Source organism: Aeromicrobium alkaliterrae (genome assembly GCF_039529015.1).
In the GTDB taxonomy this organism is placed as follows: Bacteria; Actinomycetota; Actinomycetes; order Propionibacteriales; family Nocardioidaceae; genus Aeromicrobium; species Aeromicrobium alkaliterrae.
The window spans coordinates 1-53,919 of the sequence record NZ_BAAAME010000004.1; the positions used below are offsets into that span (position 1 = coordinate 1).

At 71.6% G+C, this 53,919-nt stretch carries 60 protein-coding genes and 5 tRNA genes (1 of these 65 only partly in view); 20 read left to right on the plus strand and 45 right to left on the minus strand.

The window, feature by feature from the left end; all coding sequences use genetic code 11:
* A partial coding sequence (locus ABD127_RS07925; protein ID WP_344199684.1) for a hypothetical protein occupies positions 1 to 345 on the minus strand: 345 nt, incomplete at its 3' end.
* A 214-nt stretch (positions 346 to 559) separates the two neighbouring features.
* Between ABD127_RS07925 and ABD127_RS07930 the strand changes: the two genes are divergently transcribed.
* The gene (locus ABD127_RS07930; RefSeq protein ID WP_344199688.1) at positions 560 to 1,702 is read left to right on the plus strand and encodes a tyrosine-type recombinase/integrase; all 1,143 of its coding nucleotides are present in this window, start codon (positions 560 to 562) and stop codon (positions 1,700 to 1,702) included.
* A 78-nt stretch (positions 1,703 to 1,780) separates the two neighbouring features.
* On the opposite strand, the gene ABD127_RS07935 is transcribed toward ABD127_RS07930, so the two are convergent.
* The 8 genes from ABD127_RS07935 to ABD127_RS07970 all read right to left on the minus strand — a co-directional run bounded on the left by ABD127_RS07935 (position 1,781) and on the right by ABD127_RS07970 (position 8,047).
* Positions 1,781 to 1,853 (minus strand) — tRNA-Asn (locus tag ABD127_RS07935).
* On the minus strand, positions 1,844 to 2,431 hold the full coding sequence (locus ABD127_RS07940) for a sigma factor (RefSeq protein ID WP_344199691.1): 588 nt from the start codon (positions 2,429 to 2,431) through the stop codon (positions 1,844 to 1,846). Before ABD127_RS07940 ends, ABD127_RS07935 begins: the two co-directional genes overlap by 10 nt.
* A 74-nt stretch (positions 2,432 to 2,505) precedes the next feature.
* Positions 2,506 to 4,398, minus strand: coding sequence for a DNA primase (gene dnaG / locus ABD127_RS07945; protein ID WP_344199694.1), 1,893 nt, complete (start codon positions 4,396 to 4,398; stop codon positions 2,506 to 2,508).
* A 43-nt stretch (positions 4,399 to 4,441) separates the two neighbouring features.
* Complete coding sequence (locus ABD127_RS07950) at positions 4,442 to 5,665, minus strand: deoxyguanosinetriphosphate triphosphohydrolase (protein WP_344199697.1); 1,224 nt, start codon at positions 5,663 to 5,665, stop codon at positions 4,442 to 4,444.
* A 28-nt stretch (positions 5,666 to 5,693) separates the two neighbouring features.
* Positions 5,694 to 6,557, minus strand: coding sequence for a bifunctional DNA-formamidopyrimidine glycosylase/DNA-(apurinic or apyrimidinic site) lyase (mutM, locus tag ABD127_RS07955; RefSeq protein WP_344199699.1), 864 nt, complete (start codon positions 6,555 to 6,557; stop codon positions 5,694 to 5,696).
* Entirely contained in the window at positions 6,550 to 7,254 is a 705-nt protein-coding gene (gene rnc / locus ABD127_RS07960; RefSeq protein ID WP_344199701.1) for a ribonuclease III, read from the minus strand. The genes mutM and rnc overlap by 8 nt, the downstream gene beginning before the upstream one ends.
* 11 nt (positions 7,255 to 7,265) lie before the next feature.
* The gene (rpmF, locus tag ABD127_RS07965; RefSeq protein WP_344199704.1) at positions 7,266 to 7,451 is read right to left on the minus strand and encodes a 50S ribosomal protein L32; all 186 of its coding nucleotides are present in this window, start codon (positions 7,449 to 7,451) and stop codon (positions 7,266 to 7,268) included.
* A 2-nt stretch (positions 7,452 to 7,453) separates the two neighbouring features.
* Entirely contained in the window at positions 7,454 to 8,047 is a 594-nt protein-coding gene (locus ABD127_RS07970) for a YceD family protein (RefSeq protein WP_344199706.1), read from the minus strand.
* Positions 8,048 to 8,127: 80 nt separating this feature from the next.
* Here ABD127_RS07970 and dinB point away from each other — a divergent pair, with 80 nt between their 5' ends.
* Positions 8,128 to 9,324, plus strand: coding sequence for a DNA polymerase IV (gene dinB, locus ABD127_RS07975; protein ID WP_344199708.1), 1,197 nt, complete (start codon positions 8,128 to 8,130; stop codon positions 9,322 to 9,324).
* A 3-nt stretch (positions 9,325 to 9,327) separates the two neighbouring features.
* On the opposite strand, the gene coaD is transcribed toward dinB, so the two are convergent.
* Genes coaD through ABD127_RS07995 form a run of 4 tightly spaced genes read right to left on the minus strand, consistent with a single transcriptional unit; the run spans position 9,328 to position 14,071 of the window.
* Positions 9,328 to 9,804 carry a pantetheine-phosphate adenylyltransferase gene (coaD, locus tag ABD127_RS07980; protein WP_344199711.1) on the minus strand — a complete coding sequence of 159 codons (477 nt, stop codon included), beginning with the start codon at positions 9,802 to 9,804 and terminating at the stop codon, positions 9,328 to 9,330.
* 15 nt (positions 9,805 to 9,819) lie between these two features.
* Positions 9,820 to 10,371, minus strand: a complete 552-nt coding sequence (gene rsmD, locus ABD127_RS07985; RefSeq protein ID WP_344199714.1) for a 16S rRNA (guanine(966)-N(2))-methyltransferase RsmD — start codon at positions 10,369 to 10,371, stop codon at positions 9,820 to 9,822.
* Complete coding sequence (locus ABD127_RS07990) at positions 10,368 to 12,479, minus strand: ATP-dependent DNA helicase RecG (RefSeq protein WP_425545803.1); 2,112 nt, start codon at positions 12,477 to 12,479, stop codon at positions 10,368 to 10,370. Before ABD127_RS07990 ends, rsmD begins: the two co-directional genes overlap by 4 nt.
* A gap of 2 nt (positions 12,480 to 12,481) precedes the next feature.
* The gene (locus ABD127_RS07995; RefSeq protein WP_344199719.1) at positions 12,482 to 14,071 is read right to left on the minus strand and encodes a DAK2 domain-containing protein; all 1,590 of its coding nucleotides are present in this window, start codon (positions 14,069 to 14,071) and stop codon (positions 12,482 to 12,484) included.
* Between the two features lie 142 nt (positions 14,072 to 14,213).
* Here ABD127_RS07995 and rpmB point away from each other — a divergent pair, with 142 nt between their 5' ends.
* Positions 14,214 to 14,399 carry a 50S ribosomal protein L28 gene (gene rpmB / locus ABD127_RS08000; RefSeq protein ID WP_344199721.1) on the plus strand — a complete coding sequence of 62 codons (186 nt, stop codon included), beginning with the start codon at positions 14,214 to 14,216 and terminating at the stop codon, positions 14,397 to 14,399.
* A gap of 41 nt (positions 14,400 to 14,440) precedes the next feature.
* Positions 14,441 to 15,862: an amidase gene (locus ABD127_RS08005; protein ID WP_344199723.1), complete on the plus strand. Its 1,422-nt coding sequence runs from the start codon at positions 14,441 to 14,443 to the stop codon at positions 15,860 to 15,862.
* Between the two features lie 127 nt (positions 15,863 to 15,989).
* Here ABD127_RS08005 and ABD127_RS08010 read toward each other — a convergent pair whose 3' ends face one another.
* Complete coding sequence (locus ABD127_RS08010; RefSeq protein ID WP_344199726.1) at positions 15,990 to 16,973, minus strand: thiamine-phosphate kinase; 984 nt, start codon at positions 16,971 to 16,973, stop codon at positions 15,990 to 15,992.
* A gap of 83 nt (positions 16,974 to 17,056) precedes the next feature.
* Here ABD127_RS08010 and ABD127_RS08015 point away from each other — a divergent pair, with 83 nt between their 5' ends.
* Entirely contained in the window at positions 17,057 to 17,293 is a 237-nt protein-coding gene (locus ABD127_RS08015) for an Lrp/AsnC family transcriptional regulator (RefSeq protein WP_344199728.1), read from the plus strand.
* Positions 17,294 to 17,308: 15 nt separating this feature from the next.
* On the opposite strand, the gene ABD127_RS08020 is transcribed toward ABD127_RS08015, so the two are convergent.
* Complete coding sequence (locus tag ABD127_RS08020; protein WP_344199731.1) at positions 17,309 to 18,370, minus strand: D-alanine--D-alanine ligase family protein; 1,062 nt, start codon at positions 18,368 to 18,370, stop codon at positions 17,309 to 17,311.
* Between the two features lie 48 nt (positions 18,371 to 18,418).
* On the opposite strand from ABD127_RS08020, the gene ABD127_RS08025 reads away from it, so the two are divergent.
* Positions 18,419 to 19,543, plus strand: a complete 1,125-nt coding sequence (locus ABD127_RS08025; RefSeq protein WP_344199734.1) for a trans-sulfuration enzyme family protein — start codon at positions 18,419 to 18,421, stop codon at positions 19,541 to 19,543.
* On the opposite strand, the gene ABD127_RS08030 is transcribed toward ABD127_RS08025, so the two are convergent.
* Genes ABD127_RS08030 through ABD127_RS08040 form a run of 3 tightly spaced genes read right to left on the minus strand, consistent with a single transcriptional unit; the run spans position 19,519 to position 22,496 of the window.
* A complete protein-coding gene (locus tag ABD127_RS08030; protein WP_344199737.1) occupies positions 19,519 to 20,520 on the minus strand; it encodes an NAD(P)H-dependent glycerol-3-phosphate dehydrogenase in 1,002 nt (333 codons plus the stop codon). The two genes, ABD127_RS08025 and ABD127_RS08030, sit on opposite strands and share 25 nt — an antisense overlap.
* The gene (locus ABD127_RS08035; RefSeq protein ID WP_344199740.1) at positions 20,520 to 21,278 is read right to left on the minus strand and encodes a lysophospholipid acyltransferase family protein; all 759 of its coding nucleotides are present in this window, start codon (positions 21,276 to 21,278) and stop codon (positions 20,520 to 20,522) included. Before ABD127_RS08035 ends, ABD127_RS08030 begins: the two co-directional genes overlap by 1 nt.
* 9 nt (positions 21,279 to 21,287) lie before the next feature.
* Entirely contained in the window at positions 21,288 to 22,496 is a 1,209-nt protein-coding gene (locus ABD127_RS08040) for an MFS transporter (protein ID WP_344199743.1), read from the minus strand.
* Between the two features lie 23 nt (positions 22,497 to 22,519).
* Between ABD127_RS08040 and ABD127_RS08045 the strand changes: the two genes are divergently transcribed.
* Positions 22,520 to 23,182, plus strand: coding sequence for a TetR/AcrR family transcriptional regulator (locus tag ABD127_RS08045; RefSeq protein ID WP_344199745.1), 663 nt, complete (start codon positions 22,520 to 22,522; stop codon positions 23,180 to 23,182).
* Here ABD127_RS08045 and ABD127_RS08050 read toward each other — a convergent pair.
* The 3 genes from ABD127_RS08050 to leuC are packed head-to-tail and all read right to left on the minus strand — an operon-like array spanning position 23,085 to position 25,590.
* A complete protein-coding gene (locus tag ABD127_RS08050; protein ID WP_344199748.1) occupies positions 23,085 to 23,546 on the minus strand; it encodes a hypothetical protein in 462 nt (153 codons plus the stop codon). The two genes, ABD127_RS08045 and ABD127_RS08050, sit on opposite strands and share 98 nt — an antisense overlap.
* A gap of 19 nt (positions 23,547 to 23,565) precedes the next feature.
* A complete protein-coding gene (leuD, locus tag ABD127_RS08055; protein WP_344199751.1) occupies positions 23,566 to 24,165 on the minus strand; it encodes a 3-isopropylmalate dehydratase small subunit in 600 nt (199 codons plus the stop codon).
* A 3-nt stretch (positions 24,166 to 24,168) separates the two neighbouring features.
* Positions 24,169 to 25,590, minus strand: coding sequence for a 3-isopropylmalate dehydratase large subunit (gene leuC, locus ABD127_RS08060; protein WP_344199754.1), 1,422 nt, complete (start codon positions 25,588 to 25,590; stop codon positions 24,169 to 24,171).
* A gap of 137 nt (positions 25,591 to 25,727) precedes the next feature.
* On the opposite strand from leuC, the gene ABD127_RS08065 reads away from it, so the two are divergent.
* Positions 25,728 to 26,444 carry an IclR family transcriptional regulator gene (locus ABD127_RS08065; RefSeq protein WP_344199757.1) on the plus strand — a complete coding sequence of 239 codons (717 nt, stop codon included), beginning with the start codon at positions 25,728 to 25,730 and terminating at the stop codon, positions 26,442 to 26,444.
* A gap of 27 nt (positions 26,445 to 26,471) precedes the next feature.
* Here ABD127_RS08065 and ABD127_RS08070 read toward each other — a convergent pair whose 3' ends face one another.
* The 12 genes from ABD127_RS08070 to ABD127_RS08125 form a co-directional block, all read right to left on the minus strand.
* The gene (locus tag ABD127_RS08070; RefSeq protein WP_344199759.1) at positions 26,472 to 27,038 is read right to left on the minus strand and encodes a hypothetical protein; all 567 of its coding nucleotides are present in this window, start codon (positions 27,036 to 27,038) and stop codon (positions 26,472 to 26,474) included.
* 83 nt (positions 27,039 to 27,121) lie between these two features.
* Positions 27,122 to 27,583, minus strand: coding sequence for a methylated-DNA--[protein]-cysteine S-methyltransferase (locus ABD127_RS08075; RefSeq protein ID WP_344199762.1), 462 nt, complete (start codon positions 27,581 to 27,583; stop codon positions 27,122 to 27,124).
* The gene (locus ABD127_RS08080; protein ID WP_344199766.1) at positions 27,580 to 29,052 is read right to left on the minus strand and encodes an AlkA N-terminal domain-containing protein; all 1,473 of its coding nucleotides are present in this window, start codon (positions 29,050 to 29,052) and stop codon (positions 27,580 to 27,582) included. Before ABD127_RS08080 ends, ABD127_RS08075 begins: the two co-directional genes overlap by 4 nt.
* Before the next feature lie 55 nt (positions 29,053 to 29,107).
* Positions 29,108 to 29,845 carry an NYN domain-containing protein gene (locus ABD127_RS08085; protein WP_344199768.1) on the minus strand — a complete coding sequence of 246 codons (738 nt, stop codon included), beginning with the start codon at positions 29,843 to 29,845 and terminating at the stop codon, positions 29,108 to 29,110.
* 134 nt (positions 29,846 to 29,979) lie between these two features.
* Positions 29,980 to 30,246 (minus strand): hypothetical protein, encoded by a 267-nt coding sequence (locus tag ABD127_RS08090; RefSeq protein ID WP_344199771.1) that lies wholly within the window; start codon positions 30,244 to 30,246, stop codon positions 29,980 to 29,982.
* 27 nt (positions 30,247 to 30,273) lie between these two features.
* Entirely contained in the window at positions 30,274 to 30,921 is a 648-nt protein-coding gene (locus tag ABD127_RS08095; RefSeq protein ID WP_344199774.1) for a G5 domain-containing protein, read from the minus strand.
* A 280-nt stretch (positions 30,922 to 31,201) separates the two neighbouring features.
* Positions 31,202 to 31,274: transfer RNA gene (locus ABD127_RS08100), tRNA-Glu, on the minus strand.
* 46 nt (positions 31,275 to 31,320) lie between these two features.
* Positions 31,321 to 31,393, minus strand: a tRNA-Glu gene (locus tag ABD127_RS08105).
* A 25-nt stretch (positions 31,394 to 31,418) separates the two neighbouring features.
* A tRNA-Gln gene (locus ABD127_RS08110) sits at positions 31,419 to 31,490 on the minus strand.
* An 84-nt stretch (positions 31,491 to 31,574) separates the two neighbouring features.
* Positions 31,575 to 31,994: an acyl-CoA thioesterase gene (locus ABD127_RS08115; protein ID WP_344199776.1), complete on the minus strand. Its 420-nt coding sequence runs from the start codon at positions 31,992 to 31,994 to the stop codon at positions 31,575 to 31,577.
* Positions 31,991 to 33,502, minus strand: a complete 1,512-nt coding sequence (gene gltX / locus ABD127_RS08120) for a glutamate--tRNA ligase (protein ID WP_344199778.1) — start codon at positions 33,500 to 33,502, stop codon at positions 31,991 to 31,993. Before gltX ends, ABD127_RS08115 begins: the two co-directional genes overlap by 4 nt.
* The gene (locus tag ABD127_RS08125) at positions 33,495 to 34,274 is read right to left on the minus strand and encodes a fumarylacetoacetate hydrolase family protein (RefSeq protein WP_344199781.1); all 780 of its coding nucleotides are present in this window, start codon (positions 34,272 to 34,274) and stop codon (positions 33,495 to 33,497) included. The genes gltX and ABD127_RS08125 overlap by 8 nt, the downstream gene beginning before the upstream one ends.
* 85 nt (positions 34,275 to 34,359) lie before the next feature.
* Between ABD127_RS08125 and ABD127_RS08130 the strand changes: the two genes are divergently transcribed.
* The 5 genes from ABD127_RS08130 to efeB all read left to right on the plus strand — a co-directional run bounded on the left by ABD127_RS08130 (position 34,360) and on the right by efeB (position 39,727).
* Positions 34,360 to 34,938, plus strand: a complete 579-nt coding sequence (locus ABD127_RS08130) for a TetR/AcrR family transcriptional regulator (protein ID WP_344199784.1) — start codon at positions 34,360 to 34,362, stop codon at positions 34,936 to 34,938.
* Positions 34,939 to 35,014: 76 nt separating this feature from the next.
* Complete coding sequence (locus ABD127_RS08135) at positions 35,015 to 36,235, plus strand: Cmx/CmrA family chloramphenicol efflux MFS transporter (RefSeq protein ID WP_344199787.1); 1,221 nt, start codon at positions 35,015 to 35,017, stop codon at positions 36,233 to 36,235.
* Positions 36,236 to 36,360: 125 nt separating this feature from the next.
* Positions 36,361 to 37,254 (plus strand): iron uptake transporter permease EfeU, encoded by an 894-nt coding sequence (gene efeU, locus ABD127_RS08140; protein WP_344199790.1) that lies wholly within the window; start codon positions 36,361 to 36,363, stop codon positions 37,252 to 37,254.
* Positions 37,251 to 38,465, plus strand: a complete 1,215-nt coding sequence (efeO, locus tag ABD127_RS08145; RefSeq protein ID WP_344199793.1) for an iron uptake system protein EfeO — start codon at positions 37,251 to 37,253, stop codon at positions 38,463 to 38,465. The genes efeU and efeO overlap by 4 nt, the downstream gene beginning before the upstream one ends.
* Positions 38,462 to 39,727 carry an iron uptake transporter deferrochelatase/peroxidase subunit gene (gene efeB, locus ABD127_RS08150; protein ID WP_344199795.1) on the plus strand — a complete coding sequence of 422 codons (1,266 nt, stop codon included), beginning with the start codon at positions 38,462 to 38,464 and terminating at the stop codon, positions 39,725 to 39,727. Before efeO ends, efeB begins: the two co-directional genes overlap by 4 nt.
* Before the next feature lie 15 nt (positions 39,728 to 39,742).
* Here the strand turns inward: efeB and ABD127_RS08155 are convergent, their stop codons facing one another.
* The 3 genes from ABD127_RS08155 to recO all read right to left on the minus strand — a co-directional run bounded on the left by ABD127_RS08155 (position 39,743) and on the right by recO (position 41,935).
* Positions 39,743 to 40,264 carry an OsmC family protein gene (locus tag ABD127_RS08155; protein WP_344199797.1) on the minus strand — a complete coding sequence of 174 codons (522 nt, stop codon included), beginning with the start codon at positions 40,262 to 40,264 and terminating at the stop codon, positions 39,743 to 39,745.
* A gap of 140 nt (positions 40,265 to 40,404) precedes the next feature.
* Positions 40,405 to 41,196, minus strand: a complete 792-nt coding sequence (locus tag ABD127_RS08160) for an isoprenyl transferase (RefSeq protein WP_344199800.1) — start codon at positions 41,194 to 41,196, stop codon at positions 40,405 to 40,407.
* A gap of 10 nt (positions 41,197 to 41,206) precedes the next feature.
* The gene (recO, locus tag ABD127_RS08165) at positions 41,207 to 41,935 is read right to left on the minus strand and encodes a DNA repair protein RecO (RefSeq protein ID WP_344199802.1); all 729 of its coding nucleotides are present in this window, start codon (positions 41,933 to 41,935) and stop codon (positions 41,207 to 41,209) included.
* 59 nt (positions 41,936 to 41,994) lie between these two features.
* On the opposite strand from recO, the gene ABD127_RS08170 reads away from it, so the two are divergent.
* Positions 41,995 to 42,960, plus strand: a complete 966-nt coding sequence (locus ABD127_RS08170; protein WP_344199805.1) for a quinone oxidoreductase family protein — start codon at positions 41,995 to 41,997, stop codon at positions 42,958 to 42,960.
* 14 nt (positions 42,961 to 42,974) lie between these two features.
* Here the strand turns inward: ABD127_RS08170 and ABD127_RS08175 are convergent, their stop codons facing one another.
* Positions 42,975 to 43,412, minus strand: coding sequence for a VOC family protein (locus ABD127_RS08175; protein ID WP_344199807.1), 438 nt, complete (start codon positions 43,410 to 43,412; stop codon positions 42,975 to 42,977).
* Between the two features lie 61 nt (positions 43,413 to 43,473).
* Here ABD127_RS08175 and ABD127_RS08180 point away from each other — a divergent pair, with 61 nt between their 5' ends.
* Positions 43,474 to 43,887 carry a PaaI family thioesterase gene (locus tag ABD127_RS08180; protein ID WP_344199809.1) on the plus strand — a complete coding sequence of 138 codons (414 nt, stop codon included), beginning with the start codon at positions 43,474 to 43,476 and terminating at the stop codon, positions 43,885 to 43,887.
* A 12-nt stretch (positions 43,888 to 43,899) separates the two neighbouring features.
* Here the strand turns inward: ABD127_RS08180 and ABD127_RS08185 are convergent, their stop codons facing one another.
* From ABD127_RS08185 to ABD127_RS08215, 7 genes are all read right to left on the minus strand, one after another.
* A complete protein-coding gene (locus ABD127_RS08185) occupies positions 43,900 to 45,594 on the minus strand; it encodes a cation:proton antiporter (protein WP_344199811.1) in 1,695 nt (564 codons plus the stop codon).
* Positions 45,595 to 45,638: 44 nt separating this feature from the next.
* Positions 45,639 to 46,877 carry a 2-oxoadipate dioxygenase/decarboxylase gene (gene hglS / locus ABD127_RS08190; RefSeq protein ID WP_344199813.1) on the minus strand — a complete coding sequence of 413 codons (1,239 nt, stop codon included), beginning with the start codon at positions 46,875 to 46,877 and terminating at the stop codon, positions 45,639 to 45,641.
* Positions 46,874 to 48,391, minus strand: a complete 1,518-nt coding sequence (gene amaB, locus ABD127_RS08195; RefSeq protein WP_344199816.1) for an L-piperidine-6-carboxylate dehydrogenase — start codon at positions 48,389 to 48,391, stop codon at positions 46,874 to 46,876. The genes hglS and amaB overlap by 4 nt, the downstream gene beginning before the upstream one ends.
* Positions 48,388 to 49,485: a saccharopine dehydrogenase family protein gene (locus ABD127_RS08200; RefSeq protein ID WP_344199819.1), complete on the minus strand. Its 1,098-nt coding sequence runs from the start codon at positions 49,483 to 49,485 to the stop codon at positions 48,388 to 48,390. The genes amaB and ABD127_RS08200 overlap by 4 nt, the downstream gene beginning before the upstream one ends.
* Before the next feature lie 160 nt (positions 49,486 to 49,645).
* Entirely contained in the window at positions 49,646 to 49,807 is a 162-nt protein-coding gene (locus tag ABD127_RS08205) for a hypothetical protein (RefSeq protein ID WP_344199822.1), read from the minus strand.
* A 372-nt stretch (positions 49,808 to 50,179) separates the two neighbouring features.
* The gene (locus ABD127_RS08210) at positions 50,180 to 51,292 is read right to left on the minus strand and encodes an FUSC family protein (protein ID WP_344199825.1); all 1,113 of its coding nucleotides are present in this window, start codon (positions 51,290 to 51,292) and stop codon (positions 50,180 to 50,182) included.
* Positions 51,293 to 51,313: 21 nt separating this feature from the next.
* On the minus strand, positions 51,314 to 51,559 hold the full coding sequence (locus tag ABD127_RS08215) for a DUF3618 domain-containing protein (RefSeq protein ID WP_344199828.1): 246 nt from the start codon (positions 51,557 to 51,559) through the stop codon (positions 51,314 to 51,316).
* Between the two features lie 57 nt (positions 51,560 to 51,616).
* Here ABD127_RS08215 and bcp point away from each other — a divergent pair, with 57 nt between their 5' ends.
* The 3 genes from bcp (at position 51,617) to ABD127_RS08230 (ending at position 52,768) form a co-directional block, all read left to right on the plus strand.
* Positions 51,617 to 52,087 (plus strand): thioredoxin-dependent thiol peroxidase, encoded by a 471-nt coding sequence (bcp, locus tag ABD127_RS08220; RefSeq protein WP_344199831.1) that lies wholly within the window; start codon positions 51,617 to 51,619, stop codon positions 52,085 to 52,087.
* A gap of 84 nt (positions 52,088 to 52,171) precedes the next feature.
* A complete protein-coding gene (locus tag ABD127_RS08225; RefSeq protein WP_344199834.1) occupies positions 52,172 to 52,675 on the plus strand; it encodes an HNH endonuclease signature motif containing protein in 504 nt (167 codons plus the stop codon).
* A 12-nt stretch (positions 52,676 to 52,687) separates the two neighbouring features.
* Positions 52,688 to 52,768, plus strand: a tRNA-Leu gene (locus ABD127_RS08230).
* Between the two features lie 13 nt (positions 52,769 to 52,781).
* Here ABD127_RS08230 and ABD127_RS08235 read toward each other — a convergent pair.
* The gene (locus ABD127_RS08235) at positions 52,782 to 53,207 is read right to left on the minus strand and encodes an SRPBCC family protein (RefSeq protein WP_344199837.1); all 426 of its coding nucleotides are present in this window, start codon (positions 53,205 to 53,207) and stop codon (positions 52,782 to 52,784) included.
* A 39-nt stretch (positions 53,208 to 53,246) separates the two neighbouring features.
* Here ABD127_RS08235 and ABD127_RS08240 point away from each other — a divergent pair, with 39 nt between their 5' ends.
* Together ABD127_RS08240 and ABD127_RS08245 are read left to right on the plus strand one after the other, a co-directional pair.
* Positions 53,247 to 53,708, plus strand: a complete 462-nt coding sequence (locus tag ABD127_RS08240; protein WP_344199840.1) for a tRNA (cytidine(34)-2'-O)-methyltransferase — start codon at positions 53,247 to 53,249, stop codon at positions 53,706 to 53,708.
* An 18-nt stretch (positions 53,709 to 53,726) separates the two neighbouring features.
* Positions 53,727 to 53,919 carry the beginning of a DUF1801 domain-containing protein gene (locus tag ABD127_RS08245; RefSeq protein WP_344199843.1) on the plus strand. It continues 227 nt past the right edge of the window, so the window shows 193 of its 420 coding nt (coding positions 1–193); it begins with the start codon at positions 53,727 to 53,729; its stop codon lies off the right edge, out of view.

A 53,919-nucleotide genomic window follows, 5' to 3' on the forward strand; every position in this document is an offset into this window, starting at 1 on the left:
CAACAACTTGCTGGTATCCATGCCCGCCACAATCCGGCTCGTATCGAACGACTCCAACAACTTGCTCGTGTCCATGCCCGCCACAATCCGGCTCGTACCGAACGACTCCAACAACTTGCTCGTGTCCATGCCCGCCACAATCCGGCTCGCGTCAAACGACTCCAACAACTTGCTTGTGTCCATGCCCGCCGCCAACTTGCTGGTGTCCATCGCTGCCAAGATCCGGCTCGCGTCGAAGGGCGGGGAGGTCGGCTCATCGTTGGGTGACGTTGGGTCCGGCTGGTCGCCCGGCGGCGTTGGGGCCTGCTCATCGCCCGGTGACGTTGGGTCTGATGCGTCAGCCATGGTTCAACATTAGGCCGTACTACCGACACGTCCGCCAGGGTGGAAACTGGCGTCCCGGTTCGCCACGGGATACGAAGCTAAGTCAGGATTTCAAACAAGGTTGACAGATCCCCATTTACCGGATGAAGTATTGGCCATGGTCACGACCCCGCTCGCCGAGCACACGCCGCCAGTGGCAAAGCTTCTCAACCGCCCGAAGGCGGGGTGCTGAACTATGCCGCGCCACGCACTCGCACCGTACGAGGTTGATCAGATTGCGGTCAGCGATCATCCCAAGACGCCCGGCTTGGTTCGTGCTCGGGCTCGATTCCGACGCGAAGACGGAGGACCGCTGCTTGACGTCTACGGGTCTGGCAAGACACCAGCCGCTGCCAAGCGCGACCTGCGCGCCAACCTCGCGAGGAAGCGTCAGCAACACCACGGCGGAAGCGACCGAGTCAGCACCACGAGTACGGTCGAGCAAGTCGCCGCCGTGTGGCTGAGCGAGAAGCAAGCTCAGCGACCGGCATTGGCGGAGAAGACTCTCAGCGAGTACGCCAAGTGGGTCAGCGCCTACATCACGGGGACGGCGTACGGCAGCCTCAAGATCGGTGCGGCTGCCAACGTCGTTCGCGGGGAGCAGCACCTCCGCGACGTGGCGAACGGTCAGCACAAGAGCACCAGTCGAGGAGGCGGCGAGGGGGCCATGAAGTCGGCCCGCAAGGTTCTGCACGGGATCACCGACACGGCGCATCGGCACGGCGCGATCCCTCACCCGACCAGGTTCCGTCTGCAAGGTCGGACCGCCGACGAAGGTCGCGACAAGATCGACACCGAGCGAGTCTTCACCCATGACGAACTCGTCGAGGTCCAGGCTGTCGCCGATGCCCACACTGCCGACATGGGTGACCTCGTGGCTTTCCTAACTGCGCTCGGCCCTCGGGTCTCAGAGGCGCTCCACGGCGTCACTTGGGACGACGTGGATCTCGATGCCGGGACGGTGACCATCCGAGGCACGAAGTCGAAGAACGCCAAGCGGACGGTGACGATGCCCGCGTGGCTGATCGAGCGACTCGGCGCGCGGGCTGGCCTCCACGGCACGACCGGCCTTGTGTTCGGCGTAACCAGGTACGCGAGCAAGATGGGCCAGCCGCGCGACCTGTCCAACGTCCTCGACAAGATGCGGAGCCTGCTCGATACGGCGGGATGCCCGTGGGCGGGCAGCCACACGTTCCGCCGCACGTACGCAACGCTTGCCGATGACGCTGGCGCGAGCCTCGGGCAGATCGCCGCCGTGCTGGGACAGGATCCGGCGACAACCGCCACCTACATCAAGACCCGTCCTGTTGCGACAGCGGTGGACGTCCTCGCCAGGTAGATGGGGACTAAGTGGGGATCACCCTGAAAACGAAGAACCGGCCCCCACCTGTCTTCGCAGGTCAGCGCCGGTATCTTGCTCCCCCATCTGGACTCGAACCAGAAACCCTTCGATTAACAGTCGAATGCTCTGCCAATTGAGCTATGGGGGATCGACTCCCTCACCGGGAGCACGGTGCACCACCTTAGCAAGCCCCTGCCGCAGTTGTCGCATCGCCTGGGCCTCGCGGTCGCGGACCTGCGACTCGGTCAGTCCCAGCAGCCGGGCGACCTCGTGGCGTGGGCGCGGGAGGCCTGCGGTCTCGCCCAGTCGGTACCGCAGTCGGAGCACCTCAGGGACGTCGTCGGGGACGAGGTCCGACGCTACGCTGTCGTGGGCCGGCTCCCCCGCGAGGTCGTCGGGCAGCGGAGCCGAGACGATCGGCACGGCGGTGCGCATGGCGTCGCCGATCCACCACCACGCGTACGTGCGCAGCCGGGCTCCCCTGCTCGGGTCGAACCGGTCGACGGCCTGGATGAGCCCCAGACAACCGGCTTGGATCGCGTCGTCGAGGGCGTCGCCCCGGAAGCCGAGCATGCGGGCGCGCTGCACGACGTGACGCAGCCCTGACCGGATCAGCGCGGCCCGGGCATCGGTGTCGCCGGATCGGGCTCGACGGGCGAGGTCCCGCTCGGCGGCTGCGTCGATCTCGGGCTCGGCCAGCACGCTGCGGACCCAGGGTGTCGTCATGGGACCACCGTGGATCGGTGACGACGTGCGTGGGTGATCCGATCACCCACCTGTGGAGGGCGAGTGCCGGCACGTCAGCTGGGGACGACGCCGCCCACGGCCTTCTCGCGCAGCTCGCGGTGCTGCTGCTCCAGGGCGATGAGCTCACCGAACATCCGGTTGTAGGCGTCGGCGTCGTCGATCGGGTTGGTGCGCTGCAGGCGCGACTTCACGTCGGCCACGTGGCGACCGACCGTGAGCACCTGCAGACGGAAGATGCTCGAGGAGACGACCTGCACCGTCGTGCTCTCCTGCGCGAGCAGCGGCTCGACCGTGGCACGCGACAGGATCGGGCGCAGGGCCTCGGGCAGCGCCTCGACGACCCGCGGGATCCAGGTGGGGTCGGGCTTCTCGGGCCAGCCCTGGGCCTTGAGCGCGGTGAAGATCTCGCGGGACACGGGGTGCGTGAAGTCGTCCTCGTCGAGGTCGACCGCGAACTGGCGCGCCAGGTGCGGGTGCTGCGCGAGCGCCTTGAGTGCCTCGCGCTCGTCGGCGAACTGCGGCGCACCGAACGACGGCCCCGAGGCCACGGGTGCCGGGGCGCCGGAGGCCGGCTCGGCGGCGGGAGCGTTGCGCCGGGACGAGGCCGCCGGCTTGCCCTTGATCTTCTGGTGCTCGGCCCGCACCTGCTCGACCTCCACGCCGATGCGGCCGGCCACCTCGCGCAGGAAGGCGTCGACCTTCGAGACGTCGCGGATCGCGCTCGCGAGGTGCACGGCGTCGCGCACGGCGTCGACGCGCTGGTCGCCCCGGTCGAGGTCGTACTGCTTGAGCGTGTTGTCGAGCACGAAGCGGTAGAGCGGGATGCGCGAGGCGATGAGCTCGCGGACCGCGGCGTCGCCGTCGGCCATGCGCAGGTCGCACGGGTCCATGCCGCGCGGCTCGACGGCGACGTAGGTCTGGCCGACGAACTCCTCGTCGCCCTCGAACGACTTCACGGCGGCGCGCTGACCGGCCTCGTCGCCGTCGAAGGTGAAGACGACCTCGCCGCGGAAGGCGTCGTGGTCGAGCATCAGACGGCGCAGGATGCGGGCGTGGCCCTCGCCGAACGCCGTGCCGCAGGTGGCGATGGCGGTGGTGACGCCGGCCTGGTGGCACGCCATGACGTCGGTGTAGCCCTCGACGACGACGGCCTGGCTGGCGCCGGAGATCTGGCGGCGGGCCAGGTCGATGCCGTAGAGCACCTGGGTCTTCTTGTAGAGCGGCGTCTCGGAGGTGTTGACGTACTTGCCGGCCATGAAGTCGTCGTCGTAGAGCTTGCGGGCGCCGAAGCCGATGATCTCGCCCGTCATCTCCTTGATGGGCCACAGCAAGCGACCCTGGAAGACGTCGAACGTGCCGCCGCTGGTGCGGCGCGCGAGGCCGCCGACCACGAGCTCCTCGTCGGTGAAGCCCTTGTTCTTCAGGAAGCCGGTGAGGCTCTGGCGGTCCTTCGGGGCGTAGCCGAGGGTGAAGTGCTCGGCGGCGGCCTGGTCGAAGCCGCGGTCCTTGATGAACTGGCGGGCGACCTGCGCCTCGGGCGCCGAGCCGAGCTGCGAGGCGTAGTACTCCCCTGCGGCGGCGTGGGCCTCGAGCAGCCGCTGACGCTGGCGCGGGTCGCGGCGCGGCCCCGAGGACCGACCGTCCTCCTCGTACCGCAGCTGGATGCCGAACTTCGTGGCCAGCCGCTCGACGGCCTCGGCGAACGGGAGCCCCTCGATCTCCATGAGGAACTTGATCGAGTCGCCTCCGGCTCCGCAGCCGAAGCAGTGGTAGAAGCCCTGCGCCGGGCGCACGTTGAACGACGGAGACTTCTCGTCGTGGAAGGGGCACAGGCCCTTGCGAGCGCCGCCGCCGGCGCTCTTGAGCGTCACGTAGCCCTCGACGACCTCGTCGATGCGGGCACGTTCGCGGACGAGCTGGATGTCCTCGTCCTTGATCCGCGGCATGGCCGCATCCTATGTCGGCCCGCCCACTCCCCGGACGGAGCGTTCAGAGGCCGAGGCGCTGGGCCCAGAGCGGGGCGGAGACGTCGGTCAGGCAGGCGACCTGGTCGACCGCCACGCGCAGCCGGGCCGCGTCGTCCGGAGCGGTCGCGAAGTCGGCCGCGAGGTCGGTGTCGAGGTCGCGGCCCTCCCGCTCCAGGAGCGCCGCGACCAGCGCCGTCAGCAGGTCGCGCTGGGCGACCAGGTTGGCCGTGCGGTCGTCGGCCAGCATCACGTGGTGGGCCGCGATCGACTTCAGGATCGTGATCTCGTCCAGCGTCGCGACGGGGACCTCGAGATCGGCGTCGAACCGCACGAGCGGCCCGTCGCCCCAGCGCTGCATCGTGGCGCTCTGGGCGGCGACCGCGAACCGGCCGATCAGCGCGCTGGTCAGGCTCTTGATCGCGGCGAGCGAGCGGCGGCTGCCGTCGAAGCGGGTGGTCGGCCACTCCGGCAGTGCCTGCAGGCGGTCGAGCGCCGCGCCGAGGCGCGCGTCGTCGGCGTCCGGCAGGTACCAGTCCCGGGCGACGGCGCAGACCTGGGCGAGCTGCAGGTCGTCGGTGAGGTCGAACCAGCCGCCCACCACGCCGTCCTCGACGTCGTGCACGGAGTAGGCGATGTCGTCGGACAGGTCCATGACCTGGGCCTCGATCGGGCGCACGAAGGGGGCGGCGTCGGCGCGGACCCACGTGTAGACCGGCAGGTCGTCCTCGTACACGCCGAACTTCGCACCGCCGCCGGGGGATTCGCCGCGGCGCCACGGATACTTGATGCAGGCAGCCAACGTGCCGCGGGTGAGGTTGAGACCCACGCTCGCACCGTCCGGGCCGAAGGTCTTGGCCTCCAGCCGGGTCAGCAGGCGCAGGGTCTGGGCGTTGCCCTCGAACCCGCCGCAGGAGGCCGCGAGGGCGTCGAGCGCGACCTCGCCGTTGTGGCCGAACGGCGGGTGACCGAGGTCGTGCGCGAGGGCGGCCGAGTCGACGATGTCAGGGTCGCAGCCGAGCGAGGCCCCCAGCTCGCGGGCGACCTGGGCGACCTCCTGGGAGTGGGTCAGGCGGTTGCGCACGAAGTCGTCGAAGCCCGGGCCGAGGACCTGGGTCTTGGCCGAGAGGCGGCGCAGAGCGGCCGAGTGGACGATGCGGCCCCGGTCGCGCTCGAACGGCGTGCGGCCGGCCCGCTTGGGCGGCTCGGGCACGAACCGCGCCCGCGCCTCCGCGCCGTAGCTCGTCACGCCAGCACCGTAGCGGACGGCCCGCGGCTCAGAAGCGTCCGTTGCGGGGGCGGGGCTGGCAGCGGGGGCACCAGTACGACGACCGGTTCATGAAGGGGCTGCGGCGCATCGCGGTGCCGCACCGCCCGCACGGCTCGCCCTCGCGGCCGTAGGCGTTGAGCGAGCGGTCGAAGTACCCGCTCGCGCCGTTGACGTTGACGTAAAGCGCGTCGAACGACGTGCCGCCCTGCGCCAGCGCCTCGGACATGACCTCGGTGACGTGGTGCAGCAGCGTGTCGACCTCGGTGCGGCGCAGCGTGCGCGTGTTGCGCGCGTAGTGCAGCGGGACGCGCCACAGGGCCTCGTCGGCGTAGATGTTGCCGACGCCCGAGATCAGCCCCTGGTCGAGCAGCGCCCGCTTGACGCCGGTCTCGCGGCGCTTCAGGCGGGCCGCGAACTCGTCGGGGTCGAAGGCCGGGTCGAGCGGGTCGCGGGCGATGTGGGCGACCTCGGCGGGCAGGTCCGCTCCCCCGTCGCTGATCGCGAGACCACCGAAGATCCGTTGGTCGACGAACCGGAGCTGCGCGCCGTCCTCGAGGTCGAGCGTGACCTTGAGGTGCTTCTGCAGCGGGGCGTCGGGCTCGCTGATCAGCATCTGACCGCTCATCCCGAGGTGGGCGAGCAGCGCGTCGTCCCCGTGATCGACACCGTCGAGCGGGAGCCAGAGGTACTTGCCGCGCCGGCGGGCGTCGGCCACCGTGCGTCCGGTCAGGCGCAGGGCGAAGTCCTCCGGCCCGGCCACGTGACGACGCAGCGAGCGGACGTCGAGCACGCGGACCGCGGTGATGCGCCGACCCACGACGTGGTCGGCCAGGCCGCGACGGACGACCTCGACCTCGGGGAGCTCAGGCACCCGCGGCGCGACCGGCGCTGAGGATCTCCCAGGCGATCTGGGCGACCTGCTGCTCGGCCTCCTTCTTCGAGGTGCCGGACCCACCGTCGAAGACGTGCTCGCCGACGTGGACCGCGGCGGAGAAGACGCGCGCATGGTCGGGCCCCTCGCTCTGGACGGCGTAACGCGGCACGCCCAGGCCCTGGGTCGCCGACACCTCCTGCAGGGAGGTCTTCCAGTCGAGCGCCGCGCCCAGACGGGCGGCGTCGGCGATGACCGGGTCGAAGATGAGGTGGACCACGGCCGAGGCCCGCTCGATGCCGAACTGCACGTAGATCGCGCCGATCAGCGCCTCGACGGTGTCGGAGAGGATCGAGGCCTTGTCGCGGCCTCCGGTGGCCTCCTCGCCCCTGCCGAGGCGGACGTGCTCACCGATCCCGAGCGTGCGGGCCACGACCGCGAGGGCCTTGGCGCTGACGACCGCCGAGCGCAGCTTCGCGAGCTGACCCTCCGGCAGGTCGGGATGGGTGTGGAACAACGCGTCCGTGACGACGAGCCCCAGCACCGAGTCGCCGAGGAACTCAAGACGCTCGTTGTTGGGGACCTGGCCGTTCTCGTAGGCGAACGACCGGTGCGTCAGGGCATGCGTCAAGAGCTCCGGATCGAGATCCGGAGCTCCCAGGACGGCGCTCAGCTCGTGCGGGCCGCGCTCGTCCACGACGGGGTCGGTCAGAGGACCTGGCGACGCTCGCCGCGCGCGCCGTACTGGCCGCACTCGCCGCACGCACGGTGCGGGATGACCTTGCTGTCGCACGCGGGGTTGGCGCAGTCGACGACCTGGACCTTCGTGGCCTTCCAGGCCGAACGACGGTGACGGGTGTTGCTGCGCGACATCTTCCGCTTCGGGACGGCCACGATTACTCCTTGGGGGGTTCGATCAGCTGGGTGAGGGCCGACCATCTCGGGTCGACCGCCTCTCCGTGTGTGTGGTCGGGATCATCCGCGAGCCGGGCCCCGCACTCGGGGCACAGTCCCGGACATTCCGGATCACACAACGGGTGGTGCGGCAGTGCGAACACTGTCGCGTCACGCAGTGGAGGTTCGAGGTCGAGCAGGTCGCCCTCGAGCCACAGGGACTCCTCCGCCTCGTCGTCGTCCGACGGTCGTTCGAACAGGTACAGCTCCTGCACGTCCAGGTCGATCTCTTCCTGGACATCTGTCAGGCACCGCACACACTCGCCGACCGCCGTCACCGTGGTGGATCCCGTTGCCAGGATCCCGTCCACCAACGCCTCGAGCCGCAGCTCCAGGTCGATCGGTGAACCCTCGGGGACGCCGAAGACGTCGTAGCCCCACTGCGCCGGCACCTGGACGGACAGATGGTACGAGCGTTCGTTTCCAGGTCGTCGCCCCAGCTCGTGGGTGTCGATGACCAACGGTCCCGTCTGCACGCTCATCCATTCGTCGAAAGTGCACAACACATGACCTGCGTACAGGCCAGCGTCGATCATAGCCTGCGGACCGCCTCGGGCGGTAATCGAGGGACCTCGACCGCACGCGTTCTGTCGGTCCCGACCGCCATGATCGTCCCATGACCGAGGGCCCCACCGAAGGGACCGTGCTGCACGCCGACCTCGACGCGTTCTTCGCGTCGGTCGAGCAGCGCGACGACCCGTCCCTGCGCGGCCGTCCCGTCATCGTGGGCGGCGGTGTCGTGGTGGCCGCGTCGTACGAGGCGAAACGGCGTGGCGTCCGCACGCCGTCGAACATCCGCCAGGCCCTGCGAGCGTGCCCCGAGGCCGTCGTGGTGCCGCCGCGCTTCGAGGCCTACTCGGAGGCCAGCAAGCGGGTCTTCGAGGTCTTCGCCGACACGACTCCCCAGGTCGAGGCGCTGTCGATCGACGAGGCGTTCCTCGAGGTCGGCGGTCTCCGGCGGATCCGGGGGCTGCCGTCCCAGATCGCGGCGCAGCTCCGCACCGACGTCGCCGAGCGCGTCGGGCTGCCCATCTCGGTGGGGGTGGCGCGCACCAAGTACCTGGCCAAGATCGCCAGCGCCTCGGCCAAGCCCGACGGTCTGCTGGTCGTGCACCTCGAGCACGAGCAGCGGTTCCTCCACGCCCTGCCGGTCGAGCGGCTCTGGGGCGTCGGCGACGTCACGGCGGCCAAGCTGCACCAGGCCCACGTGCGCACCGTGGGTCAGATCGCCGCCATGGAGCTGCGCGAGGCCACGGCCCTGCTCGGCAACGCCACGGGGCGCCACCTCTGGGCGCTGGCGCAGGGGCACGACCCCCGCCGGGTCGAGACCGGCCGGCGCCGTGGGTCGATGGGCGCCCAGCACGCCCTCGGCTCGCGCCCCCGGACGGCCGCCGAGGTCGAGGCGATCCTTCTGAGCCTGGTCGACCGCGTCACGAGCCGCATGCGCCGCGTCGACCGCACGGGCAGTGTCGTCACGCTCAGCCTCCGGTTCGGCGACTTCGGCCGCTCCACCGCCTCGCACACGCTGGCCCGTCCCACCTCGCACACCGCCACGATCCTCGAGGTGGCGCGCACGTTGCTGCGGCAGCGCTGGTCGGAGGCCGAGCGCCGCGGACTCACGTTGATCGGGGTCTCGGTCGGCCAGGTCGACGACGCTCCCCTGCAGCTCGCGCTGCCGCTCGACGCCACCTCCGGCACCGAGCTCGATACCGCGGTCGACGAGGTGCGCGCCAAGTTCGGGCGCACCTCGGTCAAGCGGGCGGTGCACGTCGGCGACCGCGAACGCGCGCCGCAGCCGATCCTGCCCGACTAGCGGCTAGTGGCCGAACTTGGCGTCGAGGGCGTTGAGCACGACGGGCGAGACCAGGTCGGCGACGTCGCCGCCGTGGCGCGCGACCTCCTTGACCAGGCTCGAGGCGATGAACATGTAGTCGGGCGCGGTCGGGATGAAGACCGTGTCGATCCCCGTGAGGTTGCCGTTCATCTGCGCCATCTGCAGCTCGTAGTCGAAGTCCGACACGGCGCGCAGGCCCTTCACGATCGCGTCCACGCCGTTCTGGGCGCAGTAGTCGACCAGCAGTCCGGCGTAGAAGTCGACCGTGACGTTGGGGCTGTCGCGGAGCGAGCGCCGGATCAGGTCCATGCGCTGCTCGGTGTCGAACAGGCCCTTCTTGGACTCGTTGACCAGCACCACCACGACGACCTCGTCGAAGAGATGGGCAGCCCTCTCGATGATGTCGAGATGGCCCTTCGTCACCGGGTCGAACGAGCCCGGACACACCACGCGCGTCATCGCTGCACCGCCATGTCAGCGACCGTACCAAAGCGTGGTCTCGCCGTAGGCCCGCTCGTCCCACGCCTCGACCCCGTCGGGCCAGGCGAACGGGTCGCGCGACGAGCGCTCCACGACGAGCAGTCCGTCGGGCAGGCACCAGACAGGGTCGGCGAGCACGGTCACCAGGTCCGTGACCTCGGCGGTCGGCACGGCGTACGGCGGATCGAGCAGCACCAGGTCGTAGGGCTGCAGCGGTGGCGTGCGGACGAACTTCTGGGCCGTCGTGGCGTGCACCTGCGCCGCCGTGATGCCGAGCTCGTCGAGGTTGCCCCGCATCGTGCGCACCGCGTGACGGTCGGGATCGACCAGGTCCGCATGCGCGGCGCCGCGCGAGATCGCCTCGATGCCGAGGGCGCCCGAGCCGGCGTAGAGGTCGAGGACACGCAGGTCGTCCATGCCGCCGAAGGCCGACGTCAGGGTCGCGAAGAGCGACTCCCGCACGCGGTCGGAGGTGGGCCGGGTCGCGTCACCGGGCGGGGTGCGCAGGCGTCGGCCCTTGAAGTTGCCCGCGACGACCCGCGTCACGTGCGCTCCAGGTAGTCGGCGCCGTCGGTGGCCTCCAGCGCGGCCACGGCGGCGGCGAGGACCGGATGGCCCGCGAGCTCCGGGTCGGCCTCGACCACGGCGGTCGCGACCTCCCGCGCCGCGACGATGACGTCCTCGTCGCGCACGACCGACAGCAGCCGCAGGCTCGAGCGGAACCCCGACTGCCGGGTGCCCAGCACGTCCCCCTCGCTGCGCATAGAGACGTCCAGCCGCGACAGCTCGAAGCCGTCGGTCGTCGAGGCCACGGCCTTGAGCCGCTCGGCCGAGGGCGAGGCCGCGTCGGCGGTGGTGACGAGCAGGCACAGGCCCGGCTCGCTGCCGCGGCCGACCCGGCCGCGCAGCTGGTGCAGCTGGGAGATGCCGAAGCGCTCGGCGTCCATCACGACCATGACCGTCGCGTTGGGGACGTCGACCCCGACCTCCACGACGGTCGTGGCCACCAGCACGTCGATCCGTCCGGCCGCGAAGGCCGACATCACGGCGTCCTTGTCGTCGGCCGACATCCGCCCGTGCAGGGCGCCGAGCCGCAGGCCGTGCAGCGCTCCCCCGGCGAGGTCCTCGTGCAGCTCGACGAGGGACGACGTCGGCGAGTCCGCGTCGCTCGACTCGTCCCCGATGCGCGAGACGACGACGTAGGCCTGACGCCCCCGCCCCACTTCCTCACGCACCCGTTCCCAGGCGCGCTCGAGCCACGCCGGCCGGTCGGCGATCGGGACGACGTTGGTCTGGATCGGCTGGCGGCCCGCGGGCAGCTCGGTGAGGACCGAGACGTCGAGGTCGCCGAACACCGTCATCGCGACGGTGCGCGGGATCGGCGTGGCCGTCATGACCAGCACGTGGGGGCGGGTCTCGTAGCGGTCGACCAGGGCCGCGCGCTGCTCGACGCCGAAGCGGTGCTGCTCGTCGACGACGACCAGGCCCAGGTCGGCGAACTCCACGCCCTCCTGGATCAGCGCGTGCGTGCCGACGACGATGCCCGCCTCACCGGTCACGAGGTCGAGCAGCGACTCCTGCCGCGCCCGCGTGCCCATCGAGCCGGTCAGCAGCCGCACGCGGGTCGCCCCCTCGGCGCCGCCGAGCATGCCGGACCGCGACAGGTCGCCCAGCATGCGCGTGATCGTGCGGTGGTGCTGGGCCGCGAGGACCTCGGTCGGTGCGAGCATCGCGGCCTGACCGCCGGCGTCGACGACCTGCAGCATCGCCAGGAGCGCCACGACGGTCTTGCCCGACCCCACCTCGCCCTGGAGCAACCGGTGCATCGGGTGCGCCGAGGCCAGCTCGGCGCTCACCGCGTCGGAGATCTCCTGCTGTCCCCGCGTCAGCTCGAAGGGCAGCTGCGCGACGAACCGGTCGTGCAGGCCACCGTCACGGGGCGGCCTCGCTGCTGCCGTGGACGCGGTCGCGCGGTGGCGTCGCTGGGCGAGGACGGTCTGCATCACGAACGCCTCCTCGAACCGGAAGCGAGCCTTGGCCGCCATCCCCTCGGCCACGGAGTACGGGCGGTGGATGCTCTCGAACGACGCGGCGACGTCGGCGTAGCCGCGCTCACGGCGCACCTCGTCGGGAAGCACCTCGGGCAGGTCCTCCACGGCGTCGAGGGCGAGCCCGACGCACCGCTCGATCAGGACCGACCCGGCGGCGGCGCTGGCGGGATAGATCGGGACGACACCGCGTGCCAGGCGGTCGCCGATCGCGTCATGCTGCGGATGAGTCAGCTGGAGCTTGCCGCGGAAGCTGCCGACCACCCCGGAGAACAGGCCCACGTCGCCGGTCTTGATGCCGAAGACGCGGCTGAAGAAGGTCAGCGTGATCTCGCCGGTCTGGTCCGTCACCAGCACCTCGGTGCGGGTGCGCCGGCCGCCCGGACCGAACGGGAACGTCTTGATCGCCCGCACCTCGGCCATGATCGTGACGTGCTGGTCGACCTCGAGGCTGCTCATCGGCGTCAGCTGGCCGATCTCGAGGTATCGACGTGGGTAGTGGCGCAGGAGGTCGCCGACCGTCTGCATGCCGAAGGCCTTGGTCAACGGCTTGGCGGACTTGTCGCCGATGACCGGAGCGAGGCTGCTCGTGAGGGTGACCGGCACCGTCACTCCACCGCGATGAACAGCGGGTAGTGCTCCTGGCCACCGGCGTAGACCGCGACGTCGACGTCCGGGCGGGAGCGCTCGATGTGGTGCTGCAGCTGGGTCGCGAGGTCCTCGTCGGCCTCGTGGCCGCACACGACCGTGACGAGCTCCGACGACGGGGTCAGCAGGCGCTCGACGACCTGCGCGGCGACCTCGAGCGGACCCTCGCCGACGAACGCGAAGTCGCCCGAGACCACGCCGAGCACGTCGCCGGCGACGCACGGACCGGCCATCGTGATGCCGGGCTCGGTCGCGACGGTGATGGCGCCGTGGGCCGTGCTTCCCGCGGCGCTCGACATCGCCACGACGTCGTCGTCGAAGTCGATGCCCGGGTCGTGGACCGCCAGTGCGGCGAGACCCTGCACCTGGGCGTGCGTGGGGATGACGGCGACGCGGCGGCCGGCCTCGCGGGCGGTCTTCGCGGCGGCCTCGAACAGGCCCACGTAGCGGTGGTTGTTCGGCAGCACCACCACCTCGTCGGCGTCGGCGGTCGCCAGCGCGGAGGCCACGACGTCGTGCGAGAGCGGAGCCGTGCGCGAGAACGGCATCGTCACGGCGCCGCTCTCGTCGCACAGCGCCGTGATGCCGTCGCCCGTCGTGGCGGCGATGACGATCCGGCGGCGGCGCTGGGTGCGCTGCGTCGAGATCTGGTCGGCGAAGTGGGTCACGGCGATGCGGCGGGGTCGCCCGGCAGCCAGGCCTGCCTCGATCGCCGCACCGACGTCGTCGACGTGCACGTGCACGTTCCACAGACCCTCGCCGCCGACGACGACCAAGGAGTCGCCGAGCTTCTGCAGCGCGGTGCGCAGCTCGGGGATCGCGTCGTCGTCGCCGTCGAGCAGGTACATGACCTCGTAGGCGGGCCCGCCCTCGACCAGGTCGATGCCGGCCTCGACCGGCACGGGGACGACGGCCTTGACGTGCGGGGCCACCCGCCCCGTCAGGGCCTGCTCGGTCGTGTCGAGCACCACGACCAGCACCCGGCCGCCGGCGTCGACCACGCCGGCGCGCGCCAGCAGCGCCATCTGCTCCGGGGTGCGGGCCAGACCCTCGCGGGCCGCGGCGGCTGCTGCGCTGAAGGCGTCACGGGCCGAGCGACCGGCGTCGGCCGCCTCGCGCGCACCACGGCTCGCGGCGGCGGCGACCGAGAGGATCGTGCCCTCCTGGGGGTCACCGACGGCCTCGTACGCGGCCTTCGTGGCGCGCTCGAAGGCCGCCGCGACGTGCTCGGCCGTCACCTCGCCGTCGATCGGGAGGCCCGACAGGCTGCCGCGCACGAGCTGCGACATGATCACGCCGGAGTTGCCGCGGGCCTGGGTCAGCAGCCCGTCGCGGTAGGCCTTGACGAGGGTGACCAGGTCGGCCTCGGAGCCCAGCTCGGCCACGGCCTCGGCCCCCGCGGCGAACGTCACGAAGGCGTTGGTGCCGGTGTCGGAGTCGGGGACCGGGAAGACGTTGAGCGCGTCGATCTCCGCCCGGGTGGACGCCAGCGCGTCCGCGCAGAGCTGGGTCCAGCGCACGAACGGCGCCGGACCGAGACGCAGACTCATGGCGCCGAGGGTATCGGCCCACGGGACCGATTAGCACTGCGCCACGTCGTTCGGCTATTCTTGAGCGGTTGCCTGCTCGACGACTCGTCGATGCGGCACCTCTTTCGTTTTGGTTCATCGAGATCGTTCAGGAGTGATCACCGTGGCAGCTGTCTGTGACGTGTGCAGCAAGGGACCCGGCTTCGGTCACAACGTCTCCCACTCGCACCGACGCACGAAGCGTCGTTTCAACCCCAACATCCAGCGCGTCCGCGCGGTCGTGAACGGCACGCCGCAGCGCGTGAACGTCTGCACCTCGTGCCTGAAGGCCGGCAAGGTCTCTCGCTGAAACTGCCTGGCCCCCGGGTCCTCTGGCGCTAGTGTCACCGTGTGACCAGCACCACGACCCGAGTCCACGCCTTCGCTGACGACGCACTCGGCGACCTCGACGCTGTCGGGGTCGCCGTTGCCATTTCCGCAGGCGAGATCAGTGCGGCCGAGGCCGTCGAGGCCGCGATCGCGCGCGCCGAGGCCGTCAACCCGCGGCTGAACGGCATCGTCACGAGCGACTTCGACCGCGCTCGCAGCACCGCCGCGACCCCGCTCACCGGGGTCTTCGCCGGCGTGCCGACCTTCATCAAGGACAACACCGACGTCGCGGGCCTGCCCACCGGGCACGGCTCGGCCGCGGTCATCGACCCGCAGCCGGCCGCCGCGAGCGAGCCCTTCGCCGAGCAGCTGCTGTCCACGGGCGCGGTCAACCTCGGCAAGACGACGATGCCGGAGTTCGGGTTCAACGCCACGACCGAGTTCCAGGACGCCGAGCCGACCCGCAACCCCTGGCACACCGACTACTCGTGCGGTGCGTCCTCCGGCGGCTCGGCCGCCCTGGTCGCCGCCGGGGCCGTGCCGTTCGCCCACGCCAACGACGGCGGTGGGTCGATCCGCATCCCCGCAGCCGCGTGCGGCCTGGTGGGCCTGAAGTTCACCCGTGGCCGCGAGCTGCCGTCGGCCGAGGCGAAGGACCTGCCGGTCAACATCATCTCCAACGGGATCGTGAGCCGGTCGGTGCGCGACTCCGCCGCGTTCCTGGCCGCGGTCGACCAGCACACCCCGAACCGCGGGCTGAGCCGCGTCGGTCTCGTCGAGGGCCCGTCCGACCGGCGCCTGCGCGTCGGCCTGATCCTCGACTCGCTGCGCTCCACGACCGACGACGAGACCCGCGCCGCGGTCCTCCAGGTCGCGCAGCAGCTCGAGAAGGACGGCCACGAGGTCGTCGAGGTGGCGCTGCCGGTCGACGAGGCCTTCGTGCGGCACTTCCTGCACTACTGGGCGATGCTGGGCTTCTCGATGCACCGCTTCGGTGGACGCCTGATGCACACCGCCTACGACCGCAGCCTGAACGACTCCCTGACCAAGGGTCTCGCGCGCGACTTCATCCGCCACCCGTGGCGCACCCCCGGCGCGATCCGCGGGCTGAAGAAGTCCGAGGCGACCTACAAGGCCGCCTTCCGCGAGAACGCCGTCGACGTGGTCCTCTCCCCCGTGCTGGGCTACACGACGCCGCTGCTGGGCCACCTGTCGCCGGCCGCCGGCTACGAGGTCATGCTGCCGCGCCTGCTCGACTACGCGGCGTTCACGCCGGCCAACAACGCCTCGGGCGGGCCCGCGATCAGCCTCCCGCTGGCACAGACCGCCGACGGCCGCCCGCTCGGCATCCACTTCTCGGCGGTCCACGGCGACGAGCGCACGCTCCTCGAGCTCGCCTTCGAGCTCGAGCAGTCCATCGGCTTCGCCCGCATCACCGACTGACCCCTCGCGAGTGGATTCCCGCCCCCCGCGAGTGGATTCCCGCCCCTCGCTGGGGCGGGAACTCACTCGCCGCAGGGCGGAAACTCACTCCTGGTCGGGCGGGAATCCACTCGCGAGCGGTCGTTGGTCAGCGGAAGTGCTCGTGGCCGGTCTCGCCGTCCCAGGGGAGGCCGTCGACCGTGACGCGGGGCTGGTCGCCGGCGGGGACCGCGACGACGGCGCCGATCGGGTACCAGTCGTCGGGCAGCGCCGCCTCGGGCGGGAACGTCGCGGCCAGGGCGTAGTCGTCGCCCCCGGTCAGGACGAACGAGACCGGGTGGCGACCGAGGGCCTCGGCCACCGTGATGACCGCCGACTCGATCGGCACGTGCTCCGAGCTCAGGTCGATCTGCACGCCGCTCGCGCGGGCCACGTGGCCGAGGTCGCCCAGCAGTCCGTCGCTGACGTCGATCATCGCCGTGGCGCCGGCGTCGGCCCCCGTCTCGCCGGAGCCGTACGGCGGGTGCGGGACACGGTGCGCCTCCACCGCGGCCCGGGGCGAGCGGAAGCCACGGCTCAGCGCCGCGAAGCCCGCGCCCGCGAGTCCGAGCGTGCCCGCGACCGCGACGACGTCGCCGACCTGGGCGCCGCTGCGCCGGACCGTGCGCGTCGCCTCGCCCACGACCGTCACCGCGATCACCAGCGTGTCGGACGCCGTGACGTCGCCACCGACGACCGCAGCGCCGACCAGGGCGCACTCCTCGACGACCCCGCGCACCAGCTCGTCGACCCACGCGACCGGCAGGTCGCCCGGGACCGCGAGCCCCAGCGTGAGCGCCGTGGCGTGACCACCCATCGCGTTGATGTCGGACAGGTTCGACGCCGCCGACTTGCGACCGACCTCGTGCGCCGTGGACCAGTCGCGGCGAAAGTGCCGCTGGTCGACCAGGACGTCGGTCGAGACGACGAGCGTCCCGCCGACCGAGATCTCCGCCGCGTCGTCGCCCGGCCCCACGAGGACCACGTCCGTCGTGGGCAGGGCGCGCGTGATGCGTTCGACGAGTCCGAACTCCCCCAGCTCGGACACCGTCTCGACGGTGAGGTCCCTCGTGCCTCCTCCGGATGCCTGCATGCGTCCATTGTCGCCCAGGCGGGCATCAGTTCCGCGCAGGACATCCGGTACCGTGTGCCGGTCCGCGTTACGAAGGAGTCACGATGACCGTGCAGGCGTACGTCCTGGTCCAGACCGAGGTCGGCACCGCTTCCGATGTCGCGACCGCGATCGGCGAGATCGAGGGTGTGAGCTCCGCGCAGGACGTCACGGGACCCTACGATGTCATCGTCCTGATCGAGGGTCCCTCGATCGACGAGCTCGGCACCCTCGTGGTCAGCCGCATCCAGAAGACGCCCGGCATCACGCGCACGCTGACGTGCCCCGTCGTGCGGGTCTGACGCTCCCCCCGCAGGTCAGCGCAGGCCGGTGGGCCGCGCCAACGCCTGCTGCAGCAGGCGGTCGACGAGCTCGGCGTACGTGACGCCGGACGCCTCCCACAGCAGCGGGAACATCGACGACGTCGTGAACCCGGGCATCGTGTTGATCTCGTTGATCACGAGGTCCTCGCCGTCGAGGAAGAAGTCGACGCGCGCCAGGCCCTCGCCCCCGATCGCCTTGAAGGCCTGGACGGCGTAGGCACGGATGCGGTCCGAGATCGTGGTCGACATCTCGGCCGGGACGATGTTGGCGCTGGTGCCGTCGAGGTACTTGGCCTCGAAGTCGTAGAACGCGTGCGCGCCGTGCTGCACCCGCACCTCGCCGACGACGCTGGCCTGCGGGGTCCCGTCGACCGCCTGCACGATCCCGCACTCGACCTCACGGGCGCCGATCTTGCCGGCCTCGACCAGCACCTTCGGGTCGAACGAGCGCGCGTGCTCGATCGCCGGGGCCAGCTCGTCCCACGTGTCGACCTTGACGACGCCCGAGCTCGAGCCCGCGCGCGACGGCTTGACGAAGACCGGCAGACCGAGCGCCCGCACGCGCGCCTCGATGCGATCGCGGTCGCTGGGCCACTCGGCCGGCTCGATCGGCACGTACGGCACCTGGGGAAGTCCGGCGGCCGCGAAGACGACCTTGGCGAAGACCTTGTCCATGCCGACGGCGCTCGCGAGCACCCCGGCGCCGACGTAGCGGACGTCCGCGAGGTCCAGGAGGCCCTGCAGGGTGCCGTCCTCGCCCCACGGGCCGTGCAGGAGCGGGAAGACGACGTCGGCGTCGGTCACGGACTCCCAGGGCACCGGCGGGGCGCTCTCGTCGACCGCGGGCAGCTGCCCGGGAGCGAGGTCCGGCCACTGCGGCGCGGCCTCGACCCAGCGACCGGACGGCGTGACGCCGATGGCGCGCACGTCGAAGCGGGTCGTGTCGATGACCGACATCACCTCGCGCGCCGTCAGGCAGGAGACGCCGTGCTCGCTGGAGCGACCGCCGTAGACGAGACAGACACGGGTCCGGGAGTCGGAACGTGACGTAATCATTTTCAGGACCCTATCCCCCGGCCACCTCCGACCTTGCACAATGGAGCCATGTCAGTCCGCCCGACGTCGCTCGAGACCCTCGCCGTTGCTGCCGGACGGCCGGCCCACGAACCAGGTGGTCCCCTGAACACACCCATCACGCTGGCGACCGCCCTCGTTCCCGGTGGCGCCTCGGAGTACACCCGGCACGGGCACCCGGGCTGGGAGGCGTTCGAGGAGGCGGTCGGCGCGCTCGAGGGCGGCAACGCCGTCTCCTTCGGATCGGGCATGGCGGCGACCGTCGCGGTGCTGGAGCTCCTGCCGGTCGGCGCCAAGGTGGTCGCGGCCGACGGCAGCTACTACGGCACGACCGTCGAGCTCGAGCGGCGGGCGCGTCGCGGCCTGATCAAGCTCGAGCTCGTCGACGTGACCGACACCGAGGCCGTCATCGCCGCCGCTGCGGACGCGGCGATGGTCTGGCTCGAGTCACCGACCAACCCGGCCCTGGACGTCGCCGACATCCGGGCGATCTGTGCCGCGGTCACGGCCGTCGGCACCGCGGTCGTCGTCGACAACACCCTCGCGACGCCGCTGCGCCAGCGCCCGCTCGACCTGGGCGCCGACTTCGTCGTCCACTCGGCGTCCAAGCTCCTCTCGGGCCACAGCGACGTCCTGATGGGTGTCGTCGTGACCCACGACGACCGCGCGGCCCGTGCCCTCGCCACCCGCCGCACGTCGCTGGGCTCCGTACCTGGCTCTCTCGAGGCCTATCTCGCGCTGCGCGGGCTCCGCACGCTGCACGTGCGCCTGGACCGCGCCGAGGACAACGCCACCGAGATCGCGGCGCGCCTGCTGGAGCGCACCGACGTCACCGGCGTCCGCTACCCCGGCTTCGGCACGATGGTCTCGTTCGAGGTCGCCGGCGGCGCCGAGGCGGCGCAGCGCGCCACGGAGGCCAGCGAGGTCGTCGTGCACGCCACGAGCCTCGGAGGCGTCGAGTCGACGTGGGAGCGCCGTCGCCGCCACGCGGGCGAGCCCGCCAACGTGCCGGAGTCCCTGGTCCGCTTGTCGGTCGGCATCGAGAACGTCGAGGACGTCTGGGAGGACATCGCCCGCAGCCTCGACGCGGTCAGCACCGGCGCGCCGGCCGGTGGCGCCCGCCGTGAGCCTCAGCGCACCTCGGGCTGGGTCTGACGCGCGATCATCGCCTTGACCAGCTCGGTCGGGGTGATGACGCCCTGCACGAGCGCGTCGACCGCGTCGACGATCGGCATCTCGATGCCGTGGATCGCTGCGAGCTCCTTGACCGACGTGCAGGACTTCACGCCCTCGGCGACCTGACGCATCTGCGCCGCAGCCTCGTCGACCGTGAGCCCCTGCCCCAGCTTCTCGCCGAAGCTGCGGTTGCGCGAGAGCGGTGACGAGCAGGTCGCGACGAGGTCGCCCAGGCCCGCGAGACCCGCGAACGTCATGGGATCTGCGCCGAGCGCGGCACCCAGGCGGCCCGTCTCGGCCAGTCCGCGCGTAATGATCGAGGCCTTGGCGTTGTCGCCGAAGCCGAGGCCCACGGCGACGCCGACCGCGAGGCCGATGATGTTCTTGGTCGTGCCGCCCAGCTCGCACCCCACCACGTCGGTGTTGGTGTAGGGACGGAACGCCGCCGAGTGGCAGATCGACTGCAGCCGCAGGGCGGTCTCCTCGTCCGCGCACGCCACGACGCTGGCGGCGGGCTCGCGCATCGCGATCTCGCGGGCCAGGTTGGGCCCGCTGACGACGGCGATGCGCTCCGGGCCCGCCCCGGTGAGCTCGGCGATGACCTCGCTCATGCGCAGGTGGGTGCCGAGCTCGACACCCTTCATCAGGCTCACGAACACGGCGTCGCCGGGCACGTGGGAACCCCAGTCGGTCAGGTTCGAGCGCAGCTGCTGCGACGGAACCGCGAGCACGACGACCTCGGCGCCGGCCAGGACCTCCGCCGCGTCGGAGGAGGCCGTGATGACCTCCGGCAGCACGATCCCCGGCAAGTAGTCCGGGTTCTCGTGGGTCGAGGAGATCGCCTCGCACAGTTCGGTGCGCCGCCCCCAGATCCGCACCTCGTTGCCGGCGTCGGCCAGGACCAGCGCGAACGCCGTCCCCCAGGATCCTGCTCCCATGACCGCGATCGATGCCATCAGTGCTCCTCGGTGCTGGTGTTCGTGGGGGGTGAGTAGTTGGTGCGCGGCTTCTCGAGCGTGTGCACGTCGACCCGGGGGCCGGCGGGCAGCTCGCCGCGGATCTCGCCGACGAGCGCCGTGAGCGCGTCGACGAGCCGGTCGGTCGCCTCGTGGAGCAGCTTCTCGGTGAGCTCCTGGCCCTCCAGGTCGGACAGGTCGACGGGGTCGCCGACGCGGACGTGGATCGTCTTGCGCGGGAGGAACCGGAACCGCTTGGAGTACGGCCACAGGATGTCCTGCGCACCCCACTGCGCGAGCGGCACGAGCGGACGGCCGCTGGCCAGCGCGACCCGCACGGCCCCCGTGCGTCCCGACATCGGCCACAGCGCGGGATCGCGCGTGATCGTGCCCTCGGGGTAGATCGTGACGACCTGGCCCGCCTCGACGGCCGCCGTGGCGGCGGCCAGGGACTCCGCAGCGCCAACCGTGCTGCGGTAGACCGGGATCTGCTCGGCCCCCCGGAGGATGCCGCCCACGACCTTGACGTCGAACAGCGTGTCCTTCGCGAGGAAGCGCGGGGTGACCCCGTGGTCGACCATGAAGTGCGAGATCAGGATGGGGTCGAGGTGCGAGATGTGGTTCGGGGCGAGCACGTAGCCGCCGGTCGGAAGCTTCTCGGCACCGCGCCAGTCACGCCGCGTGATCCGCATCAGGAACGGGTGCAGGAGGCGAACCACCCACCGCGTCGTGCGCGGCATGTTCGTCCACCTGCCCATGGATCAACACTAGTACGTCGTCGCACGAACATGACGCTGGTCACTCTCCGGAGGTCCCCACGGCCGCACGCTCGGCACCAGCGTCGGCAGCAGGCTGGCCAGGACCAGCACCGCCGCTGCCGTCAGGAACGCCGCCGGGAAACCGGCCCGTGCCGCGACCATCCCGGTCACTGCGGCACCGCAGGCCTGCCCGAGCACCAGGACCACGAACAGCAGCGAGGTCCCGACGGGCGAACGCGCGGGGTCGATCCTGGACGTCCAGGCGATGAGCACGCCGGTGGCGGCCGTGAACCCCCAGCCGAAGAGCCCGCACGCGACGAGGGCGATCACCGCCGCCTGCGGGGCGACGGCCAGTGCTGCCGATCCGCCGGCCGCGGCCAAGGTCGTCAGCGCCCAGGACCGCGCTGGGCCGAGGCGGCCGAGGGCCCACGTCGTCCCGATCACCACTGCTCCGCCGACGCCGAGGGCAACCCAGGCCAGCACCGACGAGCGATGGCTCGCTCCGGCGTCGGTCAGGAGGGTCCTGCCGTAGTTCCAGACCGCTGCCGACCCGGCCCCCATCGCGAACGCCGCGACGACGAGGTGGCGGTGCGCGCGGAACCACGACCGGCCGGGCGGGCTCGGCACGTCCTCGTCGCGGACGGGGTGGGCCTGCCCGCGGTCGAGCCTCAGGACCGCCGCGGTCACGGCGAGCGCAAGACCGGCCACCAGGAGCCACGCGATCCGCCACTGCGGAAGCAGCACGAGGGCCAGCAGCCCGGCGACGACCAGCCCTGCGCCCGTGCCGGAGTTCACGGTCGACTGCGCCCGGTCCTGCCGGTCGGGGGCGATGTTGAGCGCGACGAGCCGGACGAGCGCGGGCGAGGCGAGGCCGGCAGCAGCGGAGCCGACGACGCAGGACACGGCGAACACCGGGACGCCGGGTGCCGCAGCCATGCCGAGGGACCCGATCGCGGCGCACGCCCCGGCTGCGACCACCACGGCGCGCGGACGACTCGCGCCGAGGAAGCCGGCCACGGCCCCCAGGCAGTAGGCCCCCGACGCCCCGGAGGCGACGTAGCCGGCCGTCGACGTGCCGAGTCCCAGGTCGGCCTGGACGTCGGGGAGGAAGAGTCCGTAGGCGAGTCGCACGAGGCCGTACGTGACGGCGATGAGTCCGGTGCCGGCCGCGATGAGACCGGTCGACCGGCTCGCGCCAAACAATAACGTGCGTTTCACTTTTGCGAGTCTAGGCTGTCCCCATGGTGCTGCGCACGTCGACCGAGGCACGGATCCTCGATGCCGCCGACGAGCTGTTCTTCACCCACGGCATCAGCGCGACGCCGATCGACGCCGTCATCGCCCGGGCCGGGGTCTCCCCCGCGACGCTCTACCGCGGCTACGCGAGCAAGGAGGCGCTGGTCGCCGCCGCGCTGGGCCGACGTCACGACCGGTGGGTGGAGGTCTGGCAGGAGGCGGTCGATCGTCACACCTCGCCCGAGGGTCGACTGCTCGCGGTCTTCGACGCGCTGGAGGAGTTCCGGGCCCGGCCCGACGGCGCACGCTGGTGCGCCTTCCTCGGGTCGGCGGCCGAGCACGCGGACGGCCCGGCCGAGATCACGCAGGCCGTCGCCCAGGACACCGAGGCGCTCCGATCACGGCTCGCCCGGCTCGCCGAGGCCGTCGATGCCCCGTCGGCGACGGACCTCGCCGACGACCTGCTCCTGCTGGTGACGGGCTACCTCGCCATGCGCCTGCGGGACGACACCCACACCACGGCGCGCGCCCGCGCGATCGCGGCCGTCCTGGTCGCCGGTGCGACGGACGTCAGTCGGGCCACTGCCGACGCAGCCGGCGGTGACGGTGCGCGAACAGCGCCGCCAAGACGCGCGGTGCGAGCGGACGGAGCGCGGCCCGCGGGGTGAACGTCACGACGTCGCTGACCCGGCACGCGTGGTCGTCGACCGGGTCGACGATGCGCTCGTGCTGCCAGACCGGCGAGCTGAACATCCGCGACCGCTCCAGGAAGCGGCGCCCCGGCTCGAGCTCGACGATCGAGATGTCGTCGTAGTCGACCGGAACCACGCCGAACAGCCGGATCCACGACTTCCCGAGGTGCACGACGGGTTCCACCGAGCCCAGGTCGAGGTCGTCGGCGCCCGCAGGGACGGACATCGTCATCCACGGACGCAGCTCGGCGTTAATGCCGTCGGCGGTCGTGACGCGGTCCCAGACCACCTGCGCCGGCACGGGCAGCAGCGACTCGTGCCGGACGACACAGGTGGCCATCAGGGGGTCCTCGAGGACGTCAGAGCGTGGCGGGCTTGAACGCGAGGCGGCGCGCCTCGTAGGCCTCGATGTCGCTCTCGTGCGACAGCGTGATCGCGACGTCGTCCAGACCCTCGAGCAGGCGCCAGCGGGTGTAGTCGTCGATCGTGAAGGAGTCCTCGATGCGGTCGACGCCCTCGCCCGCGCTGACCGTGCGGCTCTCGAGGTCGACCGTGACCTGGGCGCCGGGGTTGGCCTCGACGTGGTCCCAGAGCGCCTGGACGACCTTCTCGTCGACCTCGGCCGCGAGCAGGCCCGCCTTGCCCGAGTTGCCGCGGAAGATGTCGCCGAAGCGCGAGCTGATGACGGCCTTGAAGCCGTAGTTCTGCAGCGCCCACACGGCGTGCTCGCGCGACGAGCCGGTGCCGAAGTCGGGGCCGGCGATCAGCACGGTCGACGCTGCGTAGACCGGCTGGTTCAGCACGAACTCGGGGTCGTTGCGCCAGGCGGCGAACAGCCCGTCCTCGAAGCCCGAGCGCGTGACGCGCTTGAGGTAGACGGCCGGGATGATCTGGTCGGTGTCGACGTTGCTGCGGCGCAGCGGGGCGGCGACGCCGGTGTGCGAGGTGAACTTGTCCATGATTCAGGCTCCCGTCGAGCTCAGGGCGGGCAGGTCGGACGGTGCCGCGAGGTGGCCGAGCACGGCCGTGGCCGCGGCGACCTCGGGCGAGACCAGGTGGGTGCGGCCCCCCTTGCCCTGGCGGCCCTCGAAGTTGCGGTTCGAGGTCGAGGCGCTGCGCTCACCGGGGGTCAGCGTGTCGGGGTTCATGCCCAGGCACATCGAGCAGCCCGCGCCGCGCCACTCGGCGCCAGCCTCCTTGAAGACGAGGTCGAGCCCCTCCTCCTCGGCCTGAAGGCGGACCCGGACCGAGCCGGGCACGACCAGCACGCGCGTGTTGTCGGCGACCGTGCGGCCCTTGATGATGTCGGCGACGACCCGCAGGTCCTCCATGCGGCCGTTGGTGCACGAGCCGATGAAGACCGTGTCGACGTCGATCTCGCGCATCGGGGTGCCGGCGGTCAGGCCCATGTACTCCAGCGCCCGCTCGGCGGCGACGCGCTCGTTGGCGTCCTCGATCTCGGACGGAACCGGGACCGAGCCCGACAGCGCCACGCCCTGGCCCGGGTTGGTGCCCCAGGTGACGAACGGCGTCACGGTGGACGCGTCGATCGTGACGACCTTGTCGAAGTGCGCGTCGTCGTCGGTGACCAGGCTCTTCCAGTACGCCACGGCCTCGTCCCACTGCTCGCCCTGCGGCGCGTGGGCGCGGCCCTGCAGGTAGGCGAAGGTGGTCTCGTCCGGCGCGATGAGGCCCGCCTTGGCGCCCCACTCGATGCTCATGTTGCAGATCGTCATGCGGGCTTCCATCGACAGCTGTCGGATGGCCTCGCCGCGGTACTCCACGATGTAGCCCTGGCCGCCACCGGTGGTCTCCTGCGTGATGAGCGCGAGGATCAGGTCCTTCGCGGTCGAGCCCGGGGGCAGCTCGCCGACGACGTCGACGGCCATCATCTTGGGCTTGGCCTGCGACAGCGACTGCGTGGCGAGCACGTGCTCGACCTCGCTCGTGCCGATGCCGAAGGCGATCGACCCGAAGGCGCCGTGGGTCGAGGTGTGCGAGTCGCCGCACACGATCGTCATGCCGGGCTGGGTCAGGCCGAGCTGCGGGCCGACGACGTGGACGATGCCCTGGTCGATGTCACCCATGGGGTGCAGCCGGACGCCGAACTCCTCGGCGTTGCGCCGCAGCGTCTCGACCTGCGTGCGCGAGACCAGGTCGGCGATCGGCTTGTCGAGGTCGGTCGTCGGGATGTTGTGGTCCTCGGTGGCGAGCGTCAGGTCGGGCCGGCGCACCGGACGCCCGGACAGGCGCAGGCCGTCGAAGGCCTGCGGGCTCGTGACCTCGTGGATGAGGTGGAGGTCGATGAAGAGGAGGTCGGGTTCACCCGCGGCGCTTCGGACGACGTGGTCGTCCCAGATCTTCTCTGCCAGAGTCCTGCCCATCACAACCGCTCCTTCGATCTTGCTGGTGTCGTGTCTCGGTTCTTGGCGCATCATTGACCTGACCGCCACCGCGAGGTCCGTGCAGGGTGGGCTTACCCACGCTTGCGTCTCACGATTCGATACGGCAGTATCAAGACATGGACAACTCTAGCGGAGTCGGCGTTCTCGACAAAGCCGCTGTCGTGCTGGCAGCCCTGGAGCCGGGCCCCGCGACGCTCGCCGGGCTCGTCGCCGCCACGGGCCTGGCACGCCCCACCGCGCACCGACTCGCTGTCGCGCTGGAGCACCACCGCCTGGTCGCCCGCGACATGCAGGGCCGCTTCATCCTCGGCCCGCGTCTCGGCGAGCTCGCCTCGGCCGCCGGCGAGGACCGCCTGCTCGCCGCCGCCGGCCCCGTCCTCGCGCGCCTGCGCGACATCACGGGCGAGTCCGCCCAGCTCTTCCGCCGCCAGGGCGAGCACCGGGTGTGCGTCGCCGCGGCCGACCGACCCACCGGACTGCGCGACTCGATCCCGGTCGGCAGCCAGCTGACGATGACGGGCGGCTCGGCCGCCCAGGTGCTGCTCTCGTGGGAGGACCCGGAGCGCATGAACAAGGGCCTGCTCAAGGCCACCTTCTCGGCGGCCGAGCTGGCGGCGGTCCGCCGTCGCGGCTGGGCGCAGAGCGTCGGCGAGCGCGAGAGCGGCGTCGGCTCGGTGTCGGCACCCGTGCGCTCACCCTCCGGCAAGGTCGTCGCGGCCGTGTCGGTCTCGGGTCCCCTGGAGCGCCTGACCCGCCAGCCCGGACGCATGCACGCCCCGGCGGTCGTGGCCGCGGGCGAGCGTCTCTCGCAGAGCCTGCGTCGCGGTCTCTGACCCGGAGGCCAGAGACCGCGACGTCGGTCAGGCCAGCTCGGTGAGGAGCTGCGCCTTGGTCTTGCGCGAGTAGCCCGCGACACCCTTGCGGCGCGCCTCGGCGCGCAGCTGTGTCACGGTCCAGTCGGCGCTCGGCGTGGCGCTCGTCGCCGACGACGCGGGCGCCGCCGGCGCGGCCTTCTTCGCGGGCGCCTTCTTCGCGGCGGGCTTCTTCGCGGGCGCCTTCTTGGCAGCGGGCTTCTTGGTCGTCGCGCGGGTCACGGCCTCGCGGGCGTCGCGGGCAGCGGCGGCGACGCGGGAGCCGGCCTTCTCGGCGGCGTCCTCGACGGCGTCCTCGATGTCGTCAGCGGCGTCCTCGACCTTGGCGGCGAAGCGCTTGGCATCGTCGGCAGCCTTCTTGGCGACCTTCTTGGCCTTGTCCTTGTACTTGCCGGCCTCCGACTTGTAGGAGTCGGCGAGGGACTTGTACTTCTTGACGTCGACCTTCCGCTCCTCGAGCTTGGCCTCGAGCCGGTCGATCGTCTTCTCGTACTTCTTGATCTGCGCCTTCAGCTCGGCGACGACGCTGTCGGTCGCGGACTTCTTCTTCGCCATGACTCTCCTCGGTGTGTTCCGGTTGCACCCATGGTGCCGTACTCGGGTGAACGACGAGTGTGCGTCCTGAGGCGCGACACGGGTCAGAACAGGCCGGGTCGCTCCAGGTCGAGCAGGATCTGCTTGCGCTCGATGCCGCCGGCGTAGCCCGTGAGCGTGCCGTTGGAGCCGATGACGCGGTGGCAGGGGACGACGACCGGGATCGGGTTGGCGCCGTTGGCCGCGCCAACGGCCCGGGAGACGACGGGCTCGTAGCCGAGGCGGGCCGCGATCTCGCCGTACGTCACCGTCTCGCCGAAGGGGATGCGACGCAGCTCGCCCCACACCTTCTGCTGGAACTCGGTGCCGTCGTTGGCGAGCGGCAGGTCGAAGTCCTTCCGCTCCCCCGCGAAGTACTCGGTGAGCTGCTGCTCGGTGGCGTCGAGCACGGGATCCGCGACGCGGGAGCCCCGCACCTCGGCGCCGAACTCGATCGCGGTCAGCAGCCCGGCGGACGTGTGGAGGCGGAGTCCGCCGATCGGTGAATCCATCCATCGCGTGCTCATGCAGGCATCCTCTCGGGTCGGGTGGCGGCACGCCAGAGGTGCATGCCGGCGTAGGACCGCCACGGCGCCCAGCGGGCGGCGTCGGCGGCGGTGACGTGGCGGCGCTCGAGCTCACGGCGGAGCACGAGGTCGGAGCTCAGAAGGACGTCGGGGTCGCCGAGACCTCGCATCAGGACGTAGTCGGCGGTCCAGGGACCGATCCCCGGCAGGGCCACCAGCGCGGCACGGGTCGCCGCGCGGTCGGCCCCGGCCGAGAGATCGAGGTCGCCCGCCACGACGGCAGCGGCCAGGGTCGCGACCGCTCGGCCCCTCGACCGGGGCATCGGCAGGGTCTCCGGATCGAGGCCGGCCAGGGCCTCGGCCGACGGGAAGAGCCGGGTCAGGCCGTGCTCGGAGGCCAGCGCGAGGTCGACGGCGTCGCCCTCCTGAGCGACGAGGCGTCCGAGGACCGTGCGGGCGCCGGCGACCGAGACCTGCTGGCCGACCACGGTGCGCACCGCCACCTCGACCCCGTCGAACCCGCCGGGCAGCCGCATGCCGGGCACCTCGGCGACGAGGTCGGCGAGTTCGGGGTCGGCCGCCAGGACCTCGTCGATCGCGACCGGGTCGGCGTCGAGGTCGAGCAGGCGGCGGGCGCGCTCGACCGCGACGGCGGTGTCGCGCAGGTCCGCCAGCTCGAGCCGGGCGACGACGTGGTCGTCCGCCGGGGTCAGCTCGACCACCCCCACCCCGTGCGGGAGGCGGACGAGGCGGGCGTAGGTGCCGCCGCGGACCGCCTCGAGGCCGGGCACGGCGTGGTCGTCGAGGAACTGCAGGATTCCGGCGCCGTCGAACGGTCGGCGGACCGCGAGCCGCAGGGTCAGATGACCACCGGCGGTGCCCGGGGTGCGGCGTGCGCGCAAGGCCGACGGGGTCGTGTCGTAGACCTCGCGGATCGTGTCGTTGAACTGCCGCACCGACGCGAAGCCGGCCGCATGGGCGACGTCGGCCATCGAGAGTGCCGTGGTCTCGACCAGGATCCGCGCCGTGTGGGCCCGCGCTCCGCGGGCGAGGGCCAGCGGGCCGACGCCGAGCTCCGCCGTGAGCATGCGGTGCACCTGGCGGCTGCTGTAGCCGAGCCGCTCGGCCAGGCCCTCCACGCCGTCGCGCTCGACGACCCCGTCGCGGATCAGGCGGACGGCCCGGCCGACGGCGTCGGCGCGGTGGTCCCACTCCGGCGAGCCGGGCACGGTGTCGGGGCGGCAGCGGCGGCAGGCCCGGAAGCCGGCACCGTGCGCCGCGGCCGACGACCGGTAGAACACGACGTTCTCGCTGCGCGGGGTGACCGCGGGGCACGACGGCCGGCAGTAGATGCCGGTCGTGCGCACCGCCGTGAAGAACACCCCGTCGAACCGCGCGTCGCGCGAGCGCACGGCGCGGTAGCGCTGCTCGTGGAGCGGGTCGGTCTCCTGCGTCGCTGCCGGGGTCATGACTCCATCATGCGTCGCCCCACCCACGAAGTCTGGCGGGTTTCGGACACGACCGTCAGCGCTGGTTCGGCGACTCCTTGCGTCGCAGCTGCACGTTCGCGGTGGACTTGTCGATCTCGAACAGATCGATCTCCTCGAGCAGCGTGATCAGCTTCGCGTAGCCGTAGTTGCGCGGCTCGAAGGACGACTGGTTGCGCACCTGCTTGCCCACGGCGGACAGCGTGGCCCAGCCGTGGTCGTCGGCGTCGGAGTCGACCGCGGCCCGCAACATCTGCACGAGGCGGGAGTTTCCGCGCATCTCGCTGCCGCTCATCCGCGTGCCGCCCGTGCGCTTCTCGGGGCGCTCCTGGTCGGCTTCCTCGCCGCCGATGCGCTCGAGGTAGACGAAGCGCGTGCAGGCGTTGACGAAGGCGGCGGGCGTCTTCTCCTGGCCGAAGCCGAGGACCGTCGCGCCAGACTGGCGCAGGCGCATGACGAGCGGGGTGAAGTCGGCGTCGCTCGAGACGATCGCGAAGCCCTGGGCGCTGCCGCTGGCCAGGATGTCCATCGCGTCGATGACCATCGCGATGTCGGAGGCGTTCTTGCCCTTGGTGTAGGCGAACTGCTGGATCGGCGCGATCGCGTATTCCTGCAGGACCTTGGCCCACGGGCCGATCGTCGCGTTGGTCCAGTCGCCGTAGGCCCGTCGCACGTGCGCGACCCCGACCGTGGCCACCTCGCTCAGGATCGCGTCGATCTTCTTCGCGGGCGCATTGTCGGCGTCGATCAGGACGGCGATCCGAGACTCTTCCATTCCCCGGACGCTACAGGTGACTCACCGCGCGGGCGCGCGCCGCGCAGGCGTCCCCCACGCACTCCCCCAGATTTGCGCACCTACTCGGCGCCCGAGGGCCGAGTCTGCCGAACAACTGCACACATCTGGTGGGGTCAGAGCGCGGCTCGCAGTCGGCCGCCGGATCGGTGGCGCATCTGCTTCGGAGGGACCTGACGACTCCAGTCGTCCATCGCGCCCGCCAGCGGCTGCGGGAGCGGATCGTCGTCACGACCTCGCACGTTCTCCAGCTCGAGCATGACCTCGAGGTGCCTGCGGTCGCCCCGCGCGTCGGGATCCTGGATCCACGCTCGCCGGTAGGCACGCTTGAGCGGATCGCCACGAAGCAGCTGACCGATGACCTCGACCACGAACTGGATCACGTCGCCAGCCTTCCAGATGTGTGCGGGTCAGAGCCAGCGCGAGACACCGCCGTGGCCGGAGCAGGTGCCGCTGCGACTCTGGCTGAAGCTCCAGGTGCCGTCCTTGCACTGAGCCGTGGCACCCGCCGGGGGCGCATCGCTCTCGTAAGGTCTGCACACCGTGTTGCCCGCAGAGTTCTCGTAGGTGCCGTTTGGGCAGCCCGTGGGCGCGGGTGGCGGCGGAGGTGGCGGCTTGTCGACCTTGGTACCCCGCGCGATGACCTCGTTGACGGCCGGCGTCGTGACGACCGCGCTCACCTCGACGCGCGAGGTCTCGACGCCATCGGTGTACGTGACCTCGAAGGTCCGCGTCAGCGTTCCCGGTACGCCGGCAACCGACACCGCGGTGGTCCCGGACTTCAGGTTCGGGTCGTCGACCGTCGACGACGTGTAAGCCACCGACTCGGTCGCAGCCTCGGTGCGCGTCTCGACGACCGGGGTCGGTGAGGGTGACGGGGTCGGCGAGGAAGTGGAGGTGCCGACGAGCGGAACTGGGTCGCCCTCATCGCTCCCGGCGGCGCCTCCACCGATCGCGCCGGCGATTCCCGACGTCAGCACCAGGGCAGCGAAGGCTGCCCCCACCGCCACGAGGGCCTGTCGCGCGGAGGTCTGGGCACGGAACCGCTGCCATGCCATGCCGGTCCGCGTCGTCGGCGGCTCGGCGCGGACCCCCGTCGGCGGCGGAGGTGGAGTGATCGGAAGCGGCGGGAAGATCACCGGCCGTGGCGGCGGAGGCGTGCTTCCGCTCGGAGGCGGAGGAGGCTGGACCATGAGACGACGGTCACACGCCCCGCACAGGATGGAGACAGTTTCGTCGATCATGGCCCGAAGACCACCCACCCGAACTACCTCGCCCGCCAGAGGCAACCCGCGAAAAAGGTAAGACCCCCACCGGGTGGAGCCGATGGGGGTCTTGTAGCCCCGACGGGATTCGAACCCGCGCTACCGCCTTGAGAGGGCGACGTGCTAGGCCGCTACACAACGGGGCCATGACTCAAGCGAGCCATGAGGACCTTCCCCGAGGGGAAGGTTTCGTACCCCGTACCGGATTCGAACCGGCGATCTCCGCCTTGAGAGGGCGGCGTCATAACCGCTAGACCAACGGGGCGCGGGGTCGGACAAGCCGACCTTAGCTGGGGTACTAGGACTCGAACCTAGAACAACTGAACCAGAATCAGCCGTGTTGCCAATTACACCATACCCCAAGGGGGTATCGAATCCCTCGCTTTCGCAAGGCTTCCGAACCGAGGTGACACTCTACCCGACGTCGCTCCTGGCTCCCAAACCGGTCACGCCTTCGGGCCGTACGCGGCCTGCAGCGCAGCCCGCAACGGCTCCGGCACGGGCGCCTTCGCCAGCGTCTCGGCGTCCACGCACACATGGCGGATCGTGCCCTCGACGACCAGGTCGTCACCGCGACGGATCTCGATCGCGCTCGTGATGGAGGTCGTGCCGATCGCGGCAAGGGTCAGGCCCACGTCGATCAGGTCGTCCGGACGGGCCGAGGAGCGGAAGTCGATCGTGACCGAGCCGACCACCAGGTCGACCCCGTGCTCCGCGACGGCCGCCTCGTAGCTGCCGAACGCCTCGCGCCACAGCTCGGTCAGCGCGACGTCGACGTAGGCGACGTAGTTCGCGTTGAAGACGATGCCCTGCGGGTCGCACTCGTGGAAGCGGACCCGCAGACGGTGCGACCAGGCGCTGGTCACAGGGCGGCCGACAGCCGTGCGAGCGTGCGGGAGCGACCGAGCAGCTCCAGCGACTCGAACAGCGGCGGCGAGATGCGGCTGCCGGTCACGGCGACGCGCACCGGCCCGAAGGCGAGGCGCGGCTTGAGCCCGAGACCCTCGATCAGGGCCGACCGCAGGGCGGCCTCGATCGACGCGGTGTCCCAGGACTCCAGGTCGGTGAGCGCGTCCCGCGCGGCGCGAGCCGTCGCGCGGCCCGACTCGTCGAGGTTCTTCGCCGCGTCGGCCTCGTCGACCACGAAGTGCTCGTCGTCGATGAACAGGAACCGCAGCATGTCGACGGCCTCGCCGAGCTTCGCGATGCGCTCGTGGACCAGCGGGGCCGCGGCCGACAGGAGTGCCGTGGCCTCGTCGGAGACCGGCTCGTGCACCAGCCCGGCCGCCTGGAAGTACGGCACCAGGCGCTGGGCCACGTCCTCGACGTCGAGCAGGCGGATGTGGTCGCCGTTGATCGCCTCGCACTTGGCCAGGTCGAAGCGGCCCGGGTTCGGGTTGACGCGCGAGATCTCGAAGGCCTCGACCATCTCGGCGAGGCTGAAGACGTCCTTCTCGACGCCGTCGACCGCCGGCAGCGACCAGCCGAGCAGCGCGAGGTAGTTGAGCAGGCCCTCGGGCAGGAAGCCCTGCTCGCGGTAGCCCAGGAGGTTCGACTCCGGGTCGCGCTTGGAGAGCTTGCGGTTGCCCGCTCCCGTCACGTACGGCAGGTGGCCGAAGCGCGGCGTCGAGCCGTCGCCGACGCCGATCTGCGCGAACGCCTCGTACAGCGCGATCTGGCGCGGGGTCGAGGAGAGGATGTCCTCGCCGCGCAGCACGTGCGTGATGCCCATCAGCGCGTCGTCGGTGGGGTTGGTCAGCGTGTACAGCGGCTGGCCGTTGGCCCGCACGATGACGAAGTCCTGCACGTTGTCGGCGCCGAACGTGATCGGGCCGCGCACGAGGTCGTCGAAGGTCCAGTCCTTCTCGGGCATCTTGAAGCGGATGACCGGCTTGCGGCCCTCGGCCTCGTACGCCGCCTGCTGCTCCGGCGTCAGGTCGCGGTGCAGGCCGTCGTAGCCGCTCGGCTTGCCGGCCGCGCGGGCCGCGTCGCGACGCTCCTCGAGCTCCTCGGCGGAGTCGTAGGCCTTGTACGCCAGGCCGGCGTCGAGCAGGCGCTGCGCGACGTCGGCGTAGACGTCCATGCGCTCGCTCTGGCGGTACGGCCCGTTGGGGCCGCCCACCTCGACGCCCTCGTCCCAGTCGAGACCCAGCCAGCGCATGACGTCGACCAGGAGGTCGTACGACTCCTGGCTGTCGCGGCTCGCGTCGGTGTCCTCGATGCGGAACACGAAGCGGCCGCCGTGGTGGCGCGCGAAGGCCCAGCTGAACAGCGCGGTGCGAGCCATGCCCACGTGCGGGTTGCCGGTCGGCGAGGGGCAGAACCGCGCGACGACGGGCTTGCTCGGGCCAGGAGCGGGAACAGTGTCAGTCATACGAGACCACCTGGTTGACGAGGGTGCCGATGCCGGCGACCGTCACCGCGACGGTGTCGCCGACGACCATCGGGCCGACGCCCTCCGGGGTGCCGGTCAGGATGACGTCGCCGGGCAGCAGCGTCATGAAGCTGGAGACGTAGGCGACGATCGCGGGCACGTCGAAGACCATGTCGGCCGTGGTGCCGTCCTGGGTGGTCTCGCCGTTGAGCGTCGTGCGGACCCGCAGGTTCGAGGTGTCGAGGTTGGTCTCGATCCACGGCCCCAGCGGGCAGAAGGTGTCGTAGCCCTTCGCGCGGGCCCACTGACCGTCGGACTTCTGCAGGTCGCGCGCCGTCACGTCGTTCGCGACGGTGTAGCCGAAGATGACCTTCGCGGCGTCCTCGGCCGGCACGTCACGGCAGATGCGGCCGATCACGACGGCGAGCTCGCCCTCGAAGTGCAGGTCCTTGGTCGGGCGCGGGTAGACGATCGGGTCGCCGGGGCCGACCACGCTGGTGTTCGGCTTGAGGAAGACCAGCGGCTCGGTCGGCAGGTCGTTGCCGAGCTCGGCCGCGTGGGCGGCGTAGTTCCGCCCGATGCCGAGCACCTTGCTGCGGGGGATGACCGGCGCGAGCAGGCGCACGTCCTCCAGGGCGACCTTCTGCCCGGTCAGCTCGATCCCCGCGTACAGCGGGTCTCCCTTGAGCACCGCGATCGTGGGGGTGCCGTCCTCCTCCCCCACGACGCCGAACTGGGGATCGTCATCTCCGGCAAATCTCGCAATACGCACGAGGTCGAGCCTAGCGGCGCTCCAGCAGGCGAGACGCGCCGCGCCGTTCTGGACAGGTCGGTCCAGATTGGTCTACCGTCGAGCCATGGCCCGCCCCCGCTCGTTCGACGACGACACAGCGCTCGCCGCGGCCGTCGACGACTTCTGGGACTCCGGTTTCGGCGCCACCTCGACCGACGAGCTGTGCCGCAGCACGGGGCTCTCGCGCAGCAGCCTGTACAACGCGTTCGGCAGCAAGCGCGACCTCTACCTGCGGGCGATCCTGCGGTACGCCGCCGAGAAGCAGGGGCAGCGCGCCGACCTCCTGGCGAGCGACCTCGACGGACGCGCGCTGCTGCGCACCGTGCTGACGACGGTGCTCGACGAGCAGTGGGGCGACGACGACCGGCGCACGTGCCTGATGATCAACGCCTGCGTCGAGGTCGGCTCCAGCGACGAGGAGATCCGGCGAGCCCTGGCCGACAACGCCGACGACTTCCGCCGCATGATCTCCGACGTCGTCCGGCGCGGGCAGCTCGACGGATCCCTGACCGGCACCGTCGGCGCCGACCAGCTGGCCGCCGTCCTGCACGCCGCGGTCGACGGCCTCCAGGTGCGCTCGCGCATCGACCGCGACCGCGAACCCGTCGACCACGCCGTCGAGACCCTGCTCGCCCTGCTCTAGGGCTACCCGTCGAATCCACCTCGCTGCTGCACGTCCTGATTCTGTACTGACCGTTCCACAACTCTCGGGAGACCTCATGACGACCACCACCGCGACGCCGACCCGGCTCCCCACCGCCGTGCCCGTGCTGGCCCTCGGGATCTTCTGCCTCGGCACGTCCGAGTTCATGCTGGCCGGCCTGCTCCCGGAGATGGCCCGCGAGCTGGGCGTCACGATCCCCGCCGCCGGCTCGCTCATCAGCGCCTTCGCGATCGGCATGCTCCTGGGCGCGCCGATCATGGCGCTGCTGACCCTGCGCCTGCCGCGCAAGGTCACCCTCGTCGGGTCCGGCATCGTCTTCGCCCTGGCCCACCTCGCCGGCGCCCTCACCACGAGCTTCGGCCTGCTCGTCACGACCCGGGTCGTCGCGGCCGTGGCGTGCGCGACGTTCTGGGCCGTCGCCAGCGTCACGGTCGTCGCGGTGACGCCCAAGAACCTGACGGCCCGCGGCCTGGGCGCGCTGATCAGCGGCATCACCCTGGCGAACATCGTGGGCGTCCCGGCCGGCACCTGGGTCAGCGACCACTGGGGGTGGCAGTCGACCTTCGTCGCCGTCGCGGTGCTCAGCGTGGCCGCGACCGTCGCCGTGGCGCTCCTCGTGCCCGAGACGTCGACCGGCGAGAAGATCGCGATCGGCGCCCTCGCGAAGCGCGAGCTGCGCGGACTGACCGGCGCACGCCTGTGGCTCGCGGTCGGCACGACCGTCGCAGTGCAGTCGACGATGGTCGCGACCTTCTCCTACCTCTCCCCCTTGCTGACGGACGTCTCCGGCGTGGCCTCCAGCGCCGTGCCCCTCGTCCTGCTGGCCTTCGGACTCGGGTCGTACGCCGGCATCACCGTCGGCGGCCGGTACGCCGACCGCGACCCGCTGCTCAACGTCGTCGTCTCCCTCGTGGCCACGACGATCGCCCTGGCCGTCGTCTGGCTGGCGGCCCCCTCGGCGGTGGCCGTCGTGCCGGCCGTGGTCGTGTGGGGGTTCGCGACCTTCACGGTGGCCTCGGCGATCAACGCGCGGGTCTTCCAGCACGGCGACCAGGCACCGAACCTGGTGGCCGGCGTCAACGTCGCGGCCTTCAACATCGGCAACGCCCTCGGCCCCTGGTTCGGCGGCCTCGTCATCACGGCGGGCCTGGGCTACCGCGCCCTGCTGCCCCTGTCGATGTCGCTCGCCGTCGTCGGGCTCCTGGTCGCCGCCGCGTCGTGGCGGCTCGAGCGGGGGCGGGCTCAGGCACCCGAAGCGGCGCCCTGCCCCGCCTGAGGTGACGAGAGCCACGAGCCCCCGATCCGGTTCCAGTTCCGCCGGACCAGCCACGGTGTTAGGCTCCCGCGGTCAGGTGAGCCTCACCTGAGTAGTTGCTGTGAGCAGGAGCCGGACGGAGCGACGTGGTCGGGACCTTTATCATCGGGCTGCGCGAGGGCCTCGAGGCCGCACTCGTCGTCGGCATCCTGTTGGCGTACGTGCAGAAGGTCGGTCGCCCCGACGTCCGCGCCCGCATCTGGGTCGGCGTCGCCGCTGCCGCGCTGCTCTCCCTCGCCGTCGGCGCGCTCCTGACCTTCGGCACCTACGGCCTCACGTTCCAGGCCCAGGAGCTCATCGGCGGCACGATGTCGATCATCGCGGTCGGCTTCGTGACCTGGATGGTCTTCTGGATGGCGCGCACCGCCCGCCACCTCAAGGGCCAGCTCGAGTCCGAGGTCGACAAGGCCCTCACCGGCTCGGCCTGGACCCTCGTCCTCGTCGGCTTCCTCGCCGTGGCCCGCGAGGGCATCGAGACCGCCCTGTTCCTCTGGAGCGCCGTCCGCTCCTCCGGCGACGGCGAGTCGCCCTGGCTCGGAGCCGTGCTCGGCCTCGCCGCCGCCGTCGCGCTCGGGGCCCTGATCCACCGCGGCATCGTGCGCATCGACCTGGCGAAGTTCTTCCAGTGGACCGGTGGCCTCCTCGTCGTCGTCGCGGCCGGCGTGCTCGCCTACGCGGTGCACGACCTGCAGGAGGCGCGCTTCCTGCCCGGACCCTTCGAGCCCGCGCCCGCGGGCGCCAGCTCCTTCGCCTCGGGCCTCTACGGCGAGTCCGCCTGGCTCTTCCGCATCCCCGACGTCATCGACCCCTCCGGCCTTCCCGCCGCGATCCTCAAGGGCACGATCGGGTTCAGCCCCGAGATGACGGTCCTCGAGGTCCTCGCCTGGGGCGTCTACCTCGCCGTCGTGATGACCCTCTTCCTGCGTGTCACCCGCCGCCGCACTCCTGCGGCCGTCTCTCTCTCCGAAGGAGCCTCATGAACCGCACTGCCTCCCGGTGGGCGATCCCGCTGGTCGTCACCGGCGCCCTCGCGCTGAGCGGCTGCGTCGAGAACAACAGCGCCGACGCGACCGCGATCCCCGTCACCAGCACCGCCGACGACTGCCAGGTCGAGACGGCGACGGCCACCAGCGGTCCTGTCCGCTTCGAGGTCGAGAACACCGGCGACGACGTCACCGAGTTCTACGTGCTGGCCGACGACGGCCTCCGGATCATCGGCGAGGTCGAGAACATCGCGGCCGGCTCGAGCCGCAACCTCACGGTGCAGATGCAGCCCGGCGACTACTTCACGGTCTGCAAGCCCGGCATGGTCGGCGAGGGCGTCGGCCAGGCCGACTTCAACGTCACGGGCGACGCCGTCACGGCCTCCGAGAGCGACCAGGCAGCGATCGACGACGCCGTCGCGAGCTACACGGCGTACACCAAGACGCAGGTCGCCGAGCTCGTCACCGGCACGAAGGCGTTCACCGACGCCTACCGCGCCGGCAACGACGACGAGGCACGGCGGCTGTTCCCGCTGGCCCGCATCAACTACGAGCGCGTCGAGCCCACGGCCAGCAACTTCGGCGACCTCGACCCCAAGATCGACTACCGCAAGCCGGGCGCCGAGGCCGAGGGGCTCGAGTTCACCGGCTTCCACCGCATCGAGATGGACCTCTGGATCGACGAGGCCCGGGTCAACTACCCCGGTGAGGACATCCAGCCGCTGGACCCCGCCGGCCGTGCCGCCGTGGCCGACCAGCTCGACGCCGACATCTCGTCGCTGTACGACCAGGTCCACGCCGACGACTTCGAGCTGACCATCGACGACATCACCAACGGCGCGATCGGCCTGCTCGACGAGGTCGCCGCCCCCGACGGCAAGCTGCCCGGTGAGGAGAACGAGTTCGCCCACACCGACCTCTACGACTTCCTCGCGAACGTCGAGGGCGCCGAGGTCGCCTACGAGACCGTGCGCGACATCGCGGCCGGCAAGGGCACCGACGGCGAGGACCTCGTGGCCGAGCTCGACGAGCAGTTCGCGGCGATGAAGGACCTGCTCGCCACGTACGGCAGCTACGACGCCGGCTTCGTCTCCTACGACACCGTCGACCAGGCCGCGCGCAACGCGCTCGGCGCCCAGCTCAACGCCCTGAGCGAGCCGCTCTCGCAGCTCACCTTCACGGTGCTCGGCGTCGACCAGGGCGAGTGAGCGACCCGACCGGCCCCGAGGGCTCCCCCGCGCGAGGCGTCTCGCGCCGGGGAGCCCTCGGCATGGCCGCCCTCGCAGCGGCCGGCACCGCCGTGGGCTTCGGCGTCGGCCGCGGCACGGCCAGCGGCTCGGCGTCCGACGACGACGGCGCCTACGACTTCGACGGCGAGCACCAGGCCGGCATCACGACGCCGGTGCAGCGCCACCTGTACTTCGCGAGCCTGGACATGACGGCTGGCGCCACCCGCGAGGACCTGATCTCCCTGCTGCAGGAGTGGACCGACGCGGCACGGCAGCTCACGGCGGGCCAGGAGGTCGGCGACACGGGGGCCGTCGACGGATCACCGCTGGCCCCGCCGGACGACACCGGCGAGGCGCTCGGCCTCGGCCCGCACCACCTCACCGTCACGTTCGGGCTCGGCCCGTCGCTGTTCACGCGAGACGGCGACCCCTTCGGCATCGCGGCTCGACGGCCCGAGGCCCTCGCTCCCCTGCCGCTGTTCGCGTTCGACCTGCTCGAGGAGCCGATCAGCGGCGGCGACCTCTGCATCCAGGCCTGCGCCGACGACCCTCAGGTCGTCGTGCACGCGATCCGCAACCTCAGCCGCATCGCGTTCGGACGCGCCCAGGTCCGCTGGACCCGGCTCGGCTACGGCCGCACCTCACGCACCAGCGCGGAGCAGCAGACCCCGCGGAACCTGTTCGGCTTCAAGGACGGCACCGCCAACATCCTGTCCGACGACGCGAAGGCCCTGGACCGCTGGGTCTGGGCCGACGACGGCTGGATGGCCGGCGGCAGCTACCTCGTGGCGCGCACGATCCAGATGACGATCGAGAGCTGGGACCGCACCCGCCTCGAGGAGCAGGAGCTCGTGATCGGCCGGTCGAAGGGTGAGGGCGCTCCGCTGTCGGGCGGCACCGAGATGACCGAGCCGGACCTCGAGATGACGTCCTCGACCGGCGGCTTCGCCGTCCCCGAGACGTCGCACGTCCGGCTCGCGCACCCCGACCGCAACGACGGGGTGCAGCTCCTGCGCCGCGGCTACAACTACGTCGACGGCAACAACGACCTGGGCCAGATCACGGCGGGGCTGTTCTTCCTGTCCTTCCAGCGTGATCCGGCCCAGTTCGTGCAGGTGCAGAACTCGCTCAAGACCGATGCGCTCAACGAGTACATCCGCCACGTCGGCTCGGCCCTGTTCGCCGTCCCCCCGGGCGTGCGCCGCGGCGGGTACGTGGGCCAGGGCCTGTTCGAGTCCTGAGCGTCGCCGTGGGGCTCAGGTCAGCGTCACCTCGACCGGCACCGCGGTCCGCAGCGTGTGGCCGACCGGCGAGGAGTCGAGCACCTTGGCGTGCAGCAGCTCGACCTGCTCGCGCGGGGCGCTGGACTCCAGCGTGACCTTCGCGCGGATCGCGTCGAAGCCGGCGTGGCCCTCCGTCAGACCGAGGAACACGTGGAGGTCGACGTCGCCCTGGAGGTCGATCGAGAGGGCGTCGATCGGGACGCCCGCGACGCTGGCGTTCGCGGCGTAGCCGACCGCGAGGCAGTTGCCGAGGGCGCCGAGCAGCTGCTCCACGGGGTTCGGTGCGGTGTCGCCTCCGCCGAGCGCGGGCGGCTCGTCGGAGCGGATGCCGTCGAACTGTCGGATCCGGGCGTGCGACGCGAACGCTCCGTCCCACGTCACGTGGGCGGCCCAGGTCGTGACTGCCTTCGCCGGGTCGGCCTGGATGCCCGCGACGAGCGCGCCGACCGCGGCGAGGTCGACGTCGTTGAGCTGGGTCGTGGTCTGCTGGGTCATGGTGGTCCTTCTCCGAGATCGTGGGTGATGATCTCGAGCGTCCTCCGTCGCGGCGCGCTTCCGGCGGGCTCTTGCGATGCAAGACGTCCGCGAGGACCGCGGGAATCGTGGTAGCACCGACGCCCCGGCGCAGCTGACCGTCAGGCAGACCCGTAGCGGCGGTTGCGCTGCGCGTACTCCTCGACCGCGGCGAACAGCGCGCGACGGTCGACGTCGGGCCAGGCGATGTCGCTGAAGACCATCTCGGCGTAGGCCGACTGCCAGAGCAGGAAGTTGCTGGTGCGCTGCTCGCCGGAGGTGCGCCAGAACAGGTCGACGTCGGGCATCCACGGCTCGTCGAGGTAGCGGGCGAACGTGCGTTCGTCGATGCGGTCGGGGTTGACCTTGCCCGCCGCGACGTCGCGCGCCAGCGCCGTGGCCGCGTCGACGACCTCGGCGCGACCGCCGTAGTTGACGCACATCGTGAGCGTGCAGACCGTGTTGGCGCGGGTGAGCTCCTCGGCCGCCTCGAGCTCCTTGACGACGCTGCGCCACAGGCGCGGACGACGACCGGCCCAGCGGACGCGGACCCCCATCTCGTGCATCTCGTCACGGCGCCGGCGGATCACGTCGCGGTTGAAGCCCATCAGGAAGCGCACCTCCTCGGGCGAGCGCTTCCAGTTCTCGGTCGAGAACGCGTAGGCCGAGACGGCTTCGATGCCGAGCTCGACGGCACCCTCGACGACGTCGAACAGGGCCGCCTCGCCCATCTCGTGACCCGCCGTGCGCGGGAGTCCGCGCTCCTTGGCCCAGCGGCCGTTGCCGTCCATCACGATGCCGACGTGGCGCGGCACGAGCTCGGGCGGGAGGTCGGGCGCGCGCACGCCGGACGGGTGGGGCCGGGGCGGGCGTGGCTCCCCGCGCCGTGGTGGCGGCGGGACGGACGGGTTCACCCGGTCGAACCTACCGATCGACGTGGGCGAGCGAACGCAGGGAGCGCTCCAGGTGCCACGCGACGTAGGCGTTGACGATGCCGGTGGCCTCGCGTCGCGAGCGGTCGTCCGACGCGGTGACGGCCTCCCAGTCGCCCGCGAGCAGCGCACCGAGCAGCGCGACCGTGACGGCGCTCGGGGCCGCCGATCCCGGCACCCGGCACGTGTCGCACAGGATGCCGCCGGAAGCGGCGTTGAAGTTGCGGTGCGGCCCTGGTGCGCCGCAGCGCGCGCACAAGCCGAAGCTCGGGGCGTAGCCCGCGATCGCGAGGGCCCGCAGCTGGTAGGAGTCGAGCAGCTGGCCGGCCGGCTGGCGCTGCTCGGTCAGGGCTCGCAGGGCACCGACGAGGAGCTGGTACTGCGGCAGCGACGCCTCGGAGTCCTCGGGCACGACGCGTTCGGCGGTCTCGAGCATCACGGTGCCGGCGGTGTAGGCGCGGTAGTCGCCACCGAGCCGACGCGAGAACGGGTCGATCGTCTGCGCCTGGGTGACGATGTCGAGCGTGCGCCCGACGGCGAACTGCAGGTCGACGTGCATGAACGGCTCGAGGCGGCCGCCGAGGCGGCTCGAGGTCTTGCGGACACCCTTCGCGACGGCCCGGACCTGCCCGTGGTTGCGCGTCAGCATCGTGATGATGCGATCGGCCTCACCGAGCTTGTGGGTGCGCAGCACGACCGCGGAGTCGCGGTACAACGTCATGGCGCACCTCCGTGCTCGTCGTGTCGACCATTGTGCCGCGTGATCCGTAGGCTGACGGCATGACTCGCGCGATCGTGATCCGAGACCATGGCGGACCCGAGCAGATGCGTCTGGAGGAGATCGTGGTGCCGGATCCCGGCACCGGTGAGCTCCTCGTCGAGGTGGCCGCCGCCGGCGTCAACTACATCGACACCTACCAGCGCTCGGGCCAGTACCCGACGCCCCTGCCGTTCACGCTCGGCAAGGAGGCCGCCGGCCGCGTCCTGGCGGTCGGCGACGGCGTCACGGAGTTCGCCGAGGGCGACACCGTCGCCTGGGGTCACGGCGAGGGCGCGTACGCCGAGCACGCGATCGTCCGGACCGCGCAGGCCGTCCGCGTCCCGGAGGGCACCGACCCGCAGCTCGCCGCCGCGGTGATGCTGCAGGGCATGACGGCGCACTACCTGGTCCACTCGATCCTCCCGCTGGCCGAGGGCGACACCGTGCTGGTGCACGCCGGGGCCGGCGGCGTCGGTCTGCTGCTGACCCAGATGCTGACGCGTCACGGCGTACGGGTGCTGACCACGGCCGGCTCACCCGAGAAGGCCGAGCTCTCCCGCGGCGCCGGTGCGTCCGACGTGCTCGACTACGAGGGTTTCGGCCCGGCGGCCCGCGACCTGACCGAGGGCCGTGGCCTGCGCGCGGTCTTCGACGGCGTCGGCGCCACGACGTTCGACGAGGGCCTGGCGGCGCTCGCGCCCCGCGGCACGTTCGTGCTGTTCGGCGCCGCGAGCGGGCCGGTGCCGCCGGTGGACCCGCAGGACCTGAACTCCGGCGGCTCGCTCGTGCTGACCCGACCGTCGCTGGCGCACTTCATCGCCGATCGTGCCGAGCTCGAGTGGCGCGCGAGCGAGGTGCTGCGGGCCGTGGCCTCTGGCGACCTCGACGTCAGGATCGGCGGGACGTACCCGCTGGCCGACGCCGCGACGGCGCACGTCGACCTCGAGGGGCGCGCCACGACCGGCAAGCTCCTGCTGCTCCCGTGAGCTGATCCGCGGGGTCAGTCGAGACAGAACTCGTTGCCCTCGGGGTCGGCCATCGTGATGAAGCCGTGCTCCATGCCCCCGTCGGGCTCGACCCGGTAGAGCCGCGTGGCACCGAGCGCAGCAAGACGCTCGCACTCCGCCTCGAGGGCGGCCATGCGCTCGTCACCCCGCAGCTCGGGCGCGACGCGGAGGTCGAGGTGCACGCGGTTCTTGCCCGCCTTGGCCTCGGGGACCTGCTGGATGAACAGCCGCGGGCCCACGTCGTCGGGGTCGACGACGGCGGACCGGGAGTTGTGGAGCTCGGGCGGCACCCCGAAGGCCGTGAGCGCCTCCTCCCACGTGGCGAAGCCCGGCGGCGGCGCCTGCACCTCGTAGTGCAGGGCTGCGGCCCAGAACTCGGCGACGGCGGCGGGGTCGGCGGCGTCGAAGGTGATCTGCACGGTGCGTCCCATGCAGCCAGGCTGCCACCGTCCACCGACAGTTCGGCCGACGACGGCTGCGACGATGTGCCTCATGACCGAGCCCCGCTGGATCGACGACGTCCTCGAGCCCGTCCTCAACACCCCGCTGCACCGGACGCTGGGCCTGCGGCTGCGGGTCCCCGGTGACCCCTCGGCGGGTCTCGAGCTCGACGTCGCCACGGGCACCGCGACCCCGACCGACGTGCTGCACGGCGGGCTGCACGGCCTGCTGATCGACGTCACCGCCTTCCTCTGCCTCGCCGCCGAGCTGCCGCGGGGCTCGCACGCCGCGACGATCAGCTCCTCGATCTCGATCGTCTCGGCCGCCCGGCTCGGCTCGACCGTGCAGACCAGCGCCCGCATCGACCGGCTCGGCGGGGGCATGGCCTTCCTGTCCGGCCAGGTCGAGAGCGACGGCCAGGTCGTCGCCACGGGCCAGCTCGTCAAGATCGTCAAGCGCCCCTGACAGGTCCCCGGCTCACCGCCCGGTGGCCTGGACGGCGTCGAGGCGGTCGAGCAGCTCGCCGATCACGAGGGAGTCGTAGCGACCCGCCGAGCGCAGGGCGAGGAGCGCCTCCCGCTGGTCCTCGATGACCCGCAGGTGGAGCTCGCGGAAGTCCTGCAGCAGCTGCTCGCGCTCGGGTCCCTCCACCCCGGCCCAGGCCCACTCGGCCGCCGGGGTGGACCGGCGCCTCACGTGCTGCACGACGGAGGGGTCGACGGGCCGGCCGTCCAGCCCCTCGGCCTCGGTCTCGTCGCACCGCGACTGCGAGACGTCCGCCAGCGCCGTGATCAGCAGCCCGAGCTGCTCGCGGCGCGCCTCGGCCCGGTCGTCGACGACACCGAGCCGCCGCACGACCCAGCCCAGCGTGCCGCCCTGCACCAGCAGCGAGGCCCCCGCGACGGTGAACGCGACCAGCACGAGGAGGTCGCGCTGCGCCAGGTCGGGCGGGAGGGTCTGCGCCGCGGCGACCGTGATGCAGCCGCGCATGCCCGCCCAGGTCAGCACCAGGCCGTCGCGGGGCCGCAGACGTTGCTCCCCGTAGAACGTGATGTCGTGCTCGCGGCGCTCGATCGCGCGGAGCGCCCGCTCCCGCCGCGCCTCGGAGTGCCGCTGCGCCTCGGGCGAGGCCAGGAAGTCGCGCAGGGCCGCGATGCGGGGGCGCGACGCCTCGTGCTGCTTGCGGTCGCCGTAGAGCGTCACGAGCAGGAAGGCGTTGAACAGGACCCGCGAGACCATCACGACCCCGAGCACGATCGCCGCGACAGCGGCGACCAGACCGACCGACTGCCCGGTCGACTGGAAGTCGTCCCACAGCGGCCGCAGCTGCAGGCCCATCACGAGGAAGACCGCCCCCTCCAGGAGGAAGGCGATCGTGCGCCAGTTGATGCGCTCGGCCACCCGGTCCTCCGGCCGCAGCTCGACGTAGCCGCGCGACCCGATGCCGAGGCCCGCGATCACGACGGCCACCAGGCCCGAGCCGCCCAGGTGCTCGGCCGGCGCGTACGCGACGAACGGCACGACGAAGGAGATCGCGGTCGCGACCGTGGCGTCCTTGACCAGCGACCGGATCGCCAGGCTGAACCCGGCCACCACGACACCGACCAGGCAGGCCACGACGACGGCCTGGAGCAGGTGCAGCCCGACCTCGAGCACCGAGACCGTCACACCGGTCGCGGCGATCGCGCTGCGCAGCAGCACCAGGGCCGTCGCGTCGTTCAGCATGCTCTCGCCGTCGAGCACCGTCAGCAGGCGCGGCGGCGCCCCGGTGCGGCGGGCGATCGACGTCGCGACGGCGTCGGTGGGGCTGACGATCGCCCCGAGCGCGAACGCCTCGGCGAAACCGATGCCGGGCACGACCAGCGGGAGCACCAGACCGAGCACCGAGGACGTCACGACGACCAGGACCACCGAGAGGCCGCTGATCGCCTTCAGGTCGCGGCGGAAGTCGGTGATCGGCATCGTCACCGCCGACGCGTACAGCAGCGGTGGCAGCACGCCCGCGAGGATGATCTCGGGGTCGACCTGGGCGTCCGGCACCCCGGGCACGAACGACAGGCCGACGCCGACCGCGACGAGCGACAGCGGTGCCGCGACGCCCAGCTTGGGCGAGACGACGCACACGGCCACGACCACGATGACGCCGAGCACGGCGAGCTCCATCGGTTCCATGCCCTCGATGGTGGCACTCCGCAACCACTCGGAGCGGCACGGACTCAGCGGGAGGCGGCGGCCCGCTCGGCGTCGTACAGCGCGTACGGGTCGTGGAGCGGGCGTCCGAGCGCGTCCTGCAGCCAGGTGGCGTCGCGGGCGGCGGCACGCTGGGTCGCGTCGCTCGCGCCGTCGCTGGTGAGGTTGGAGGCGAAGATCCCGGCGGCGGACCTCGGCAGGAAGTCCTCGTAGACGATGGGCCGCAGGACGTCGCCGTCCTCGACGTAGTACGCGAGGTCCTGGGCGTGCAGCTCGGCCTCCGTGGGCGGGAACGCCGTGAGGCCCTGGTCGTCGTAGAGCGCGCGACCGGCCGGGGTCAGCGCGACCCCACGGGCCTCCACCTCCCCGAAGCGGACCCGCAGCTCGCCCGTGACCACCGTGCCGTCGACCTCGCGGAACCGGCGGGGCTCGGCCAGGGCTCGGAAGGAGGTCTGCCGCAGCAGCACGTCGGGCCGGCCGGTGTCTCCGGGCGGGCCCTGGATGCGGTCGATCATCGCGATGCCCTGCGCCTCCATGCGCCGGTACAGCTCGTCGATGTCCAGCACCCGCGGGGTCAGGTGGTTGATGTGGGTCGAGGTCACGCCGCCGATGTCGGCCGCGACGCTGCTGATCGACTCCAGGTGGTCGTACCAGGCGCGGTCGACCGGTTCGGCGGACAGCGCGAACGCCGCGGTGGCGAGCTCGAGGAAGCGCGCCGCATCGGCCTCAGACAGCCCGCCGGCCGCCTCCGCGGCGTCGGCGAGGTCGAGCAGCTCGGCCGGGAACAGCTGCCGCGCCGCCAGGAACTCCTCGAGCCGGGCCTGGGTGTCGGCGTCGAAGAACCGGCGGTCGTCGGCCACGAGCACCGAGGTGAACACGCGGAACGGGTTGGCCGCCAGCTCGGCCCGATCGACGGGCCGGAAGGCCGTCGACACGACCGGGATCGGCGGCGTGGCCTCCCGCAGGTCGTAGAAACCGACGGGGTGCATTCCGCACGCGCCGAAGACGCGGGCGACCTGGGCGATCTCCTCCGCCGTGCCGACCCGGATCGCGCCGTGACGCTCGGCCGTGACGCGCCCGATCGACCCGAGCCGCTCGGCCTCCGGCCCCAGGCGCCGGAGCACCTCGGCGTTGATCTCCTCGCACGTGCGCACGAGCGTCGTGTAGGCCGGGACCTCCGTGCCGTAGAGGTCCGACAGCGCGCGGGCGAACCGGGCCCGCAGCTCGGTCGAGGAGACCGCCGGGCCGAGGGACCCCGGTGTCACAGGAACTCGACCCCCTGGGCCAGCGGGAGCTCGGTCGAGTAGTTGACCGTGTTGGTCGTGCGCCGCATGTAGGCGCGCCACGCGTCGGAGCCCGACTCGCGTCCGCCGCCGGTGTCCTTCTCGCCGCCGAACGCGCCACCGATCTCGGCGCCCGAGGGCCCGATGTTGACGTTCGCGATGCCGCAGTCCGAGCCGACGGCCGACACGAACGTCTCGGCCTCGCGGACGTCGAGCGTGAAGATCGACGAGCTGAGCCCCTGGCTCACCGCGTTGTGCAGCGCGATGGCCTCGTCCAGCTCGTCGTAGGTCAGGACGTAGAGGATCGGCGCGAACGTCTCGGTCTCGACGATCGCGGACTGCGCGGGCATGTCGACGATGGTCGGGCGGACGTAGGTGCCGCCGGCCACGCCGTCGTCGCGCGAGCCACCCGCGACGACCGTGCCGCCCTCGGCCCGAGCCTGCGCCACCGCTGCGTCGAAGCCGTTGCCGGCTGCCGCGTCGATCAGCGGACCGACCAGCGTCGAGGGCTCCAGCGGCGAGCCGATCGGCAGGGACTCGTAGGCCCCCGCAAGACGGCGCACGAGCTCGTCCTTCACCGAGCGGTGCACGATGACGCGCCGCAGCGACGTGCAGCGCTGACCCGCGGTGCCGGCGGCCGAGAACACGAGTCCGCGCACCGTGAGGTCGAGGTCGGCCGAGGGCGCCACGATCGCGGCGTTGTTGCCACCGAGCTCGAGCAGGGAGCGCCCGAGCCGCGCCGCCACGCGGGGCGCGACGGCCTTGCCCATGCGCGTCGAGCCCGTGGCCGAGACCAGGGGCACGCGCGGGTCGTCGACGAGCGCCTCCCCCACGTCGGCGGCACCGACGACGACCTGGCTCAGGTGCTCCGGGGCGCCGGTCCTGCGCGCGGCCTCGGCGGCGAGCGCCTGGCACGCCAGGGCCGTGAGCACCGACTTCTCCGAGGGCTTCCAGACCACGGCGTCGCCGCAGACGAAGGCGAGGGCCGCGTTCCACGACCACACCGCGACGGGGAAGTTGAAGGCGCTGATGACGCCCACCACGCCGAGCGGGTGCCACTGCTCCATCATCCGGTGGCCCGGGCGCTCCGTCGCGATCGTGAGGCCGTGCAGCTGGCGCGACAGGCCGACCGCGAGGTCGCAGATGTCGATCATCTCCTGCACCTCGCCGAGGCCCTCGCTGAGGATCTTGCCGGCCTCGATGCTGACGAGGCGGCCGAGGTCGTCCTTGTGCTCGCGCAGCAGCTCACCGAGCTCGCGGACGAACGCACCCCGCACCGGTGCCGGCACCGTGCGCCAGGTGAGGAAGGCCTCGTGGGCCCGGCCGACCGCCTCGGCGACCTCGGCGGGCGTGTGGGCCGCGACGCGGGTGATCTCCGCGCCGTCGATCGGCGAGCTCGCCACGAGGTCGCCGCCGGTGGCCAGCGAGACGCCCAGCCGGGCGAGCACCGCGAGGGCGTCGGCGCCGACGGGCGAGGAGGGTGCGGTCTGGGTCATCGGGGTTCTCCTGCCTCGGCGAACAGTCGTCCGGCGTTGGTGCTCTTCAGGTCGGTCAGGGCGATGTCCTCCTGGCGGACGAAGCCCGTGTCAGGCAGTCTGCCCTCCGCCACCAGCTCGACGACAGCCACGGCCGAGGCCGCCGTGGTCCAGGAGATCGCGCGCCAGCGGCGTCCGCCGACGTCGGTCGGCAGGTAGCCGCGCACGTAGTTCTCGCGGAACGCCAGGCCGTCCTTGACGCCCTCGACCGCGGCGTGGAGGTACACGATGTCGTCGCTGACGGGGGGCTTGGCGTCCTGCAGGACCCGGCTGACGAGCTCGCGCTCGTCGCGCAGCCCGAGCTCGTCGAACAGGAAGTGCATCTGCTTGAAGTGCCCCGGGTACCGCATCGTCTTGTAGTCGAGCCGGTTGACCCGACCCTCGTAGGTCTGGCACATCGTCCCGAGCCCGCCGGACGTCAGCGCGGCCTCGAGCTCGATGCCGCCGATCACGACCCGCTCCTTCTCGGTCATCGCGGGCACCATCTGCCGGTGGCCGGACCGCAGGACCTCGCAGTCGTTGAGGTACTCGTTCACGACGCCCTCGGCCGACCAGTTGAAGGCGTAGCCGAGGAGCCCGGTGGGGTTCTGCGGCAGCGCCCCGACCTTGAGCTCGATCGACTTGATCTTCTGGAACGTCGCCGCGATCGAGGCGCCCACGATGCCGATCAGGCCCGGCGCGAGCCCGCACTGCGGGGCGAAGGTCGAGTCGCTGCCCAGCTGCGACAGCTCGATGACGCGCTGCGTCGTCGGGACGTCCTCGGTCAGGTCGAAGTAGTGCGTGCCGGTCGCGTGCGCGGCCTCGGCCACCGCGATGTTGCGGTGGTACGGCAGGCACGAGACCACGGCGTCGACGTGCTCGAGCGCCTGGCGGATGCCGGCCTCGTCGCTCACGTCGAGCTGGTGCCGGTCGAAGGCCTCGACGCCGGCCGCGCCCTCGCGGGCCGTCGCGTCGTAGCCCTTCACGGCGAAGCCGGACTCCACCAGCATCAGCGCGACCAGCTCGCCCACCTTGCCCAGCCCGAAGACCGCGACGGTCTCGATCGTGCGTCCCATGCCTGCTCCCCTCGTCGGTGCGTCGATCGTAGGAGCGCAGCGCGGGCCTGGCTATACCGTCCGGACGGTTCAGTGGTTGCGATTCGATGACGTCGCCGACCCGTGACGCACGACGGCGCCGGCACTCCCCTGCGGGAGCACCGGCGCCGTGGTGACGGGCTTACTTGATCAGGCGGTGCGAGTACGCGTCGACGAAACGTGCGTCGCGCTGCGCCTGCTGCTCACGACGCTCGCGCGCCTGGTTCAGCAGGACCTCGCGGTCCGCCTCCGACAACTCGTCCCAGGCGCGCTTGACGCGGGCCTGGCGACCGAATCGGGCCATGTCCGACACCTCCTCCCCCGTGGGTCGACCGGCATTCCGGCCGGGGGTGGTCGGATGGGTGTGTGCGGGCATGGGATCGGTCGTGCGTGAGGTCTTGATGGTCATGGCGCGCCTCCTTTCGATTGAGTGGACATAGAGAAAACCGCCCCGGATCGTCGATCCGGAGCGGTGGTGTGGACGTGCCGCAGGTACTACGGCAGGTGCACGACTCCGGAGGACGAGCCGTTCGAGAACGGGACGGCGGACGTGACGCGGAACGCGTCGTTCATGTCGGCGTGGTTCTTCATGGGGCTCACCTCTCTCGTCGTGCGGGTGACAGCAGGCTAGCCCGTCGGACGTCCGCCTGTCGAGGCCGACACGCGCCGGCGTCGCTCAGTCGAACGCGAGGAGGTCGCCGAGCTCGTCGCGGGTCACGCCGCTGGCCGACAGCAGGTCGGCCGCGAGCGAGCGGACCTGAGCGCCGATCGCGGCGGCGTTGATCGTCATCTCCCCCGAGAGGCACGTGATCGCGATGCGGGCCGCCGCGACGAGCTCGTCGCGCGCCTCCGCGAAGCTGTCGTGCGTCGCCAGGTCGTCGGCGTAGATCCGCACCGCCCTGCCCATGCGCTCGATCGCGTCCTGCATGTCGCGCGGCGCGGTCTCGCCGTGCCGCAGCATCGCGGACACCCGGCGCGCCAGGACGCGGACGTCGCGCAGCGCGTTGTCCAGGTCGCGCACCGAGCCGACGAACCGCGCGAGCTCCTCGCGCTGGCGCCAGCGCACGGGTGACATCCGCGCGATCTCGGCGACGTTGACGCCGGTCGAGGAGACGGAGTCCATCAGGGCCTGCGCCGACCGGGCCTGCCCGAGGGCGATGTCGGCCAGTGCCGCGTCGCCCGTGCGCAGCGACTGGGCCACGCGGTCGAGGACCTCGGCGATGTCCTCGAGCAGGCGCTGGACCTGCTGGTTCATGTCGCGCACCGGGTTGCGCGGCAGGAGCAGCACCATCGCCAGGCCGCACGCCCCGCCCACGAGCGAGTCGAGGAAGCGGGTGACCGCCGGGTTGCCGGCGCCCGTCGCGGGCAGCACGGCCGCCAGCAGCACCGCCGAGTTGGCGGCCTGGGTCAGCGCGAGGCCCTTGATGCCCACGAGCGTCGCGACCGCCACGGTGAGGGCCACGACCAGCGCGATCTGCCAGGCGCCGCGGCCGATCGTGAGGATCAGGAGCTCCCCCACGAAGACGCCGATGGCGACCCCGACGACGAGCTCGATCGTCGTGCGGCCCCGCTGCCCCGCCCCCGCGATGATGACGATGACCGCGGCGATCGGCGCGAAGAACGCCTGCTGGTGGCCCAGGAGGTGGGTCGCGATCGCGAACGCCGCGGCCGTCGAGATGCTGAGCCGCAGCATGAGCCGCCAGCGGCGGCGCAGCGTGGCCCAGCGGTCGGCGAAGGACTCCTGCGGACGGGGCACCCGCCGCAGGGACAACAGCGGATGGGGCCTCACAGCGACAGCTTGGTGCTCATGTCAGCGGGTCAGGCGACGGACCACGATCGCGGCGGCGAGGACGCCCGCCACCCCGGCGACGAGCGGGACGATCGTCTCGAAGCGCGGTGATCCGCTCTCGTCGACGAACTTCGCCTTCACGGACGCCGTGGTGCGCCGCAGGATCGACTTCGGGCTGGTCCGGTCGATCAACGTGTCGATCGTGGCGGCGAGGTGGTCGCGCACCTCGTCGATCTCGGACACCAGCTGGTCGGTCTCTCGCGCCACGTCTCGCTCCTGTCCCCATCGGTCGGACGTTCCGCCCGCTGGGCCAGGATAGGCCTCATGACGACACGACTGCAGCCCGGTGACACCGCACCCGACTTCACCCTCCCGAGCGACACCGGCGAGACCGTCACGCTGTCCTCCCTGCGCGGCACCTCGGTGATCGTGTACTTCTACCCGGCGGCCATGACGCCGGGCTGCACCAAGCAGGCCTGCGACTTCACCGAGTCGCTCGACCGACTGAAGGCCGAGGGGTACGAGGTCGTCGGCATCTCCCCCGACAAGCCCGAGAAGCTCGCAAAGTTCCGCGAGAACGACGGCCTGACCATCACGCTGCTGAGCGACCCCGAGAAGGAGGTCCTGACCGCGTGGGGCGCCTTCGGCGAGAAGAAGCTCTACGGCAAGGTCGTGCAGGGCGTCATCCGCTCGACGTTCGTCGTCGACCCCGAGGGCGCGATCTCGTACGCCGCCTACAACGTCAAGGCCACGGGCCACGTCGCCAAGCTCCGCCGCGACCTGAAGCTCGACTGACCGCCGGTCCACACCCGCGCCGTTATCCACAGCCCTCACCGGCACGCAGCCCGACTGTCCGCGGGCGCTCCTAGCGTCTGCGGCATGAGAGGCCCGTACAAGTACACCCGCGAGCTCCTGGAGCCGCTCGTGATCGAGTCGACGTCCGTGGCCGAGGTCGTTCGCAAGCTCGGTCTGAGGCCCAACGGTGGCGCGCACACCCATCTCGGCCGCGTCATCAAGAAGCACGGGTTCGACACCTCGCACTTCCGTCGACCTGGGAAGGGCCAGAAGTACGCGCGCTTGACACCGGAACAGATCCTGGTCCGTCGCGATCCCTCGCAACGACGTGCTCATGCGCACATGCTCCGCCGCGCGCTTCGCGAGTCGGGGCGCCCCTACTGCTGCGAACGATGCGGCAACCCTGGGGAGTGGATGTCGGAGCCTTTGACGCTCGAGGTCGACCACATCAACGGCGACATCCATGACAACACCGCCGAGAACCTCCGCTTTCTCTGCCCCAACTGCCACCGGCTCACACCCAACTTCGCCGGTCGCAGTCGCGGCGTCCACCTCCGAGAGGACGCTGCCGCCACGGCGACGTCATAGAATTGGGTGATCGCCGAAGTGGTGGAAAGGCAGACACGCGGCGCTTAGGACGCCGTACCTCAGGGTGTGCGGGTTCGAATCCCGCCTTCGGCACTGGGTGAGCAGGTCACGGGACGAGCTTGGGCAGGCCCTTGCCGATCGCGAGGGTCAGGATCTTGCCGACGACCACCGCGAGGCCGGGCACGGCTGCGTCGAAGCCGATCGTGTAGTCGAGCCGCGTGCCGCCGTCGGCGGTCGGGGTCAGGGCCTGGCGACCCCAGTGGCCCTTGAGCGGCGAGCCCTTCGTGATCTTGTACTCGATCAGCGTCGGCCGGTCGGCGACCGTCGTGGTCTCCTCGAAGCCCGGGAGCGGACCGATCTTGAGCGACCGGGTCGAGCCGACGCCGTTGCGCTCGCTGTCGCCGTCCTTGACCCGGCGCACCTTCGCACCGAGGACGGGGCCGAGGTTCTCGTGCTCGGCGAGGGCGTCGAAGACGACCTCGGGGCTCGAGGTGTAGATCTGGGAGACGCGCACGCGCGTGGGGGCTGCCATGAGCGATGAGTCTAGAGCGCTCCGAGTACTGTGCGAGCCGTGTTCCAGATCTGCTTCGTCGAGCCGCGCATCGCCGGCAACACCGGCAGCGCGATCCGGCTGGCCGCCGCGACGGGCGCCCACCTGCACCTGGTCGACCCGCTGTTCGATCTCGAGGACAGCAAGCTGCGCCGCGCGGGGCTCGACTACCACGACCTCGCGGTCGTGACGGTGCACGAGGACCTCGAGAGCGCCTACGCCGCCTTCGACGGCGCCCGGGTGTTCGCCTTCACGACCTCGGCCACCCGCCGGTACACCGACGTCGCCTACGAGGCGGGCGACGTGCTGATGTTCGGCTCCGAGCCCACCGGGCTGCCCGACGAGGTGCAGCACGACCCCCGGGTCAGCGACCGCCTCCGCCTGCCGATGCAGCCGTCGAGGCGGTCGATGAACCTGGCGAGCTGCGCGTCGATCGCGGTCTACGAGGCCTGGCGGCAGCAGGACTTCCCCGGCGCGGTCTGACCGTCCTACGCTGCGGTCATGGCCGACGACGCGAAGACCCGCCCGACCGAGGTCGCGGTGGAGGAGTTCGTCGCGTCGGTCGCCGACGAGACGACCCGCGCCGACTGCGCGGCGCTGATCGAGGTCATGACGCGCGCCAGCGGCGCCGCCCCGGTCATGTGGGGCCCGAGCATCATCGGCTTCGGCAGCTACCACTACCGCTACGCCAGCG

Coding starts and splice junctions, on each gene's coding strand:
- ABD127_RS07930 (WP_344199688.1), top strand. CDS start 560: ATGCCGCGCCACGCACTCGCACCGTACGAGGTTGATCAGATTGCGGTC.
- ABD127_RS07940 (WP_344199691.1), bottom strand. CDS start 2,431: ATGACGACACCCTGGGTCCGCAGCGTGCTGGCCGAGCCCGAGATCGAC.
- dnaG (WP_344199694.1), bottom strand. CDS start 4,398: ATGCCGCGGATCAAGGACGAGGACATCCAGCTCGTCCGCGAACGTGCC.
- ABD127_RS07970 (WP_344199706.1), bottom strand. CDS start 8,047: ATGATCGACGCTGGCCTGTACGCAGGTCATGTGTTGTGCACTTTCGAC.
- dinB (WP_344199708.1), top strand. CDS start 8,128: ATGACCGAGGGCCCCACCGAAGGGACCGTGCTGCACGCCGACCTCGAC.
- coaD (WP_344199711.1), bottom strand. CDS start 9,804: ATGACGCGCGTGGTGTGTCCGGGCTCGTTCGACCCGGTGACGAAGGGC.
- ABD127_RS07995 (WP_344199719.1), bottom strand. CDS start 14,071: ATGAGTCTGCGTCTCGGTCCGGCGCCGTTCGTGCGCTGGACCCAGCTC.
- ABD127_RS08010 (WP_344199726.1), bottom strand. CDS start 16,973: ATGCAGGCATCCGGAGGAGGCACGAGGGACCTCACCGTCGAGACGGTG.
- ABD127_RS08015 (WP_344199728.1), top strand. CDS start 17,057: ATGACCGTGCAGGCGTACGTCCTGGTCCAGACCGAGGTCGGCACCGCT.
- ABD127_RS08020 (WP_344199731.1), bottom strand. CDS start 18,370: ATGATTACGTCACGTTCCGACTCCCGGACCCGTGTCTGTCTCGTCTAC.
- ABD127_RS08025 (WP_344199734.1), top strand. CDS start 18,419: ATGTCAGTCCGCCCGACGTCGCTCGAGACCCTCGCCGTTGCTGCCGGA.
- ABD127_RS08030 (WP_344199737.1), bottom strand. CDS start 20,520: ATGGCATCGATCGCGGTCATGGGAGCAGGATCCTGGGGGACGGCGTTC.
- ABD127_RS08035 (WP_344199740.1), bottom strand. CDS start 21,278: ATGGGCAGGTGGACGAACATGCCGCGCACGACGCGGTGGGTGGTTCGC.
- ABD127_RS08045 (WP_344199745.1), top strand. CDS start 22,520: ATGGTGCTGCGCACGTCGACCGAGGCACGGATCCTCGATGCCGCCGAC.
- ABD127_RS08050 (WP_344199748.1), bottom strand. CDS start 23,546: ATGGCCACCTGTGTCGTCCGGCACGAGTCGCTGCTGCCCGTGCCGGCG.
- leuD (WP_344199751.1), bottom strand. CDS start 24,165: ATGGACAAGTTCACCTCGCACACCGGCGTCGCCGCCCCGCTGCGCCGC.
- leuC (WP_344199754.1), bottom strand. CDS start 25,590: ATGGGCAGGACTCTGGCAGAGAAGATCTGGGACGACCACGTCGTCCGA.
- ABD127_RS08065 (WP_344199757.1), top strand. CDS start 25,728: ATGGACAACTCTAGCGGAGTCGGCGTTCTCGACAAAGCCGCTGTCGTG.
- ABD127_RS08070 (WP_344199759.1), bottom strand. CDS start 27,038: ATGGCGAAGAAGAAGTCCGCGACCGACAGCGTCGTCGCCGAGCTGAAG.
- ABD127_RS08075 (WP_344199762.1), bottom strand. CDS start 27,583: ATGAGCACGCGATGGATGGATTCACCGATCGGCGGACTCCGCCTCCAC.
- ABD127_RS08080 (WP_344199766.1), bottom strand. CDS start 29,052: ATGACCCCGGCAGCGACGCAGGAGACCGACCCGCTCCACGAGCAGCGC.
- ABD127_RS08085 (WP_344199768.1), bottom strand. CDS start 29,845: ATGGAAGAGTCTCGGATCGCCGTCCTGATCGACGCCGACAATGCGCCC.
- ABD127_RS08095 (WP_344199774.1), bottom strand. CDS start 30,921: ATGGCATGGCAGCGGTTCCGTGCCCAGACCTCCGCGCGACAGGCCCTC.
- gltX (WP_344199778.1), bottom strand. CDS start 33,502: ATGACTGACACTGTTCCCGCTCCTGGCCCGAGCAAGCCCGTCGTCGCG.
- ABD127_RS08130 (WP_344199784.1), top strand. CDS start 34,360: ATGGCCCGCCCCCGCTCGTTCGACGACGACACAGCGCTCGCCGCGGCC.
- ABD127_RS08135 (WP_344199787.1), top strand. CDS start 35,015: ATGACGACCACCACCGCGACGCCGACCCGGCTCCCCACCGCCGTGCCC.
- efeO (WP_344199793.1), top strand. CDS start 37,251: ATGAACCGCACTGCCTCCCGGTGGGCGATCCCGCTGGTCGTCACCGGC.
- ABD127_RS08155 (WP_344199797.1), bottom strand. CDS start 40,264: ATGACCCAGCAGACCACGACCCAGCTCAACGACGTCGACCTCGCCGCG.
- recO (WP_344199802.1), bottom strand. CDS start 41,935: ATGACGTTGTACCGCGACTCCGCGGTCGTGCTGCGCACCCACAAGCTC.
- ABD127_RS08170 (WP_344199805.1), top strand. CDS start 41,995: ATGACTCGCGCGATCGTGATCCGAGACCATGGCGGACCCGAGCAGATG.
- ABD127_RS08175 (WP_344199807.1), bottom strand. CDS start 43,412: ATGGGACGCACCGTGCAGATCACCTTCGACGCCGCCGACCCCGCCGCC.
- ABD127_RS08180 (WP_344199809.1), top strand. CDS start 43,474: ATGACCGAGCCCCGCTGGATCGACGACGTCCTCGAGCCCGTCCTCAAC.
- ABD127_RS08185 (WP_344199811.1), bottom strand. CDS start 45,594: ATGGAACCGATGGAGCTCGCCGTGCTCGGCGTCATCGTGGTCGTGGCC.
- amaB (WP_344199816.1), bottom strand. CDS start 48,391: ATGACCCAGACCGCACCCTCCTCGCCCGTCGGCGCCGACGCCCTCGCG.
- ABD127_RS08200 (WP_344199819.1), bottom strand. CDS start 49,485: ATGGGACGCACGATCGAGACCGTCGCGGTCTTCGGGCTGGGCAAGGTG.
- ABD127_RS08205 (WP_344199822.1), bottom strand. CDS start 49,807: ATGGCCCGATTCGGTCGCCAGGCCCGCGTCAAGCGCGCCTGGGACGAG.
- bcp (WP_344199831.1), top strand. CDS start 51,617: ATGACGACACGACTGCAGCCCGGTGACACCGCACCCGACTTCACCCTC.
- ABD127_RS08225 (WP_344199834.1), top strand. CDS start 52,172: ATGAGAGGCCCGTACAAGTACACCCGCGAGCTCCTGGAGCCGCTCGTG.
- ABD127_RS08235 (WP_344199837.1), bottom strand. CDS start 53,207: ATGGCAGCCCCCACGCGCGTGCGCGTCTCCCAGATCTACACCTCGAGC.